The organism is Coleofasciculus sp. F4-SAH-05, assembly GCF_040222985.1.
Taxonomy (GTDB): domain Bacteria; phylum Cyanobacteriota; class Cyanobacteriia; order Cyanobacteriales; family Coleofasciculaceae; genus Coleofasciculus; species Coleofasciculus chthonoplastes.
In genome coordinates, this window is sequence record NZ_JAVKBY010000004.1 from 1 (window position 1) to 43081 (window position 43081).

Consider the following 43081-nt stretch of genomic DNA (forward strand, 5'->3'; position numbering starts at 1 on the left):
TTCTCGTCACAGATAGGGTCAAAGATAGGAGTTTGTCTCTGGGGGACCAGCCCCCCAGACCCCCCGATGGGGGACGAGCGCCTCCCCCATACCCCCTGCGCAACGCTTCGCTAATCCCATACCTCATCCGGTGGTCTTCATCTGTCAATAAGGATGTCAATAAGACTTTATCTTTGGAGATATTGATGTCGCTCAAAGCCTTACTTTCAAGAGTTTAAGACTGCTTGTCACCCCTTCAGGGTTGCAACCGAAAAGATAGTAGTGAAACCCGCCCCGACAAAATTTACACTCAGGTTGCGCCAAATACCGTGAAAAGATTCAACCGAACATGAGCTCCCAGGAATGGATTGGCTGTTTTTATGAGAAAATGATACTTAATTTATCATTTTTTTCCTTGGATTTCATAGCAATCAATATGAAAATTGATCTGGAACAATCTAAAGACAATTTTCAATCTGGATGACTATGATACTTGCAACAGAACAACATCTTGCCGCCAAAGTTCGGGCTGACTTCCCGATTTTGCAAGATCAGGTTAACGGTAACCCTTTAGTTTACCTAGATAATGCCTCAACCTCCCAAAAACCTTTACAAGTTCTTAAGACTTGGCAGAACTACTATGAGCATACTAACGCCAACGCTCACCGAGGTATTCATACCCTAAGTTCCAAAGCCACCGAAGCCTACGAAAACGCACGGCAGAAAATTGCCACATTTGTTAATGCCACATCTGCCCAAGAAATCATCTATACCCGCAACGCCACAGAAGGCATTAATTTAGTCGCCTCCACTTGGGGAGGGAAAAACTTACAGCCTGGGGATGAAATCATTCTCTCGGTGATGGAACACCACAGCAATCTGATCCCGTGGCAACAGATTGCCCAACGCACAGGTGCTGTGTTAAAGTTTGTCGAATTGACTGATACCCAAGAATTTAACTTGGAGCAGTTTAAAACCCTGCTTTCCAAGCGAACGAAACTGGTATCCATTGTTCACGTTTCTAACACGTTAGGCTGTATTAATCCAATCCAAGACATTACCGCACTAGCGCATCACTATGGTGCAAAAGTATTAATTGATGCTTGTCAAAGTACACCGCACCTAAAACTTGACGTACAAGCGATTGATTGCGATTGGTTAGCAGCATCTGGACACAAAATGTGCGCTCCCACAGGGATTGGTTTCCTGTATGGGAAATTAGATATCCTCAGAGAAATGCCGCCATTTTTAGGGGGAGGGAAGATGATAGCCGAGGTTTTCCTCGATCATGCCACGTATGCCGATATCCCCTACCGTTTTGAAGCCGGAACTCCCGCCACAGGCGAAGCGATCGCGCTGGGTACAGCCGTGGATTACCTCACCGCTATTGGTATGGACAAAATCCAGGCGTATGAACATGAATTGACTGCCTATTTGTTTGAGCAATTAAACACGATTCCCAGTCTCACAATCTATGGTCCTAAACCCAAAGAAGACGGGAGTGGTAGAGCCGCTTTAGCCTCATTTACCTGCGGAACGATCAACCCTTATCAGTTAGCTCAAGTGTTGGATCAGGCTGGCATTGCGATTCGGGCGGGTCAATATTGTACCCAACCCTTGCACCGGATTCTCGGTGTTCCTTGCACGGCTCGCGTAAGTCCCTATTTCTACAACACCCGCGAGGAAATTGATACATTTATTAGTGCGTTGAAAGAGGCGATTCCATTTGTAATAGCGCTTCAATGTCAGGCAAGATAAAAGCCGATTCTATTCCACCATTTTAGCTATGCCACGCCACTACAACCTCCACTATTCAGGACAAATGACATAAGACGAATAACCAAATTAGAGACGATACTGGCGAATCTTTTGTTGATTCGTTTCACCAGTCTGTACCCAAAGACTAATCGGAATGGCATTTCCCCAAGCATCAACTTTAACTTCCATAACAATAGGCGGAATTTGTTGGGTTTGTTCAGGATTGGCAAGTCTTGCTGCCCGCAAATCATCATTAATCTGATTCCGTTCGGCTTCAGCCATAGTATAATTTTCGAGTCCATACTCAATTAATCCCCGTTGGGCAATACCTCTCAAAACAACCTGATTATTGTTGAGATTGGCAGGACGTTTGAGACTAATAAAAATGGGTTCCCACGGTTGTGGTAGTCCAGGCAAACTGAGTGAAATCGGTTCTGCTAAAATTACATAAAAGTGAGTTCCTGGCTTGATAAACGTTACCGTGTTGTCATCACTTTGTTGTTTGGGTAAGTTGTTCCAGCCAGGTAAACCGCGTAATTGCTCTTGACTAGAAATGTCATACCTCATAGTTTGAGAGTAGCCTCGCAATAGATTGTAGGGTTCTAAGGGGGCTGTTTGTAAAATGATGATTTTACCTGTGACATGAGTGTAAATCGCTTGGGCAGGCACAGCCAGGATTAAAGCTGTTTGAAATAACAAAGTGAGCCAAAATCGCCGGAAAGGGATAGAAGGGGTAGTGTCATTTGTCATTTGTCATTTGTCATTTGTCATTTGTCATTTGTCATTTGTCATTTGTCATTTGTCATTTGTCATTTGTCATTTGTCATTTGTCATTTGTCATTTGTCATTTGTCATTTGTCATTTGTCATTTGTCAGGGAATAGGGAATTTATTTGGATTGTTGAGTGCGAATATAGTATTCAAAAGTTACCCCAGCCGCTATAATACCGCAACCGCACAACAAAAAAACCAGGGATTTGAATAGTAAATCGGTATTGTACTCAACCATCCGACTTAAGACTTGCAACGTTAACAGCACCAACCCTCCCCAGAAAAAACGTCGTTGGGCTTGGGTGATTCCTTTACGGATTATACCGATAGCCAAGAATAGTAACATTAAATTGAAAATTAACACCGCTGCGATATCTAAGCCACCTGTACTTAGATGCCAATAGGGAATGACGGCGCTAATCACAATCATGAAAGCCACAAAGCTAGTTGTTCGATCGCACTGACGCCAACTATGCAGCCATTCCCAAATTGTTATGCTGACGAAGATAAACAAATTGACCAAAATATACCACGGTACATGAAAAGCATTGTTGGCAGATGGCATAAAGGAAACATTCCACATCCAATAGAACGATAAGAGGGAAAATAAGAGACTGAGGAAAATAATGGCAAGTGTGCGGGCTGTACTCTCGAAAGACTTAGCATTAGAAAGATACCGTCTCCAGAACCTATCCCTGTACCCCCATAACAATGCTGGCGGAAGGGCGCAAGCGATCGCGCTAACCCAGGCGGGGGCGACTAAAAGGTTGAGGCGTACTAAGTTCACCTCCAATGAATAGATCACCGCGATCGCACCGAGGCGAAATATCCACCGAGAACCACACCAGTAGGCTAAGGGAATAAACATCACACCCGCGACTACGGGCATAAATCGTACCATCAGCTGCAGCCAAGCTATTTCTCCAATCGCCAAAAATTCGGGTTGTCCTTGTCCCCGAATATATCCAATTCCGATCAAAAGGGCAGAAAGTATGCCTAGCCCAGTTAACCGTAAGCTATACGCCATCCCCAAGACACCAACTCCCCAAAGCAGAAGCAATTGGTAAGCGGGTCTATTTTGCTGAAAGAGTTGGGATATCAGCGCCATATTTACTCCCAAGATTAGTGCCCCTAGCACCAGCAATACTTGTCCTAAACGGCGTTGTCCTCCTTTAGGACGTTGCCACAAAATAAAGCCTGCTGTATTGAATCCAATAAACAGCAGCAAGAGTAACGCTACTTTCAACTCTCGCGACCAAATTTGCCAGTTAGCGGCGAAAAACGCGATCGCGCCTACGCCTAAAAGGATACTGCCGATCAGCAGCAGAATCGAGACAAATTGGTTACGGGAAGCACTTTCGAGTTCCCCAAATTGGTAGCTTTGGGCTAGTTGTTCATAGACAGAGGCATCAATTAACCCCTCACTTTGCCATTGCTGTGCTTCTTGACGCAACTGACGACGAAACTTCTGGGAAGGCATATTAGCATTTTAGTCTGGTTCCACCTCTTAAAATGTTGTAACATTTCAAACATTCAAGTAGCTTGGGTAGAGTCAATTCTATGGAAAGGGCGGGTTTTGTACTCCAGTTAGGAGCAATTATCAATATTAGTCCCTAAACCCGCCCCTACAGATACTATCTAAATCTAGGCGAAATAAAAATGAAAATGGACTTGTTATTTTGACCCATTAATTATTATTTATGAATTTTTTAAATAAAGTTTTCGGGCATTGTCACAGAGAATCGCAGAAGCAACTGATAAGGAGCGATCGCAGTTAAGCTTTAAATGCGGAACAGCTTAGTTTGACAGAGTACCACAATCGTGCGTTCTGACATTTGCTTGAAAGGCAAGCAAAGACGATAATAAAACTGGATATTCTTTATTTCGTACACAGTCAGGAACCCCACGGCTATAAGCCGGGGGCTTGGAATTTAGCCCAAACCTGACCAGCCTAAGACCTGCGCGGTCTACGTTACGCCTAAGTGTTCAAGTCCTACCTTGGGGTGCGTGCCAGCTCCAAGCTCTAGAACCGGAAAGTTAAACAGCCTTAAGGGGTTAAAGCAGTGCTTTCACCGAAAGTACCGAGGCGTAACATTGGCGAGGCAAACGTTACCCCGTTTCCGGGAGGGGCGCAAGCCCAACCAAAACAGCCCCATGCGTACAGACTAAAAGCACGAGTCTGTAATTGCCCAGACGAAAGGCGAATGCAATACGTCGAATGTCGTTAGTAAGTCCAAGGCGGTGGGGTTTAAATTGCAGCCGTGTACATGGGAAAGATGGTTACTAATATTGCTTCAGTTGAAGCCCTGTAGGGCTGCTGTTTATGCAAGGGGGTTCCTTCCTCCCCATACATAAATGACAGGGGTTTCCATCCGCCCCCTTACCAACCCGATTTTCTGATGAAAACCTATTACCGTGACTTTTTAATTCGTGACTGGGAACCGCGCGATCGCGTCAACGCCGCCGAGGTGATTGGTTCAGTCTTGTCAGAATACGGCTTAACCTGGGAACCAAGGGGAGCCGATCGCGATGTGGTTGACGTCGAAACCTTCTATCAAACGGTTGGGGGAGAGTTTTGGGTAATCGAATACCAAGGTAAAGTTGTGGGAACCTCGGCGTATTATCCAGTCGAACGCGGCAAAAACGCTGTAGAAATTCGTAAAATGTACCTGCTTCCAGAGTTTAGAGGACAAGGGATCGGTAAATTTTTGTTGCAACAGCTTGAACAAACAATCGCCAATCGGGGTTTCCAACAAATTTGGATTGAAACTGCCAGTGCCCTCAAAGAAGCCATCCAGCTTTATGAAAGTAGCGGCTATCAGCCAACCACAGGGATAGAGACAAAGCGGTGCGATCGTGTTTATTTCAAACAACTAGAGTGACTTTTTGTATCTTCCCCCTAGACTAAACGCATCTGACTCATCTATTGTAGATAGGGTAAAAATATTTCTCAGTAAATACATTGTTAAAGGTACAGCAACATTCAAGACTAGGTAAGGAAGTCTTACAAGAGTGTAATCTCGCCCAGCTAACAGACCAACAAATCCAACACTTGAAGCAATCTCTTTGGGAACATGGAGTTATTGTTGTCAGAAACCAAAAACTGACAGCCACTCAGTTAAAGAACTTTGCTATACAGACATTTGGTGACTCAACTCTCGGTCGTCGTCCCAAGCCTCTAGACCCCGAAATTAATCCGGACTTACAAAGTCCCGGAGTTGCGATTTTAGGTAATCCCAAGGGATTTTCTCAGGAAATTGTGGGTAAAATTGGTTGGCAATGGCATCACGACAAAGATCGCCTCCCCAAAACAGAGGGACTGGATATGAACACCCTCTATGTTGTCATGCTCTATGGTGTGGAAATCCCTCCCGAAGGAATAGATGGACAGCCTCATACCACTGAATTTCTCGACATGGTGGAAGCTTACCACAATCTCAATCGCCAACATTGGCAGGAATTAGAGCAACTCTGGATGTATCACCTGTCACCATTTTTCTCATCACAAGGGGAAGAAATTCCCAGGAAATTACATCCCATTGTCTCAACTCACAAAGTCACTGGACATAAAGGATTATATTTGGGTTCAGATACTTCAATTCTCCAGGGATTAGAAGATAAACCGGAAGAAGCCAAACAGTATTGGCAGGAGTTGTTTCAGTCTATTTTGGACTGTACGCCAATTTACGCCCATGTTTGGCAACCTGGAGATATTCTGTTTTGGGATAACTCTCAAGTCATGCATACAGGTATGCCTTACGATGCCCAGAACTATAAACGGATTGCTCTGCGTGTTGGTGTTGTAAATAACAGGTAAGATCAAGTCCGATCAATTGACTATAATAACAAGTGCAATCGCTCTCACTCTCCCTCCAAAATTCCTAGCAGGATTCTGACTAAGTCATCCAAATCATCAGGTACTTTAAACAAATTGATATCTTGATTAATCTGTTGTTGACTACGTTCCAGTTTACCAAACCGCCAAACATCCCCCATTGTTACGGCTCCGTAAAACACATTTTGTTCCTCAATATAGGATAGGGCAATTAACTCAACCGCTAACTGAGTAAATCCTCTCGTGAGGTCATCATTTTTGGCTTCAACAACCAGTAAATTGTTGGTTGACTGCAATAGATGATCAAGATTACCCTTGAGCCAGTTGTTGACCATTAAAGGATATTCAATTCGCATTTTACATTGGCAATAACGAACGACCTCCAACATAACTGGAGAGACAAGTGTTTCTCTTCTGGCTGTCTCATTACTCAAACTGATAAAGGGTAAAACATCTTCTATTCTTTGCTTGAGTTCTGAAAGTCGATCTAGCTGCTTAGTTGTTTTAGGCAGAGATAGGCGGGATTTAATCAGTGAATAATTAAACTCAGCTAGAATGTCATCAGCTTCATAGCGTAACTCGAAGTAAGACCGAAAGGTATAAGACTGACCTTCTTGCAGGATTTTGATTTTCGCCATAGCGCGTTCACCGTTCTGTGATTAGGAGATGAGTCTCCTTAATTTAACGATAAATTGTAGAGACGTTGCATGCAACGTCTCTACAACCCCTGTTTCCCAATCAGCCAATAGCTAATCATTTCCCCTTTTCCCTTAACCGCGATCGCGCCCCGTTCTTCAAATATATACTGATCCTGCAAACGCTTTTTCGTCGCCGCCGTCACTTGAATTTTTCCCGGAAGTCCAGATGATTCCATGCGAGACGCTACATTAACAGCATCTCCCCACAGATCATAACTGAACTTTTTAATCCCAATTACACCAGCCACTACCAAACCCGTATTAATGCCAATGCGAATTTGAAAGGGTTCCCCTTGTGGTGTTTTAAATTGTTGAATAGCTTGTTGCATATCCAACGCCATGTTTGCAATTGCCTCAGCATGATGATCATTGGCTACAGGTAAACCCGCCACAGCCATATAAGCATCGCCAATAGTTTTGATTTTCTCAATCCCATGTTTTTCTGCTAATTTATCAAAAACCGAGAAAATATTATTTAATAGATTAAGCAGTTCTAAGGGAGACATTTGAGCCGAAAGATGGGTAAAACCGACAATATCAGCAAATAAGATCGTGGCTTCCGTAAATTGTTGGGCTAAACTTCCCTCAAACTTTTTTAATTGGTCAGCAATAGGCTTGGGTAAAATGTTGAGCAATAAGCGTTCTGACTTTTCTTGTTCTAAGCGTAGGGCTTGTTCCGCTTTTATCCGATCACTAATATCGGACTGGATACCGACAAAATGAGTCAGGTTGTTTCTATCATCATAAATGGGGGAAATAGTCAATTCATTCCAGAACGGTGTTCCGTCTTTCCGGTAATTGAGTAAGGTAACGGTGCAATTTTCTCCAGCTTTAATCGCCGCACGGAGTTGCTCAACAGCTGGCTGACTAGTATCTTTACCTTGCAAGAAACGACAATTATAACCTAGGACTTCAGCGTCAGAGTAACCTGTTATTTCCTCAAAGGCAGGATTAACATAGATAAGTGGCATATCTGGCAACCGGGCATCAGCAATGACAATGCCGACACTGCTGGCTGCGATCGCTTGATCGCGTAGCTTAACAGTTTCCTGAACTCCCTTGCGATATGCCTGACTCCCTCGCCAATTACTCTCAGTGACATCGTGGGCAATACCATGGCTTACACTATTTTGATAGGCTCCCAAACGCCAAGACAGCCAACGATAGCTTCCGTCTCGACAACGAAAGCGATTTTTAAGGCGGATTGGGGTTTTATTATTCTGGAGAGTGTGACATTGATTCTCCATATCAAAGGTGAATGCCACATCATCAGGATGAACAAACTCTAACCAAGGGCGCGATCGCAGTTCATCTAACGTCCAGCCTAGAGTCTTTTCCCAAACTGAGTTGAGTTCTCTAAAATACCCGTTACTGTCACGGATACACAACAAATCAGCAGAAAGATCGAAAAAGGCTTGGAGAGATGCTTCCCCATGGAATAGGTTTGGCTCATTCTCCTCACAAGAAGGATTCATTGGACATGTTCCAGGGAAGATTTACGGTCGGTTTTTGCACCCTCTATCAAAATTTTTTATGCAATTTCAATTATTACATTGACGTCATAAAGTGTAGAATCATATCATAGGTAGCGCTTTTTCAACATTTTGGCGAAAAAGACGCTAGATATAGTGGATTTTTGGCGTTTAGCGTTTAGATGTTTGATTAACGACTCAATGCGTCTAAAAAGCTCTGTAGTGTAGAGAGAAACCCTGCTTTTTTGGGGGCAGGTGCGTCTTCTGAGTCACCGCTACCTGTTACTTTAGCAATAATCAGTTCTACAGCATCTCCTACAGGTTTTTGCGGTTCTTCAGCAATAAGCTGATAGGCATTTTCCTTTTCCAACCAGATTTGCCATAGTCCCGGATAAACCCGAAGTAGAGCCGCCCCATCCCGAGGTTGGACGTAGTAACAAGAAGTTAGGGTACTGAGAAACCGTTCACGGAGTTGACGGGCGGCGTAGCCAATACCCACCACTTTCAGATCTTCAAGCTGAGGCGTGAGTAAGACACAGGGGCGATCGCCTGCCAAATTGCAGAGTTTTTCCACTTGACTCACTTCCACCGCCGAAGGGGAAACAATCAAAAACGCCTCATCCTCTGGCTGAATCCTACTTTCGACAGGGGAGCGACTTGTACCAATGTCTGTCACTTTAAACGGCGTTTCTCCCCAGTCTCGACGGGCAAGTGCCGCCGCCCCAGCATCAGGGAAGAGAACCTTTAGCCCCGAACCATACTGTTCAAAGATCGGGGTAAATTGCCATGCAATGGATTGGGCTTGCAGGGCAATCTCTGGAAAAACTAACTCGACTTGCAGGCGAGTGTATCCATCCCTGAGGGCGGCTTGTGTCGCTTCGCGAGCTTGAGCGATCGCTTCGTCTAATGTTTGAGGAAGTTCAGCCATCGGTCATTTGTCCTTTGTCCTTTGTCCTTTATCCTTGATTTTTTGTTCGTCGTGTCCTTTCAATTGTAACGAACTATGAATCACAAGCGCGAACAGGGAGTCGTTTTGAGTTTTGAATTTTGAATTTTGACCGCCCCCGCTCCGACCAATGTGTAAGCGAGGTCGTAATATGATTAAGACTTGTAGCGATTAGGTCTGAAGCGTGATTGCACCATTAGACCACGTAGTTACTTTACGCGATCGCTATCATTATTTATATGAACTACCCCGCCCATGCTTCCCATGGACGAGGAATGCGCGGCATTAACGTTCAAGCCCGTAGCCATGTTGGGACGGCGCTGGGTAGTTCAGGCGCTGGCTTGTTCCAACACCTGGGAGGAGTTTCGGACGAACTGGAGATAAAGATCACTGAGTTGATGCGCGACACCATCCCAGCTAAACTTTTCCTCCACCCGCCGTCTTGCCCTTTGACCCAATTGATTGCGCCAGTCGGGGTGAGATAGAATGAGGTCTATTGCCTCAGCAAAAGCCACCTCATCTTTAGGCGACGCCAGTAATCCGGTTTCTTCGGGTACAACAGTAAATTGCAACCCACCGACATCACTGGCAATAACTGGCGTACTACAAGCCATGGCTTCAATTGCCACTAGACCAAAGGGTTCATAGTGACTGGGAACCACACAGACATCAGCCGCCGTATAGTAAACCGATAGAAGTTCATCGCTAATGCGTCCGGTAAATGTGGTAATATCCCTCATCCCCAGTTGATCAACGATCGCCTCAATCCGTTCTCGCTCAATCCCATCACTTTGACCGGGACGAGATCCCCCACCAATAATCAGTTTCACTTGGGGATCATGGCGTATCTGAGAGCAACCCACAGCGCGAACCAGAGTTTCTATGCCTTTACGCGGATCAAAGCGTCCCACATAAAAGATGATTTTTTGATCAGGATTCCATCCTAATTCAAGTCTTGCTTGAGTGCGGTCAATCGCCCCAAAGCGTTGAATGTCTGTGCCACAGGGAATGATCTGAATATGACCCTTACTCGAAACCAGCGATCGTATATGGTCTTTTTCCTGGGGAGATGTAGCCACAGTGCGATCGGCTGTCTCTAACACCGCTTTTTCCACCTCCAATCGAGTACCAGCAATCATCGGAATTGCTTCTACTGATTGATACTTAACCGCACCTAGAGAATGGTAAGTATGAACTTGGGGAATCGATTGCCGTTTTTTCCACTGCATCCCCACCCAAGCGGAAAGCCAATAGTTAGTATGCACCAGGGAATACCGAACACCTTCCCACTCCTGAAACCTCAGCAAATTATCTAAGAACTCGCCGGTATAGCCAAAGATCTTATCCCGTGGGACAAATGCCTCTGGACCGGCTTTCAAACGAATAGTCCGACAACGTGGACTGTGTTCTACGATGACAGGATCATCAGCATTGGCTTTTCGGGTAAACATATCTACATGCCATCCCAGATTGGCAAGGGCTTCACCCAGATGGCGCACGTAAACATTCTGTCCACCCGCTTCTTCTTTACCAATTTCCACAGCGGGATCGCCATGAACTGAGATAAGAGCAATATGTTGTCTACGTTTACTGGTCATAAGTTGGTCTAATCCTCGATTTCAACAAGGGTTAAGCTTAATTAAGCGTTTGATGCTTGTGCGGCTTTTCCCTCAGCTCAGGTTTTTGGTTGAGAAAACCTTAAACGCTGAAGGCTTTGTCCGCATCAGACTACAGGATGGTAAATGCTGTGAACCCTTAACTTGCAAGCAACCAAGGGTGAATTAACCCTTGAGTGGGAAGACTTGTGCCACATTTCCCTCCCTTTTACTTTTCGCAGAAAGAATTAACTAACTGAAACGACGCCGGATTGGGCTGATAATTCCCTACTATAGAGCTTGAGAAATGAGTTCCTCTTTCAGGTCATGGACGACTTTACCAGACTACACCAAATTTCATCGGAAACCTCATCATTGTTGTACATAGCTTAAAGGGTGCAGACTTAGCAATAGCTAATGAAAAGAGCTGAGTTTTACTCGTTTGAAAAGAGTATAGCCTCTAGAAATCAAAGTTGCAATATGTAAAGAAAAATTTAGTTATGTAAAGACGCACACAACCGGATAGGGTGAGTAATTTGCATCCACCCACTAGACAAAAATGGGTTGTAATCTGCTATGATAGTCAAGCACCGCCTTGGAGAGGTGGCTGAGTGGTCGAAAGCGGCAGATTGCTAATCTGTTGAAGTGTTTAGGCGCTTCCGAGGGTTCGAATCCCTCCCTCTCCGTTTTATTAACTCCTCAAGTTGAACTAAGCTATTGGTTTAGCGTTTGCCGTAGCCAGAAATCAGTCATCCTGATATGACAGTGGCTGGGATAGCAGCGAACAGGACAAAGGACGAATGACGAATGACTAAAGCAATGCTTTGAGTAATGCCTGAAGCTTGAGTTGGATTTCTGCCAGTTCTTTGTCGGGGTCAGAACCCGCCACAATTCCCGCCCCGGCGTAGAGTCTAGCGCGGTAGGTGTTGTCATGATTTAGAGAAGACGGGTTGCTGTCGATTAATGCTGAGCGAATACCGACAATGAACTCACAATTGCCTTGATAGTCAATCCAACCTAACGGCGCGGCATAGAGGGAACGGTCAAAGGTTTCGTAACGGCGGATCTGTTCTTGAGCAATCTGGGTAGGAACACCGGCTACAGCAGGGGTAGGATGAAGCTGGGCAACAATGTCTAGGGGATGGACATTGGTAAACAGTTGTGCTTGGATTGGTGTCCACAGATGCTGGATATTAGAGAGTTTAAGCAGTTGGGGCGCAGGTAAGCATTGGGGGATGAGTCCCAACTCAGATAGGCGTTGAGTGATAAAATCTAGGACAAATTGGTGTTCACGCTGCTCTTTTTCAGAACCAAGCAAGCGATCGCCAAACTCAGCATCTTCAGTGGCTGTCCTTCCACGCGGCGCTGATCCAGCTAAGGCATCCGTTACCAAGAGATGGTCACGAATACTAATTAACCGTTCAGGACTCGCACCGAGAAAGTTTTGTCCTTTACCATTACTGGCACAAAAGATGTAGCAATCCGGATAGCGTTGGCGCAGATTATCGAGGGAGTTGACGACATTAAAGGGCTGGTGCGAAACAATATCAATGGCGTTAGCGAGAACAATTTTGCTAAATTGATTGGCATGAATTGATTTTAAAGCTGATACGACGGCTGACTTAAAGGATTCAGCCTTGATTGAGTTGGAATTTATAAATTGAGAATAATTAAGGCGGGTCAGGGAACTGGGTTGATGCCCTGACCATGTAATTTCAGCAATCTGATTGTATAGTTCTTTCAGGAGAACTTTGAGATTAACGCCAGGGTCAACTTGAAGATTCGCAACGAATGTACAGCTATCTTTTCGATAAGCTACTTGCCAACGGGGAAGAAAAATCGTCGCCGATGAAAACGGAGACTCCTGGGTTAAAGCAAAAAAGGTAAAAAAGCAAAAAAAGTGAGGACCGGCAAAGGAAATCCTTTTTTGTTGTTCAGTCCAAATCCAAGTGTCTTTGAGATAACGATGGATGACCGTCTTGGCGTGTTGAAATCGATTGATTCCTTCAACTTCAGCAGAGATCGTCGCATCAATAGCCAGAATCGATTCGTTTTCCTTGCGTTTTTCTAAGTAAAACTGAAAGTGTTGAGGTTTAGCGATAATCTGGAGTACAGCCAGTGGATCGACCCGGGGAATTTCCACAGAAATACTGGCAATTTGAGTACAGCCTTTCTCAACAGATGCCTGCTGACAAGCGACAAGGAACTGGTATAGCTCCTTGTGGTTTGGCAAGCGATCGGTATGAGATGATGATAAATACGCCATGTACAAGAGGATTGCAGATTTTGGGTTATCCAGGCAAGACAGTTCCCCCAGATGTCGGCTACACGACTTCAGGTTCATGGCGATAGGTTAAATTATCTCAAGAAGAAGTGCAAGAAATTGACGTGATCGGGCGTATTGTCACTGAACCCCTGGACGATAATCCCATGATGTGGGATTGGAATTCACAACAGACAAATAACGTTCCAGACATAGTATACTACGTCTGGAACATTCTCTTATCTAGTTGTATACCAGCTTTTCGCTTTTATTTAAAAGGATCTCCTTCAGGGAAGCAGAGGTCTATTCTTTCTTGTTTTATTTGTTCTTCCCGTGCATAAAGTGCTTCAATTTGCTTAACAACATCTTCGGAAATACCCATGGCAGTTGCCGACTTACGTACAACCGCTTTTTCGGCATCGTTGTATTCCCCATCGGAGGCAGCCGCTTTAATGGCAAAATAAATTACCGCTCTTTTGGATTTATTGGTAGCTAAAGTAGCCGCAACAACCTCGTTAATGTCTTCATCGGCTGGATAATTTTCTAGTTCTTTGAGTAAAGATTCTGGTGCGCCACTATAATTTAAATACTGAAGATTTTTCTTCAGCTATTTGACATAGCACTAATTTATCACAGATACCCACATTTCTCACAAGTTTTGCAATCTTAGTCATTGAAACCTTTACATAGAGGATGTTTCGAGCATTTTTAACCGAACCTAAATTTCGACAGAGTGTTGAAAGCCTTATTTTACTGTCAATCCAGGTTGTATAAGCCTTTGGACAATTGTGGTGATAAATCCGGGAATGAGTCCACATACGCAGAATCTTCACTGTGGGCGGGGATGCCTTCACTTCCCCAGGCAAAGAGCAGGTATTCGACATGCCTGCTCTTTGCATTGTCTAATAAGCTATGCTATAACACTCAACATAGATTTGAATTAGCCATGTTAGTATTCGAGGCGAAATTACGAGGAACAGACGAGCAGTACGCCATCTTGGATGAGATGATTCGTACCGCTCGTTTCTTGCGTAATTCCTGCCTTCGTTACTGGATGGACAACAAAGGGGTTAACAAATACGACCTCAACAAATATTGCCGGGTACTCAGAAAAGAGTTTGAATGGTGCAAAAAGCTTTCGGCTCAGGCTTGTCAAGCGAGTGCCGAGAGAGCATGGAGCGCCATTGCTAGGTTCTTTGATAACTGCAAGAAAAAGATTCCAGGCAAGAAGGGTTTTCCCAAGTTTCGCAAACATCAAACACCTTCCTCAGTCGAGTACAAGGTTGATGGTTGGGTGTTATCGGATGACCGATTAACCATTACATTTAGGGATGGCTTCAAGGCTGGAACCTTTAAAATGTGGGGGACTCGTGACTTGCACTTTTACCAAAAAGAGCAAATTAAGCGAGTGCGTGTTGTGCGTCGGGCTGATGGGTATTATGTTCAGTTTTCCATCAAGAAGGTGCGTAATGAATATCACGAACCCACCAATCGGATGGTGGGCATAGATGTTGGTTTAAACCATTTCTACACTGATTCTGATGGCAATAAGATTGAGAATCCCCGATTTTTGAGGAAAGCTGAAAAAGCTTTGAAACGCGCACACAAACGGGTTTCAAGGAGGACAAAAGGGTCTAAGAATCGCCTCAAAGCCATCAAACAGTTGGGTAGGACGCATCTCAAGGTCTCAAGGCGGCGTAAAGACTTTGCAGTTAAGACGGCAAGGGCGCTTGTCCAGTCGGCAGATTTGGTAGCCATTGTAGACCTAAAAGTGCGGAATATGGTCAAAAACCATCATTTAGCCAAGTCAATATCTGACGCTAGCTGGACATTATTTAGGCAGTGGTTGGAGTATTTTGGGAAAGTGTTTGATGTGCCAGTAATTGCTGTTGCGCCTCATTACACGTCCCAGGACTGTTCCAATTGCGGGCAACAAGTGAAGAAAGCTTTGTCTACTCGCACCCATAAATGTCCTCATTGTGGGTATGTTGATTGTCGAGACGTAAATGCTGCCATCAACATTTTGATGAAAGCATTGCAAGGGCTAGCACAACTACCGAGGGGCACTCGGAAAGTTACGCCTGGGGATGAGATGACCCTCTGTTTGGATGGGGAAACCCAAAAAAGTAAGGTTGCTCGTAGAGCCAGGAAATCCCGTCAGCGATGATGGGAATCCCCACCTTCAACGAAGTAAGGTGGGGAGGATGTCAACCCGCTATCAGTTGGTGATTGACCCCAACACGTCTGTGCAACCCTGGCGACGAGGGATTACCATCGTTCCCTCTCAGGCTTGTCCCATGGTGGTGAAGACCCAGCGTCACGTTCACTCATCTAGAGAAAAAGTAATCAGTTATTAGTAATCCGTTGTAAAATAGATTACCTTTTTGATCCGATTTCTAGACCCAAACAGGGAAAACAAGGATTTATTGCTAATTGGATCAGTGCTAGTTTACTGAATGTCTAACTTGCTATCATGACCACAAAGTTCATTGCTCATTCCCCAAATAAGTTATGGTTAGCGGCGCTTAAACCACCGATGTACAGCGTGGCTATCATTCCAATTTGGATTGGTACGGCTGTAGCATACCGGGAAACTCATATTATTCATTGGGGCATTTTTAGCACATTTTTACTGTCAGCTATTTTAATTATTGCTTGGCTTAACCTGAGTAATGATGTATTTGATTCAGAGACAGGGATTGATCAAAATAAACCCCATTCACTGGTGAATTTAACCGGAAATAAAGCGTTAATTTTTGGGTTAAGTAATCTATTTTTAGCCGCAGGTATCCTGGGAATCATCGCGATCGCGTGGTGGCAACGGGATTGGACGGTGATTGGTATTGTCTTGCTTTGCTGCGCTTTGGGGTATAGTTACCAAGGTCCTCCCTTCCGCCTGGGTTACCAAGGGTTAGGTGAGGTTATTTGCTTTTTTACCTTCGGTCCCATGGCGGTGGCGGCGGCTTACTACTCCCAAGCCCAAACCTTCTCGTCAACGGGGTTAGCTGCCTCAATCATTATCGGCATTAGTACCTCGATTATTTTATTTTGTTCTCATTTCCACCAAGTCGAAGACGATATAGCCGCCGGAAAGCGATCGCCGATTGTTCGCTTGGGAACTCAACGTGGTGCTAAACTCCTTCCTTGGTTAAGCGGCAGCATTTTTGCCTTGACGGGTTTGTTTATTGTGTTGGGGATGTTTCCGATTTGGACAGGATTAATCATTCTGAGTTTACCTTTTGCCGTTGAGTTAGTGCAGCATGTTGGCGACTATCATGATCAACCGACGAAAGTCAGCAATTGTAAATTTATTGCCGTTAAGCTGCATTTTTGGAGTGGACTATTATTCGGGTGGGGCTTTGTTCTCCCTAACCTTTGGTATTGATGGTTTCCACCTCATACAGCGTTTTCCATGCTGGTAAGGTACATTGAGAATAAGACTTTTGCGCTCACAGAGGCTAACCTCGTCTTGTTACTGTACCTCACTAGACTGAGAAATGCTGTATATGTAAACTTACGCTGAAAGCTGGGGAAGCCATGTTCCTGGCTGTGTCCGATTTATGAATCCCCAATGGAAGATTTTGGCTATGACATTACCGATATGCGGGATATCGACCCGCTTTTTGGCTCTCTAGAGGATTTTAAACGATTACTGGCAGTGTCTCACTCCATGGGATTGAAAGTTCTGCTGGATCAAGTTTGGAGTCATACCTCTGATAAGCATCCCTGGTTTCTCGAAAGTCGGCAAAATAAAAATAATCCTAAGGCAGACTGGTATATTTGGGCAGACCCCAAGCCTGATGGTTCACCCCCCAACAACTGGTTATCCGCATTTATGGGTCACAGTGCTTGGCAATGGGGACCCGAACGTAAACAATTTTATATGTACAATTTCTTAGAAAGCCAACCTGACCTGAACTGGCACAATCCAGATGTGGTTGACGCAATTTTGGAACGAGCAAAATTCTGGTTGGATTTAGGAATTGATGGGTTCCGCATCGATGCGCCTAACTTTTTCATGCACGACGCTCAATTGCGAGATAACCCCGTTCGCCCGGAAGATGCGTCTTTACCGGATGGTGTCGCTGCTGATAATCCGGTGGTTCGGCAACTGTTTAAATACAACTTCTGTCGTCCCGAAACCTTAGACGCCCTCAAACCTATTCGTGATTTAATGGATCAGTATCCGGGTACGGTTGCCTTAGGCGAAGTGACCTTCTGTGAAGATTCGATTGCCCTTGCCAGTGAATTTGTAGAAGGTGATGAACGCTTACACATGGCGTATCATAGTGGGCTTCTCGTCGATGAACCCATCAGCGCTAGACTCATGCGCCAGATGATGGAAAAAGTGCTAAATAACTTTACCGAAGGCGGTGATTGTTGGATTGTCGGCAATCATGACTATGGTCGCTTGCGATCGCGCTGGACTGGAAAGGATGCTCAGGGAAATCCTTACCCAGAAGAATTTTATCACATGATCGCCGCACTGCTCCTCTCTTTACCGGGTGCAATCTGTCTCTACCAGGGTGATGAACTAGGGTTAACTGAGGCAAGAATCCCTGAAGATATTCCGGTGGACGATATTAAAGACCCCTTTGGTCAAGCCCTTTACCCAGCAATTAAAGGACGAGACGGTTCTCGCACCCCAATGCCGTGGCAAGCGGATGCCCCCCACGCTGGATTTACCACGGCGGAAAAACCCTGGTTACCTGTTCCCGATGGTCATTATCAACGGGCGGTGAATCTGCAAAATCGAGATCCGAACTCCTTGCTAAATACCTGGCGTCGTTTACTCCACTGGCGCAAAAAACAACCAGCCTTAGAAGCCGGTAACTTGGAAATCCTGGAGACAGAGGAACCGATTTTTGCCTTTATCCGGGACTATGCAGAACAGCGAATCCTGTGTATTTTCAATTTGAGTAACGAATCTGCCCGCTATGACTTGTCGGGATATCCAGGGTGTAAGGAAACCGAAGGATTAGGCTTTATCACGAATCGTCAGGGTGAGACGCGGGAAATTCCCGGCTATAGTGTCTTCTTTTGTAATATGCCCCCAACCTGTGATTATCAACTGAAGTCGAATTGAACCTGTAGAGACGCGCCATGGCGCGTCTCTACATTTGTTGGTTATGCTAATCCTTCCACAACCGGATGGAAGTAAAATGCCAACCCCAACACCAAATAAGCGGCAATTAGCAAAATTCCTTCCAACCAGTTTGATTTGCCATCAGAACTAATCGAATTAGCAATTAACACCGCCACAGCCACCGCCACCAATTCAAAGGGGTTAAAATCCAAATCCATCGGCTGACCCAAAAACCAACCTGCAATCACTAAGACAGGGGCGACAAACAGGGCAATTTGTAAACTTGATCCCACCGCCACCGACACCGACAAATCCATCTTATTTTTCATCGCCACTGTCACCGCCGTAGCGTGTTCGGCGGCATTGCCAATAATGGGCAATAGAATCACCCCTGTAAATAGGGCAGTTAATCCTAACTGGGAGGTGGCTTCCTCCAACGTCCCCACTAACAGTTCCGACTCCAACGCCACCAGGAGGGTGACTCCAAGTAACACCCCAATCCACAAGCCTAAATTCACCTTATGTTCCGGTTCCTCGGTGGAGGAAGCGCTTTCCCCCTCTTGGGACTCAACATCCACCATGCCCACATCCAACAAATAGCTGTGGGTTTTCATGGAAAATAGTAAGGTGAGAGCGTAAACCACAATCAACACCCCCGCCACAGCAACCGATAATCTTTGTAACGTCGCTTCATCAATGTCAGGCGTCGTGGCATCCATCGCCGTCGGTAGCAGCATGGCAATGACAGCCAAATTCATAGAGGATGCATTCACCCGCGCCACAATCGGTTGAAAGCTTTGTTCCTTGTACCGCAACCCGCCCAACAGCATAGATAAGCCCATTACCAGCAGCAAGTTGCCAATAATTGATCCCGTAATCGTGGCTTTAACCACATTGACTAAGCCAGCATTGAGGGCAATCAGGGCAATAATCAGTTCTGTCGCATTACCAAACGTGGCATTCAGCAACCCACCAAAGGTCGATCCAGCCACCACCGCAATTTCTTCCGTCGCGGTTCCCATCCACGCCGCCAGAGGAACGATCGCCAAACAGGAGGTAATGAAAACTATAGCTGCTCCCCATTCCAGAAAATGCGCGGCGATGGAAATGGGGACAAAAAGTAACAACAGTGACAGAATCGTGTTTTTGTTCAGCATCTAAAAATAAGCAAATAGGCACAGAGTGAACAGCATCTAAAAATAAGCAAATAGGCACAGAGTGAAGTACTCCGGCAAGATCCCCTGAAGCCGCAGCTTCATTGAAACAACCATCATCGCTTCCTGTCTCGCTTGCCGTTGCCTTTTTGTATTGCTACAAATTGGTCTTACACAGCATCTCTAACTCAAAGGAGTCTTGATCACCTCAAAGAGTGAACCCAGGCAGCAACCCGCCTTCCGCAGGTCGTTATTCTTTGTTTGTACAACATGGCTTGGCTTTTCTTTTACCCCTGAGCGTAGTCGAAGGGAACCAGTGGTCTTATGCTTTCCTTGGCTGCGATGTTTGGAGCGGCCAGCATCAATCTGCTACTTCGGAATTAGCCGGTAGGCATGTCCATACGCCCTCTTCGGGTCAGCCACCAATCTTATAATAGTATTAGTGTGTTGATAGTGGCAACACAAAAGGAAAAACCAAAACCTTCACGCAACTCTTAAGCGCATGAAAAAACTTAAGGCTTATGCTAATAACTAAAGAGCAGACGGTTACTCAACTGATTGAAGACTGAATTGATATAGCGCTACGCGCAAGTCAAAAGTCACGCATTCAAAATTTGACTCCAACAGGGTTTGGTGCTTTTACATAAGTCCTAACCTTAATGCGTAGTGCTATAGAAGACAGGTGACAGATGTATGGGAAACCTCCGTTCCTTCGGTTTCCCGCTAGTCATCCCCACCCTAAAGCCGTTCATTCTCGCCTGAGGGCTACGAAAATCCGTCTGTTGAGGGTGGGGACTTCCGCGATACGTTAAAGTTAACGGTAAGGATTGTCATTTGTCATTTGTCATTTGTCATTTGTCATTGGTTTATGCTCCCCTGCACCTGGAGCACCTGGAGCATCCCTGCACCCCTACCCCCTACACATCCCCAGCCAGATGTGCAATAATCGGTAAGACTTGTTATAGTGCGGTTAAGTTCTGTGAACTTATCGCAACGTTTATGAAGTTTCATCGATTGTAAGTAAATATTGCGGTTGAATAAAGGACTAAAGGAACAGATTGTTACAAGTTCATCCCAAAATGCAAGCTTAGTAACTTGTGCGAGTGATTTTTTATATACGGGGCTGGCGTTCCCTACTGAAATGGCTAGCTTTCAAACGAAAATCAAAATTTGTTTAGTAATCTCTCAACTAATCCCTACTCTCAGCGAAAATTAGTAGAGTAAGGGAATCTGTCTGACACGTTTTCTGTGGAATTTGGTGATCTCAATGACTTCTGCTGCTGAACTTTCAGCTTCACAAGCTGCGGCAATCAATCCCATCGCTACCTTATCAGAGGAGGCTGGGCTAGAACATGATCCCCTGCAGACAGCCAGGGGCGTCTACGTAACGGTTCACGGGCATTTTTATCAACCCCCTCGTGAAAATCCCTATCTGGATACCATTGAACGTCAGCCCTCAGCGGCACCGTTTCACAACTGGAATGAGCGGATTCATCACGAATGCTATCGCCCCAATGCCTTTGCCCGGGTGTTAAATAGTTACGGCGAAGTGGTGGGGATCGTTAATACCTTTGAATATCTCAGCTTTAATATTGGTCCGACGCTGATGTCGTGGCTAGAACGCTACGACATGGAAGTGTATGAGCGGATACTGGAGGCGGATCGCAAGAGTTGTCAACGGCTCAACGGTCACGGTAATGCGATCGCGCAAGTCTATAACCATATCATTCTTCCCCTCGCCAATGAACGGGATAAATACACCCAAATCCGTTGGGGAATAGAAGATTTCCGCTCTCGCTTTGGTCGTGATCCCGAAGGGATGTGGCTGGCGGAAACGGCGGTAGATTGCCCCACCCTGGAAGCTTTAGTGGCAGAAGGGATTAAGTTTATCATTCTCGCACCGTCCCAAGCCGAACGCTGTCGCCCTCTGCCGACAGAAGACAATCCTGATCCTAAATGGCATGAAGTAGGTGGAGGTCAGATTGATCCCAGCCGCCCTTACCGTTGTTTCCTGGAAAGCGGTGAATTTATCGACATCTTTTTCTATGACGGTCCCATCTCACGGGATATGGGGTTTAGCGATGTTCTCAGTAGTTCCGAACATTTTGCCGGTCGTCTGGGAATCGCGATTCATGGGGATCACCGTCCCTCCCAGATTATCAGTGTGGCAACCGATGGGGAAACCTTCGGACATCACAAACGCCACACGGAAATGTGTATCGCCCATGCTTTTACTCAAGTCTTTCCCCGCCGTAACTGGACGGTGACCAACTTTGCTCATTATCTCAGTATCAGTCCGCCGACGTGGGAAGTAATGCTCAAACCCGTCACCGCTTGGAGTTGTTCCCACGGCGTCAACCGTTGGCAAGATGACTGCGGCTGTGGTGGCGGCGGCGGTTGGCATCAGAAATGGCGGCGTCCCCTGCGAGATAGCCTTAACTGGCTGCGGGATCAGTTGATTCCGGTGTATGACGAGAGGGGGCGTCAGTTTTTCCGCGATCCTTGGGCGGCGAGGGATGAGTATATTCAGGTACTCAGAGATCGCTCTTTGGAAAATGTTGAGCAATTCCTCAACCGTCACAGCGTTGCACCTCTTTCTCCCACTGACCAAATCGACGCTCTACGGCTGTTGGAAATGCAACGCCACGCCATGCTGATGTATACCAGTTGCGGTTGGTTCTTTGAGGAAATCTCCCGTCCCGAAGGGGTACAGATTTTACGCTATGCAGCACGGGCGTTGGAGTTAGCTGGGGAAGTGGTGGGTATCCAGCTTGAGCTAGGGTTCTTGGAACGCCTACTTGTAGCACCCAGTAATGTAGACTGCTTTAAAACCGGGGATGTGGTCTATCGGCAACTGGTTGTGTCGTCGCAAATTACCTTCCAACAAGTTGCTGCCCATTACGCGATTAGTTCCTTATTTACCAACTATTCCCAACAAGAACGGATCTACTGCTACGAAGCCCACCAGCTTGACTATCAACTCCAACGCATGGGTTCACTGACATTAGCAGTGGGTCAATTGCGACTGGTGTCGGAGATTACGTGGGAAAATATGGAATTGGTTTTTGCCGTTCTCCATCTCGGGGGCTGGGACTTCCACTGCTGTATTCAACCCTTTACCGGACGTCGGGCATATACCCAGTTGAGGGATAAGATTTTTGATGCCCTCAAGCAAGCCAGTGCTGCCTATACGATTCTGGCAATGAATCAGATGTTTGGTGAGCAGTCGTTTAGTTTACAGAATCTGTTTGCTGAGGAACGGCAACGGATTATGCAGCTAATTAGTCAGGAAACCCTGACACGATTAGATCAGCTTTATAACCAGATGTACCGGGATAATTACGGCGTGTTGATGGCATTCCATCGGGATGAATTGCCCGTACCGAAGGAATTGCAAGTAGCAGCAGAAATTGCGTTATCCAACCGTTGTTTAATTGCGATTAAAGCCCTAGACATGGAGGTGAGCGATCCCCAAGCTATCAATGCTCAGATAGCCGAACTGGAAGCGATCGCCACAGAAGCGGGACACCTACGCTGTCATCTGAATATCCCAGAAGCCAAGCCAACTCTGGAGATATTAATTTGGCGATCGCTGTGGCAACTGTTGCATGAGGGTGATCCCGATACCTTAGGCGAGGATATCCGCCAGATTGATCGGCTGATTGAGATTGGCAATCGGTTAAGCCTCGGTTTAGCGTTAGACCGTTGTCAGGAACTCTATTTCAACTGTTTACACACCTCAATCGTGCCGCAGTGTGAACTGGCTATTCAAGCCCAACGCCTGAGTGACCAAAACAATGGACATGATCAGGCGCAGCTTACGGCGGCAAATCCTTGGACGATGATCCGACTACGCCAGTTGCTTCAGCTTGGTCAACTTTTGTCGGTGGAAGTGAGTCCCTGGTTGAGTCAGTTGATTTGACGTACTCCCCTAGAAGAAAGCGAAGGTATGTGCGTCACATTGAGGGCAAACTTGTGACGTGTAATTCTTGTCTACCTTATCGAAATCAGCTTCTCTGATGTTTTGGTAGAGAGTAGGGGCTTGGTAACCAAGCCCCTACCGTGGATCTCCATTAGGGTAATAGAACCCCACTAATTCCGTGAATCATGCCGTTAGCGGCAGGAATATCTGCCATAACTACAGGTACACCATTGACATAAACTTCGCTAGCATTCCTAACTCGTATGGTTACGGGTTTACCCGCTAGCGTAGTTAACCGCAAGGTAGAACCAGGGGTTAAGCCAAAGGTGCTAATGTTACCGGGGACAACGTGATAGGTGAGAATTTCAGTTAATCGCGATCGGTTTTGGGGTTGAAGTAACGTTGCCACAGTTCCCTCAGGTAAAGCAGCAAAGGCTTCATCGGTAGGGGCAAAAATAGTAATGGGTCTCCTATCCGCCAGTACTGAAGTGAGTCCAGCCGTTTTGATCGCAGCCGTGAGGGTGGAGAAAGCGTCGTTGGCGGTTTCGAGTTCATCGGCTATATTGCTCACCCCCCGTTGAGCAATCAGGTGGAGTCCAGGTTCTGCCTTTAAAAGACGAGGGGAGTCGGTGACGCTGTTGGCGGGTAATGCGATCGCGGTACCGAGACTGGCAAGACCTAAACAGGCGGTTAGTTTCCTCAATGTGGAAGTAAAAGCGTGGGCTGGCATGAATTTTTCTCCTCAGAGCAGGTATTTATAACGATTTGTATACTACTTTAGTCTGTATTCCCCGCCTATGCTTCTTTTTACAGTCTCTGGGGCGGGAAACAGTAGATGTGGTGATTCTCTCTGCGGCTTACGGGCTAATCTCTGAAGACAAAAGCATCGTGCCATACCAAGTAACCTTTAATCGGATGAAAGGTTATGAGGTGGATGAATGGGCTTCTTTTTTAGGGATACGCCAAGCCTTTGAACGTGCGATCGCGGATTACGACTTGGTCTTTTTGTTACTAGGGGAAAACTATTTGCGATCGCTCTCTCTTCCGGTTGAAACCTCGCCCACCCAGACTCTTTTATTTTTAGCATCAAAAACCAGTGCCAAATACATCGGCGAGTTGGCAGCCAAGACGTTTGTGTTTACTCTGTCTAACGTAGAAGCCAAACGGTATCGCTATGGATTGGTCGGTTTAAAAGTATTTCTCTTAATTAAATTTAAATTTATGTTTTTTGAATGGATTTGCTAGAATGTTATCAACCTATCCATTAATCATTCATTTACTAAAGATTAAACGTGACCAGGAAATTTTTACCCGTTTTCTCTCTAGACTGGGCGGGTCTATTGAAAAAGCTAAAAAATGTAGAAGGAGACTTTGGCATACTCGCTCCTGTCTCCTGCTACAATAAACTCCTGATGAGTATTCGCGAGAGGAACTTAAGCCATGATTCAGTCGGCACCCAACCTACTAACATTTGAAGAGTTTCTGGAATGGTATCCCGATGGACGAGGGCGTTATGAACTGTATGAGGGAGTTATAGTTAAAATGAATCCAACTGGAGACCACGAAGAGGTTGCCGCTTTTCTCAACCGTAAGCTGAATGTAGAACTTGATCGCCAAAGTCTCCCCTACTTTATTCCCAGAACCTACCTCGTCAAACCTCCTAGTATTCCATCAGGTTATCAGCCCGATGTCATCGTCTTAGACAAAAACGCCTTGCACGATGAACCACTTTGGAAAAAATCATCAACTATCTCACAGGGAAAGTCAGTCAAATTGGCAGTAGAAGTTGTCAGCACTAACTGGCGAGATGATTACCTGACTAAAGCCAGAGATTATGAAGAAATGGGGATTCCAGAATATTGGATTGTTGATTACTTGGGGTTAGGTGGTAGACGATTTATTGGGAATCAAAAACAACCCACTTTTTCGATCTATCAACTTGTTGAGGAGGAGTACCAGGTTAGTCAGTTCAGGGGAGATGACCGCATCAATTCTCCAACGTTCCCAGAATTGAACTTTACAGCCAAACAAGTCTTTAGCGCTGGAGCATGACAAAACCCAACTATACTGAAACAGTACTTGTTCAAAACCACTATCGCCTGTCAAAAGGTGACGTTTACCAAGCCTTTGGTTGGATAACTTTAACTCATATCTCTGTTGGTTCCAAGGAAATCACCTGATCGGGTGACAAAAGTCCTCCAACTTTTATAGCATATCTAATTTGGATATAAACTCGGCAAACTTTAATAAAGCAAAGGCTAAAGCCATTACTACGAACCCGTCAATAGACAAAAATCAATAAGTAATTATAAATAATAATCACCCTAATTTATAAATAGTATATAAATACCAAAAATATTCACAATTATCAGCTACTTTGAATTTGCCAGATTAGCAAAAAATAGCGATAGTTAAGGTATAGTGAGCCAAAGTAAATATCATGTCATCAACTATCCACGAATCCATGGGCAAAATTACCACAACACTGGTTGTCAAGTTAGAGTTAGAAGAACCACGAATCTGGATGGATGATATTCAGTTAAGGTTGGGACTTTGGCAAGGATTTTATCGGGAGAGCGATCGCGTCTGGTTGTGCTGGTATGATACAGATTGTGACTGGGTTTTGACTCCTGAGGAACGGGAACGGCAATGAGTTGAGCGATTGGCACAACAGTTGCGAGCGCTGGGCATCGAACCGGATTTGGATGAGCAGGTTTAGCCGATAAATTATTCATCATTTATGGCAAGTTTACCCAGTAATTAACCCTGTATTTTGCTGGAAAATAAGCGAGTACCATGAACAAAACATCCAGCTTATTGAATGCCTTTAATCTCCTGAAAAAAATCCTCAATTCCCTCATCACCCATCTCCGTACACAGACATTAAGAACAACCAAGAGAATCGCTTGTGGTTACGCCAGTTTTAAAATTAATCCCTGAAGCCTGCTGACATAAGTGTTTCAGTTGTGCGCCGTCCAAGAGAGCATCAGTGAAGTCAGCCCCCATGATTAATGTATTATCAAATACTGATCCAAGTAAGAGAGTTTCGACTAAAATCACATCACTTAAATCTGCACCCGTCAAATCTGCCTGATCTAACATGCCATAGCTTAAATCCGCACCGTGCAAATTGGCATGAGTCATCACCGAACCACTAAAAATAGCACCTCGCAAGTCAGCATAGGCAAAATTACTTAACTGTAAATTGGCATTAGCAAATTCAGCCGTCTGTAAATTTTGACCGGAAAAGTCTTTGCCTGTGAGTTGGGCGTGACTGTAGGATAAGGGAGGCGGATAGTCAGCCGCTTGAGCAGATAGAGGATGAACGAATAGAGCGATCGCGACTAGGAATGCTATCAGTTGCCGAAAAATCATCTCAAATGCCTGATTGACCTTAATGCTTGTCCCCTATTAAATCTGATTGGTGTTAAGTCGGTCAAATTCAGACGGTGGAGGTAGCAGACGTGCAAGACTTATGTAGTGGCGTGACACAGCTAAAATGGTGGCATAGATTGTAGGTTGGGTTGACGACAGGAAACGCAACAGGATATAGGGCTAAAGCCCTTACTACAAGCCGAATCTAATCTATCAAATAAGGTGTGCCACCCCAGTAGGTTAACGTAGAAGACCTAGGTAGATCAGCGCAGAATACCTAGATAGATTAGCGCAGAAGACTTAGTCATCCCTTGCTCGGATACGCTGATCCCCCCCTGAAAAGTCGGGGGATTTTAGGTTGTTTTTCCGCCTCTTTTCCCAGAACAAGGTTGTGCTCGTTTCCAAAAGCCGCTTGCGTGTTTACATCTTATGTCGGTATAGTTGCTGACATCAGACATAAGACATCAGACCAATGACCAAACTTGGAGCATTAATCTTTGACGTTGATGGGACATTAGCCAATACCGAACAAGAGGGACACCGCGTAGCATTTAACCGCGCCTTTGCCGAAGCTGGATATGATTGGAATTGGTCTGTTTCCCTCTATGGTGAATTACTCGCGGTTGCTGGTGGGAAAGAACGTATCCGCTATTATTTGAACCAATATCGCCCCGATTTCCAACCTCCTGGCAATTTCGACGAGTTCATTGCTAATCTGCACCGGGCAAAAACTCAACATTATCGCCAACTGATCGCCACGGGATCTATCCCCCTACGCCTTGGTGTGCAACGATTGATTAAAGGGGCGCGATCGCAAGGAATTCGGTTAGCGATCGCCACCACTACCGCCCCTACTAATGTAACTGCCCTTTTGCAGCATACCCTAGGGCATGAGAGTCCGGCGTGGTTTGACGCGATCGCGGCGGGTGATATCGTCCCCGCCAAAAAACCCGCCCCCGATATTTACAACTATGTACTGCGGCAAATGGATTTTCCACCCCAAGACTGTTTAGCGATCGAAGATTCTGATCAGGGTTTAATTGCGGCTACACAAGCAGGTATCACCACACTAATTACAGTCAACAATTATACAAAAGACCAAGATTTTACCCAGGCAGTACTCGTGTTAAATCATCTCGGAGAACCCGATCAACCCTTTAGCGTTCTCGCCGGAGATGCTGGAGATAACCAATATGTTGATATAGAACTCCTGAATCATCTCCATCACCGTTAGGGTGTCCCTTGCTGTCACCACAGTTAACGGTGACAAGACTACAATTAATAGTGGGTCAGACGCTACATTTCCTCTTCCCCAATCGCCAATCACCTAACTTTACAAATCTGAGTCCAAAATTCTATTATTATAGCAATAATATCTCAGCCATGATATCATGTCTCTCTAGACAGTGATTCTTGACTTTTACCGTACCAGCTTAGTTCTTACCTTGGAGTCATTTGCCCTCGGTAGTACCAACGTGTAACTATTCAACCGAACCTGATAATGACCGGCTTGTCCCGCAGTGATAGGGTAGCGTTATGACCTATAGCCTTAGAATTGCCGATATTCCTGCTAGCGAACGTCCACGCGAACGATTAATGGCGATCGGTGCCAAAAATTTGGCGACAGCGGAACTGATTGCTATTTTACTTGCCACAGGTCAGGGGAAAGGTAAACTTTCGGCAGTCGGTTTAGGACAATATATTTTGCAGCAATTAAGTCAAGATGAGCGTGATCCTATGGCGGTATTGCGAGATATCTCCCCTCAAGAGTTAATGCGTATCCATGGCGTCGGACCAGCCAAAGCCGCCACGATGCTAGCCGCCATTGAACTGGGAAAACGCACCTTTCAGTCTCGCCCCACAGAAGGCACTATAATTGATAGTCCCATGGCGGCGGCGGCGGCTTTCAGTCATGAGTTAATGTGGCAAACTCAGGAACGTTTTGCTGTGTTGCTGTTGGATGTGAAAAATCACTTATTGGGGATTAAACTCATCTCAGTTGGTACAGCAACGGAAACATTAGCCTGTCCTCGCGAGATTTTACAAGCCGTCTTGCGCCATGGGGCGACACGGTTTATTATCGGGCATAGTCATCCAACGGGTAGTGTTGAACCTTCTGAGAAAGACATTTTCTTGACCAAACAGCTTTTGCAGGGGGCGCTGCTAATCGAAACACCTTTAGTGGACCACCTGATTTTGGGAAATGGCAATCACCAGAGTCTACATCACACCACTTCATTATGGAAGGAATATCCCCAAGATATTTAGGGTCTGCTGAATATTTCTAGCTAAAAGCTTAAATCGACGCCACCCATCACTTAATTATCTCAAAATCGGGATGACAGGATTTGAACCTGCGACCCCCTCGTCCCGAACGAGGTGCGCTACCAAGCTGCGCTACATCCCGTAATATCTCATCCATACTACCACAGACTTGTTAGGATTAACACTGGTACTTTCGTGGGAGCATGTTCAGGAGTGGTCGTTAAACCTGAATGGTTAAGAGTCAAAGCACCGCAATGGCAGCGTGTAGGCAACGTTAAGGATATTTTACGGGATTTGGCACTGAATACTGTCTGTGAGGAAGCCTCTTGTCCCAATATCGGTGAGTGCTTCAATGCTGGCACTGCTACCTTTTTAATTATGGGACCTGCCTGTACCCGTGCTTGTCCTTATTGTGATATTGATTTCGAGAAGAAACCCAAACCCCTTGATCCTACAGAACCTACCCGATTAGCGGAAGCAGTAGGGCGACTGAAACTTCAGCATGTGGTGATTACTTCGGTTAATCGGGATGATTTACCTGATGGGGGTGCTTCTCAATTTGTCCACTGCATTGAAGCGATTCGCGCTATCTCGCCTCAAACCACCATCGAAGTATTAATTCCTGATTTGTGTGGCAATTGGGATGCCCTAGCCACCATTCTCCAAGCTAAACCCGAAGTCCTCAACCATAATACCGAAACCATCCCCCGACTCTATCGACGAGTACGCCCTCAAGGAGATTATCCGCGATCGCTGGAACTTCTCCAACGTACCCATGAACTCGCCCCCTGGATTTACACCAAATCTGGCATCATGGTGGGATTAGGTGAAACAGATGCCGAAGTGCGCCAAGTTATGCAGGATATGCGAGCCGTCAATTGTGATATTCTCACCATTGGGCAATATCTTCAACCGAGTCAAAAGCATTTAGGTGTGACTGAGTTTATCACCCCAGAACAGTTTGATACTTGGCGAGAGTTTGGCGAATCTATCGGCTTTTTACAAGTTGTCTCCTCCCCCCTCACCCGCAGTTCATATCATGCTGGAGAGGTGAGATCATTAATGCAGCGCTATCCCCGACAAGCGTTGTAGGGTGTGGGGTGTGGGGTGTAGGGTGTAGGGTGTAGGGTGTGGGGTGTAGGGTGTGGGGTGTAGGGTGTGGGGTTTGGGGTGTGGGGTGTGGGGTGTAGGGTGTGGGGTGTAGGGTGTAGGGTGTAGGGTTTGGGGTGTGGGGTGTAGGGTGTAGGGTTTGGGGTGTAGGGTGTAGGGTGTAGGGTGTAGGGTGTAGGGTGTAGGGTGTAGGGTGTAGGGTGTAGGGTGTGGGGAACAATTAGGTTAAGACGAGGAACGCTTGTGTTGAATAATCGCTTGGCGAAAACCTAAAACGACCAAAATATTAGATAGGGTTAAAAAAAACTCAGCACTCCCATGCAACCAATCAACATTGGCTAATTGTTCCCCAAAGGCAACCTTGGCATAAATTCCCGCCGGAATCGTCACTCCCACAAACACCAACAGCGCATAAAATCCAATCAGTGCTAACCTTGGGGTTTGTCCGGAACGAGTTAGAAACCACAAAAAACCCAGGTAAGGGAATAAGGAAACCGCAAATAAAGTATCTTTGGAAATCATCACATTATCGATTAACGTAGGGGCGCATAGACGTGCGCCCTTGTTCATTACTCCTCTGAATGAGTATTTTGGCTAAACAACATCAGCGGGCGTTTTAGATTTTTCCGATTCGCGGCTATCACTCTGATCAGCTTTTCGCGAACAGCGCCAAATCCACCAAGCGGCGGCACAAAGGGTAATATTTCCTAATACCGTCATCGAGGCTTGCAGGGTAACTAACCAATCCAAGGATTCAGGATTGTCAAAAAAGTGCCAGGTACAAGCACACATCGCACCGACTAAGGCAGGAAACATGGCACAAGATAATGCCCACCAGTAACGATTGCCTGTAATGTCACCATAACTCCAGATTAACCAGATAGCGGCAATCCATTCGATAACGCTAGAGACGTGAATGAGCCACGTTGGAACTGAAAGGGCATGCATAGAGAAAGTTTACTTGACGCGATCGCACAACCTCAATCATTTTAACCCCCAGTGTCGCTCTTTTGCCCATTCCATTATGGATAGAGAGAATCACGATGCTTAAAGATGTAGCTGGCTATGCCTGGAACAGTATGCAGATAGCCGTGCGATCGCGTCCTCGACTCTGGCACTATACAATGACACAATGACGAAGGGGATTACTACATAATAAACGAATGGCGCGTACCCCAAAATTAACCTTTGACCGGGGAACTCTACTCCTCCATCCACCCCCACGGGGTAAGGCGTGGGTGGATTATGCGACATGGGATGATCGGGTGGAAAAGTTTCGGATTCCAGGGATGCACTATCGTCCCCTGGTGGAAGTGCTGCAAGCCTCTGAGGTTGATTTTATTGATGATGCGAAGGAATTTATTCCTTTGGAGTTGGTTTCTAGCTTTGAGATGGAACCTTATCCTCATCAACAGGAAGCCTTATTAGCCTGGAAATTAGCAGGGCGTCGCGGGGTGGTGGTATTACCTACCGCCGCCGGAAAAACCTATCTGGCTCAACTGGCGATGCAATCGACGCCTCGCAGTACGTTAATTGTTGTACCCACCTTGGATTTAATGCATCAATGGTACGCCCAGTTAGAAGCCGCGTTTCCGGATGTAGAGGTAGGATTATTAGGGGGAGGTTCGCGCGATCGCACACCAATCTTGATCTCCACTTACGATAGCGCCACAATCCACGCCGAATACCTGGGAAATCAATACGGGTTGTTAATTTTTGACGAATGTCACCACCTACCCACCGACTTTTATCGGGCAATTGCTGAATACGCGATCGCACCCTACCGACTCGGACTTACGGCTACCCCGGAACGTACTGATGGGCGTCATAATGACCTAGATGGCTTAATCGGTCAACAGGTCTATCGCAAAAGCCCCGATGACTTGGCTGGGTTAGCCTTGGCAGAACATAAGGTGGTGCAGATTAAAGTTAAACTATCACACCAAGAGCGCGATCGCTACGATGCTTGTCTGAAACTGCGGAATGATTTTTTAAGAGAGTCAAATATTTACTTAAGCAGTTTAGACGGATGGCAACGGTTTGTGCAAGCTAGTGCGGGTTCTCAACAAGGGCGTCGCGCTATGTTAGCGCATCGGGAATCTAAGGAAATTGCTTTAGGAACGGAAGGGAAATTACGAGTATTAGCCGATTTAGTCGCGAAACATTATCCGGAACGGATCTTGGTATTCACAAATGATAATGCCACAGTTTATCGGATTTCCCAAGAATTGCTGATTCCTGCGATTACCCACCACACTCCTGTCAAAGAACGTCACGAGATTCTCCAACGATTTCGCGAGGGAGACTATAAAATTTTGGTCGCCTCCCATGTTTTAAATGAAGGCGTTGATGTTCCTGATGCACGAGTGGCGATTATTTTATCGGGAACAGGTTCAGAACGGGAATATGTGCAGCGATTAGGGCGAGTGTTACGCAAGGGAACGGATCAGAATAAGTTGGCAATATTGTATGAAGTCGTTGCGGAAAATACCAGTGAAGAAGGTACTTCTCAACGGCGACGCGGTTCCAGTGGAAAAGGCAAAGCTAAACCCAAACCTAAACCTAAGGAAGTGGAAAAGCCGAAGCATCGACAGTTGGAAATTTTACCCTCTCAACCTTACGAAGTGAAACCTTCTCAGTCGCCGAAAGCTGCCGAGTCTCCGGGTAAGTATGACGTATGATAGAGGTTTGTCGTTGCGCTTTAGTGCTAAAAATATTCCCATCGCCTACTATAAGTTCCATTCAGATTAAGTCCGTTTTTAACGCAGAGGGACGCAGAGGTTAGCGCAGAGGTTCGCAGAGGGAGTTTTAGGAAAAAATTTAACCTTTTATAGGATTTGAGAAATAACTGGAAACGATATAAGTACCTGGACATAAATTCTGTACCCTATACTAAGAAACCTTAAGAAGGTTCAAACTCTTACTGTTGCCTGTTGCCTAATCTCAACCGTTAACTTTAATGAAAGTCCGACTACTTACTTTACTATGTTCTGTTCCTTTAACTATGAGGAATAATTGTGTTTATTAAACTTTTGATAAAAATCGTAAAACTGGGTTTTGCTGTCAGTTTAGTGTTTCCCGCAGTTTATTTTAGAACGCCATGGCTGGCAAGTTTAAGGGATTGGGCATTTGGTTTGGTGTTTATCCTCAGTTTAGGATTAATCGTTTCGGAAATTTCAGGCTGGACGAGAAATTCAAGCCAAAGACACGTTATTCTCAGCGTTTTGATTTTAGCGATCGCGTCATTCAGTTTTTCTTTGGCGGTGACGACGGAAGTTAAATTCCAGTTGACTAAACAAGCGATTCTCAATCGAGAAGCAAGCCAACTGGAAACTCTGGGTCAGCATTTTATCGTGGGTTATCGTAATCTTGAGGAGGTAAAAACTCTGGTTGAAAAAGGCGCGATCGCGGGTGTCTTTATCACTAGACGAAATATCCAGAATAAAACCCCAGACGACATTAATAGAGAAATCCAATCGTTACAAGCCATTCGCGCCAATCAGGGGTTATCACCCTTGTGGATAGCCACGGATCAAGAAGGCGGTATTGTCTCGCGATTATCTCCGCCTTTAACTCAATTACCCCCCTTATCATCAATTATTAAAGATGAAAAAGATATCGATAGCGCCAAAGAAGACGTTATCCGCTATGCTAGTATTCAGGGCAAAGAGTTGTCGGAGATTGGTATTAATTTAAACTTTGCCCCAGTCGTGGATTTAAATTATGGGATTATCAGTTCTGAAGATAAGTATTCTAAAATTTATCTGAGAGCCATATCCGCCGATAAAGATATTGTCGCTAAAGTAGCATTATGGTATTGCCAAACCTTAGCTGACTATGGCGTAATCTGTACCATTAAACATTTCCCTGGATTGGGACGAGTGGATACGGATACCCATCTTGAGGATGCTCAATTGAAAACGTCGGTAGCGGAATTAACCCAAGCAGACTGGATGCCGTTCCGGGAAGTTATGAGTAAAACAAACGCCTTTACGATGTTGGGACACGCTCAATTACTTGCCGTTGATCCTGACCATCCTGTATCGTTTTCTCAACAAGTTGTTACAGACATTATTAGAGACAAATGGCAGCATAATGGCATTCTGATTACAGATGATTTTAGTATGCATGCGGTTTATGGCAGTCGAGATGGGTTAGAGGCGGCTACGGTAAAAGCCATTAACGCTGGAGTTGATTTAATTTTGATGGCTTACGATACAGATTTGTATTACAACGCGATGAATGCTTTGCTTCAGGCTGAATCGGCTAATCGTTTAAATATTACCGTTCTGAAAAGTAGTAATACAAGACTCAAGCAAGCTATCAAACAACTATTATGAATAGTGAATAAATAGGAAGCCGTGAGGCGTGAATCAATAACAAATGGCAACATTTTCCTGACATGATTCGTCAAACTGAATAAGTTGTGTTAAATTTACCTGTTTAAGCAAGAAAAAACGGCAATGAGTCATCCCGCTCCATCAGAGTCTTCAGTTCCACCAAAACCAGCCCAACCGGAAAAACTTAATCTTGCCACGAAAATGGCTTACGGGGCGGGTGATATGGGGGCGGGGATTACAGCTACCCTGTTGGCGTTCTCCTTTCTAATTTTCCTCACCAATGTAGCTGGATTAAGTCCAGGGTTAGCCAGTACGGTGCTGTTAATCGGCAAAATCTGGGATGCGATTAATGATCCCATTGTTGGAGTATTAAGCGATCGCACTCGGTTCCGTTGGGGGCGACGCCATACCTGGATGATCCTATCCGGTATTCCCTTTGGCGTGTTCTTTTTCCTGCAATGGGTTGTACCCCCTATCAATCAGTCGGCGTTGTTTTGGTATTACGTGATTGTCAGTATTTTATTCAATATGGCGTTTACAGGCGTCAATTTGCCCTATACCGCATTGACGCCAGAACTGACTCAAGATTACAACGAACGTACCAGCTTGAATAGTTTTCGCTTTGCCTTCTCCATTGGCGGGAGTATTCTATCCCTAGCCCTGGGTCAATTTATCTTCCGAGTTATTCCTAATGATCAAGAAAAATATCTAGTCTTGGGACTCATCTGTACAGTTCTATCTGTTCTACCCGCCTATTGGTGCGTGTGGGGAACCACAGATCCAACGGCGGCGGGGGAACGGCGTTCACATGAAACGGTGGAGGAGAGTAATGAAACGGAAATCCCTTTTTTAGAACAGCTAAAAATTGCCTTTAGCAATCGCCCTTTTCTCTATGTAATTGGGATTTATCTGTTTTCTTGGTTAGCCTTTCAGTTAACAGCGGCGATTATTCCCTATTATTTGGTTAACTGGATGGGTCAAGAGTCCTATTTTACCGCCGCCTTAGTGGTTCAATCTGTAGCATTATTGATGCTGTTTGTCTGGAATTGGGTCAGTCAGCGCGTCGGTAAACGGGCAGTTTATTTTATGGGAATGAGTGTCTGGATTGTCGGTCAAGGCGGACTATTCTTTTTACCACGGGATCAGGTTGGTTTAATGTATCTCCTCTTTGTCATGGCAGGGTTTGGTATTGCTATTGCCTATCTCATCCCTTGGTCAATGTTACCCGATGTGATTGAATTGGATGAACTGAATACGGGTCAACGGCGCGAGGGAATTTTCTATTCGTTTATGGTACTCCTGCAAAAGATAGGATTAGCCTTGGGGTTGTTTCTCGTGGGACAAGCGCTGGATTTGGCGGGGTTTTTGACTAGTGAACCGGGTCAACCGATACCCGAACAACCGGCTTCAGCGCTGCTGGCGATTCGGTTAGTTGTTGGTCCATTGCCTACCGTGTTCTTACTTTGTGGATTAATTTTGGCATACTTCTATCCCATCACTCGCGAAATTCATGCAGAAATTCTGTTACAGCTTCAGGAACGCAAGTCGGGTACTGATACTTCTGCTGACGAAGGTTCGGAATTTGAATGACACTGCGACTAAAATTGGTAACCGTTATAAACTGCAAAACGCTTTAACCCAACCCAGAGAAATAGGATTAACCTTTCATATTTTATTTTGGTTCAGTTTAAGCTTAATCATCACCGCAATTTACAGTGGGTTAGCACTGCGAGAAGCATTTAGTCATCCCTATATCGTTCAAGATGATGCCCGTCAGCATATTTTTTGGATGCAACGGTTCATTGATGGCGGATTATTTCCCCATGACTTAATTGCCGATTATTTCCAATCCGTTGCCCCTGTGGGATACAGTACGATTTACCGCATCGCCGCCGCTGTAGGCATCCATCCCTTTCTCTTCAACAAACTCTTACCGCCAATTCTCGGCGCGATCGCGACAGGGTACTGTTTTTGCATATCCCTACAACTCCTACCCGTACCTGCGGCTGGCTTTATCACCACAGTACTACTCAATCAAAGTCTTTGGATGAAAGATGATCTAATCTCAGCCACCCCCAGAGCCTTTGTTTACCCCCTATTCATCGCCTTCTTATACTACTTACTACGCCAATCTCTACTACCTTGCCTAACCACAATCATCCTATTATCTCTATTCTATCCCCAATACCTATTAATTTGTGCCGCCCTATTCACCCTGCAACTCCTCACCAAAAAAAACTCACTTATACGAACCTCTGCGCCCCTCCGCGCTTACCTCTGCGCCCCTCTGCGTTTCCAAAAAACCGTCAATCTACACCCCCATTCCCTATCCACAATCGGTCTAATCATAGCCCTAATCGCCATTTCCGCCTACGCCCTCATTCCCGGAAAATTCGATCCAGTCATCACCGCCACTCAAGCCAAACAATTACCAGAATTTTGGGGAAATGGGCGCAGTTATTTTTTCAGTAATAACCCCTGGTATTTCTTTTTTCTCAGTCCCCGCAGTGGCTTATTAGACGTAGGCTTCGTTAGACCTGCAACTTTAGCCTTAGGCATACTATTACCCATTCTATGCCGATATCCCAACTCATTTCCCCTAGTTAAATCTATTTCCCCTCAGATCCGAGTATTAGCTCAAGTTTTTTGTGCCTCTCTATTAATATTCATCACTGCCCATCTGCTACTATTTAACCTGCATCTTCCCAGTCGTTATACAGAACATAGCTTTCGTATTCTTTTATCCGTATCAGCCGGGATGGTTTTAACAATCACGCTGGATGCTATTTTGAGAACAGATTGCCATCCGGCAAAACTTAAAACTCTCATCCTTTGTCAGGGTAGGTTTAGTGACAGCAGGGCGAAAAGAAACGATAATGGAGAAACCCGCCCCTACTCAAAACTCAAAATTTACCACTACCTAACCATTAGCTTCATCACAGTAGCATTACTTTTCTATCCCTACTTAGTGAAACCCTTTCCGTTAACCAAATACAAAGACGGTAATTTTCCTGCTTTGTATCAATTCTTTCAGCAACAACCGAAAGATAGTTTAATTGCCTCGGTATCAGAAGAGGCAGATAATCTACCCACCTTTGCCCAACGATCTATTTTAGTCGGGCGGGAATATGCGATTCCTTATCATTGGGGGTATTATCGTCAATTTCGCCAACGCACAATTGACTTAATTAAAGCCCAGTACAGTGCTGATTTAGAGGAAGTGAAACAGTTTATCCAACTTTATGGAGTAGATTTTTGGCTATTAGAGAATACTGCCTTCACGCCAGAGTATCTAGCCAATCATGATTGGCTGCGAGACTATCAACCTGTCACGTTAGAGGCGCAAAAGAGGCTAACTCAGGGAATCACTCCAGCATTAGCTGGGGTAATTGAGGATTGTTCAGTATTTCAGATGGAAAAATTTGTCGTGTTAAAAACCACTTGTATAAATCAATTGTAGGGGCGGGTTTTACTACTATCTTTTCGGTTGCACCCAAATGCGACTAAACCCGCCCTTGCTCAGGAAAGGGCGACTCCCAGACGTGCCATGGCACGTCTCTACATTGCTCCCTGCAGCAGACCCTAGACTAAGGCAGGCATAGTTTTATGATCATCAATGCCTTCCCTCAGCGCCCGATTTCCACCTCTTCAAGGATGCCCAGCGCGTCAGGGACGAGAACGGCTGCGGAATAGTAGGCGCTGATTAGATAAGACATAATCGCCTTTTCGTTGATACCCATGAACCGGACAGACAAGCTGGGTTGGTATTCATCGGGGATACCCGTTTGGTGTAACCCAACCACCCCGTCATTCTCCTCACCGATGCGGAGTGCCAGGATAGAGCTAGTACCAGCTTTCGTAATCGGAATCTTGTTGCAGGGAAAGATGGGAACGCTGCGCCAACCGAAGATCATCTGCCCGTTTACCTCAACACTCTGGGGATAAATGCCACGGTGGTTACATTCCCGACCAAAGGCAGCAATGGTGCGGGGGTGAGCCAGGAAGAACTTCGTCTTCTTCCGCAGAGAGAGGAGTTCATCCATGTCATTTGGGGCAGGTGGACCGGTGCGGGTAAAAATGCGCTCCTTGAGATCCGCATTGTGCAATAACCCGAATTCGCGGTTATTAATCACTTCGTATTCCTGCCGTTCCCGCAACGCCTCAATCGTCAGCCGTAACTGTTGCTCAACCTGATTTATGGGTTCATTGTACAGATCAGCCACTCGCGTGTTGACCCGCAAAATGGTTTGAGCCACACTCAACTCATACTCGCGCGGTGTTAAGTCGTAATCCACAAACGTCCCTGGTAGCAGGGTTTCCACCGGATGTCCCGCTGACATAGCGATCGCGGCTTGACCGTGCTTGTCCTGGGGCTGTCTCAACCTGTCTCTAAATTGATCGACCTGAGCTTGGAGCGCCTCGGACTGGTTGAGTAACTCTCGAAATGCCTGAATCGGCAGGGATAATACTGTACAGCTCGTTACTGCCCGTAGGGTGACATGCCAACTGTCCTGGGACTCAACCAGAGCTTGACCCCCAAAATAGTCACCGTCGGCGAGTATATCTCGTAAAGCCTCTTCCTCATATTTTCCCGGTATCATCTTGTTGACTTTACCGTGAGCAATGAGTAACACGCGATCGGCAGGTTGACCCGCCTGAACAATCACGTCACCTGCGGCAAACTCTTGTTGCACAAATCCGTCAGCTAAGGCATTTAACACCTCAACATCGTCAAACCCGCGCAGTAAGGGTAGCTCACATAGGGATTCGGGAATCACCCGCACTTCGGTTCCCGTATTAGTAAAGCTGACTCGTCCATCCCCGACGGTATAGCGCAACCGACGGTTCACCCGATAAGTACCCCCCTTGATCTGCACCCAGGGCAACATCTTTAACAGCCACCGTGGGGTGATGCCTTGCATCTGCGGCACGGTTTTGGTCGTGGTTGCCAAATTCCGGGCGGCGGCTGTATTCAAACTCATCTGCGGCTGTTCACTCTCAACCTGCAAATTGGCGGCATCTGTCATAAAAACTCCTTCGCTGTGGGAAACCCTGTGTCTAAAGACCAGGGAGGAACACGCGGTAGCGGTTTTAACCGCATACTTTTTTAGGGGGTGGAGGGGTATGGTTGCCCCTCCAATTGTCTCCCATTTCTGGGGTAAAGTTAGCCTCGCCAATGTTATCAGTCGGTAACTATCCAAAAAGCACTGTTTCAGTGACCTTAAAACTGTTTAACTTTTTGGTTCTAGAGCAGTAGACTGGCTATCGCATCTACTGGTAGGTCTTTAACACTTGCCGATAACGTAGTGCGCTTAGCACTTAGGCTGGTAAGCACAGCTTTAACTTACTTGGCTAAAGCTCCGTGTCCCTTCGCTTCGCTCGAGGGCAAGCTTTAGACCGGGGTTGCTTACAACTTAATACTCCATACTGCTCGTAACTCACAAAAAGACCTAAGACCAAAGAAGGGCGGGTTGAATGTAGGGGCGGGTTTTACTACTATCATTGGCGGGTTGCACCCAGATATGAATAAACCCGCCCCGACTTGCTCCTTAATTAGTAGTAGGGTGGGCACTGCCCACCAGGGGTGTCAACTTAAGCCACAACCCTTGCCCCTTCTAATTTTCAGCGATGGGGTTCCTGCTCCCTCGGCTGATAGCGATCGCCACCGGAAAAGGGCGGGTTTAGTCAAGTTATCAGTTGTTGCCATAAGTTATCTGTAAAACCCGCCCCTACATTCCCTACATCCCCTGCTCTCCTGAAGGGCGGGTTTTACTACTATCTTTTTGCACCCAGATATGAATAAACCCGCCCCGACTTGCCCCTTAATTAGTCCTCGGTAGACAGCGTTCTCACCTTCTTCCTAACGACCGATTTCAACATCTTCAAGGATGCCTAGTGCGTCGGGGACGAGGACGGCGGTGGAGTAGTAGGCACTGATTAGGTAGGAGATGATCGCCTTTTCGTTGATGCCCATGAACCGGACAGACAGACTGGGTTGGTATTCGTCGGGGATACCGGTTTTGTGGAGACCGATGACACCTTGGTTAGCTTCTCCCACACGCATCAACATGAAGGAGCTAGTCCGGGTATTGGAGATGGGAATCTTGTTGCTGGGAAAGATGGGGATGCCACGCCAAGCGGGTACTGAGCTGTTGCCCATGGGGACAGTGTTGGGATAGAGTCCCATACGGTTGCACTCCCGACCAAAGGCTGCGATCGCGCGGGGGTGGGCGAGGAAGAAGCTCGGCTCTTTCCAGACAATGGAGATTAGTTCATCCAGATCATCTGGGGTGGGTGGACCACTACGGGTAAAGATGCGCTGTTTCAGGTCTGCATTGTGCAGCAACCCAAAGTCGCGGTTATTAATCAGTTCATGTTCCTGCTGTTCCCGCAATGTCTCAATCGTCAGCCGCAATTGCTGCTCAGTCTGATTCATCGGTTCGTTGTACAAGTCAGACACTCGCGAGTTGACCCGCAACACCGTTTGAGCCAAGCTCAACTCATACTCACGGGGAGCGGCTTCATAATCCACGAAGGTTCCGGGCAAGGGGGTTTCACTCTGATGTCCTGCAGATAAATCGATCAAGGCTTCCCCTTCGGCGCTCTGGGGTTTGCTCAGGCTAGCGCGGTATTGATCAACCTGAGCCTGCAAGGTTTCAGATTGGCTAACCAACTGCCGAAACGCCTCTTCCGGTAGTGACAAAACAATACAGCGAGTAACGGCTTGTAGGCTAACGTCCCAAGTATCTTCCGACTGCACAACGGCTTGATCCCCAAAATGGTCGCCGTCAGCCAGCACCCCTAAGACGACTTCATCACCATATTTTCCAGATCCAATCACGTTCACTTTACCATGGGCAATCAGGATGACCTGGTCTGCCGATTGACCCGCCTGAATGATCACATCACCGGCGGCAAATTCTTGCTGCACAAATCGGTCTGCCAAAGCTGTCAACACATCGTCATCGTCGAACCCCCGCAGCAACGGCAGTTCACACAGTTCTTGGGGAATCACGCGGATATCAGCCCCAACGTTGGTGAAGGTAACGCGCCCATCGCCAACGGTATAGGTAAACCGACGGTTCACCCGATAGGCACCACCGACGACTTGTATCCAGGGCAGCATTTTCAACAACCACCGTGACGAAATGCCCTGCATCTGGGGCTTGGTTTTGGTGGTGGTTGCCAAATTCCGGGCAGCGGCTGTGTTTAAGGTTAGCTGCGGTTGATTATTTTGATTGTCTAGGGGCGTATTCGCTGCATCTGTCATGATGACTCTCCTTTGGTTAATGTTAGTTAATGTTTGTTAACAAAGACATCCTTGGAAGTACGAGCTTGGTTACCAAGCCCCTACGGTTCCGGCTTCATCCTGGCGGTGACGACACCTTCCGCTCTACAGAACTTAGACAATCTTGGACATACCTAGATTGAAGTCTGTTTCCTGCTTCATCGACTCCCACTGCCCACAGGCTGTAACGAGCGAGTCTCCACAAGCTACCACCGTCGAGCTGACGGCAGGGGTATAGTGTTCCAGATTGACCAAGGCGTTGAAATCTTGGTCTTTTTTCATACCACAGCACGAACAAGAAAATGTGCGAATGTGCAATGGCATCTGCTGTTGGTGGGAGTATTCAGAACACAACTGACTGAGCTGAAACTGATGTACCAATCCTGAGCCAGTTTACTTATAGTGACATTTTTTACAGTAACACTTGGCGGTATTTCATGACAAGTTATCCAGCCAATTCGAGGTAAGTTTATCCGATTTCCACTAATTTTGATGCCGCCTTCTAAGTAGAAGCTGTCCTTGTTTCCCTTCTTTTTGAATTTGGGTTTCTGGGACACCTTTGACACCAACCATCGCTGTAATGCCGTGGCTAGATGTCGCAGCGCTTGTTGAGGGCTACAGGGGGAAACCTCATCGTACTAAGGGTTTACAGATTTCACCTCTGCGAGTAAACGCTGATGGAGGTCAATCGCCGTTGGGAGTTTTTCTTTATTGTCTAACGCTGTAAGACATAAGGAAAGTCCCCAGTTCCAAGCATGACGTGCCGTGCCTGCGTGTTTAGCTAACAAGGTTGCCTGCTTGTTATTGGGCTTGAGTTTGGTTTTAAAGCTGACTTGCGGCATCTTTCAACGGCTCTACTGTTTGCTTGTTTTTCTGTGACCAAGACTCATAGAATCTGGCAGAAAATACAGTAATTATCTCGAAAACATCTGATTGGTCTGAGCTAGATCCTCGCGCATAACCGATGGTTTTTCTGCTTCCTTGTCTAATTTTGTAGACCATTGTCTAATTACAGCCCTTCATTTTTACCCCCTGTATCTAAACCCGTAATTTCGCCAAATTAGCTTTTGGTTCCTTAGGACTTACGCTTTTTTGACGGCACAGGCGCTACCTGTAGGGGCACCGCAAATCCGTGCCCCAACCAAAAATGGCGGTTGTGCGTAAGTCCTGTTTGTTACATAGAGCTAAAAAGCAAAGCAGACGTGCCAAACCCAGTGGGAAGTCT

35 protein-coding genes, 2 tRNA genes and 2 pseudogenes are annotated in these 43081 nt (G+C 46.0%); 21 read left to right on the plus strand and 18 right to left on the minus strand.

The window, feature by feature from the left end:
- A pseudogene (locus tag RIG27_RS00185) lies at positions 1 to 196 on the minus strand (hypothetical protein); the annotation flags it as partial.
- Positions 197 to 465: 269 nt separating this feature from the next.
- Here RIG27_RS00185 and RIG27_RS00190 point away from each other — a divergent pair.
- Positions 466 to 1737 carry a SufS family cysteine desulfurase gene (locus tag RIG27_RS00190; RefSeq protein WP_446341318.1) on the plus strand — a complete coding sequence of 424 codons (1272 nt, stop codon included), beginning with the start codon at positions 466 to 468 and terminating at the stop codon, positions 1735 to 1737.
- Between the two features lie 87 nt (positions 1738 to 1824).
- Here RIG27_RS00190 and RIG27_RS00195 read toward each other — a convergent pair whose 3' ends face one another.
- On the minus strand, positions 1825 to 2487 hold the full coding sequence (locus tag RIG27_RS00195) for a GDYXXLXY domain-containing protein (RefSeq protein WP_446341320.1): 663 nt from the start codon (positions 2485 to 2487) through the stop codon (positions 1825 to 1827).
- Here RIG27_RS00195 and RIG27_RS00200 point away from each other — a divergent pair.
- Entirely contained in the window at positions 2474 to 2620 is a 147-nt protein-coding gene (locus RIG27_RS00200) for a hypothetical protein (protein ID WP_446341322.1), read from the plus strand. The genes RIG27_RS00195 and RIG27_RS00200 overlap by 14 nt on opposite strands.
- Before the next feature lie 5 nt (positions 2621 to 2625).
- Here the strand turns inward: RIG27_RS00200 and RIG27_RS00205 are convergent, their stop codons facing one another.
- Complete coding sequence (locus tag RIG27_RS00205) at positions 2626 to 3987, minus strand: DUF2157 domain-containing protein (RefSeq protein WP_446341324.1); 1362 nt, start codon at positions 3985 to 3987, stop codon at positions 2626 to 2628.
- A gap of 919 nt (positions 3988 to 4906) precedes the next feature.
- On the opposite strand from RIG27_RS00205, the gene RIG27_RS00210 reads away from it, so the two are divergent.
- Positions 4907 to 5389: a GNAT family N-acetyltransferase gene (locus RIG27_RS00210; protein WP_446341326.1), complete on the plus strand. Its 483-nt coding sequence runs from the start codon at positions 4907 to 4909 to the stop codon at positions 5387 to 5389.
- A gap of 80 nt (positions 5390 to 5469) precedes the next feature.
- Entirely contained in the window at positions 5470 to 6324 is an 855-nt protein-coding gene (locus tag RIG27_RS00215; RefSeq protein ID WP_446341328.1) for a TauD/TfdA dioxygenase family protein, read from the plus strand.
- Positions 6325 to 6368: 44 nt separating this feature from the next.
- Here the strand turns inward: RIG27_RS00215 and RIG27_RS00220 are convergent, their stop codons facing one another.
- The 4 genes from RIG27_RS00220 to RIG27_RS00235 all read right to left on the minus strand — a co-directional run bounded on the left by RIG27_RS00220 (position 6369) and on the right by RIG27_RS00235 (position 11056).
- Positions 6369 to 6980, minus strand: a complete 612-nt coding sequence (locus RIG27_RS00220) for a hypothetical protein (RefSeq protein WP_446341330.1) — start codon at positions 6978 to 6980, stop codon at positions 6369 to 6371.
- An 80-nt stretch (positions 6981 to 7060) separates the two neighbouring features.
- Entirely contained in the window at positions 7061 to 8515 is a 1455-nt protein-coding gene (locus RIG27_RS00225) for an adenylate/guanylate cyclase domain-containing protein (protein ID WP_446341332.1), read from the minus strand.
- A 187-nt stretch (positions 8516 to 8702) separates the two neighbouring features.
- A complete protein-coding gene (locus RIG27_RS00230) occupies positions 8703 to 9440 on the minus strand; it encodes a DUF1995 family protein (RefSeq protein ID WP_446341334.1) in 738 nt (245 codons plus the stop codon).
- Between the two features lie 347 nt (positions 9441 to 9787).
- Positions 9788 to 11056 carry a glycosyltransferase family 4 protein gene (locus RIG27_RS00235; RefSeq protein WP_446341336.1) on the minus strand — a complete coding sequence of 423 codons (1269 nt, stop codon included), beginning with the start codon at positions 11054 to 11056 and terminating at the stop codon, positions 9788 to 9790.
- Positions 11057 to 11650: 594 nt separating this feature from the next.
- Here RIG27_RS00235 and RIG27_RS00240 point away from each other — a divergent pair.
- A tRNA-Ser gene (locus RIG27_RS00240) sits at positions 11651 to 11739 on the plus strand.
- A gap of 125 nt (positions 11740 to 11864) precedes the next feature.
- Here RIG27_RS00240 and RIG27_RS00245 read toward each other — a convergent pair.
- Positions 11865 to 13319, minus strand: coding sequence for an isochorismate synthase (locus RIG27_RS00245; protein ID WP_446341382.1), 1455 nt, complete (start codon positions 13317 to 13319; stop codon positions 11865 to 11867).
- 265 nt (positions 13320 to 13584) lie between these two features.
- The gene (locus tag RIG27_RS00250) at positions 13585 to 13923 is read right to left on the minus strand and encodes a TerB family tellurite resistance protein (protein WP_446341384.1); all 339 of its coding nucleotides are present in this window, start codon (positions 13921 to 13923) and stop codon (positions 13585 to 13587) included.
- 339 nt (positions 13924 to 14262) lie between these two features.
- Here RIG27_RS00250 and RIG27_RS00255 point away from each other — a divergent pair, with 339 nt between their 5' ends.
- From RIG27_RS00255 to RIG27_RS00270, 4 genes and pseudogenes are all read left to right on the plus strand, one after another.
- Positions 14263 to 15483 carry an RNA-guided endonuclease InsQ/TnpB family protein gene (locus tag RIG27_RS00255; protein ID WP_446341338.1) on the plus strand — a complete coding sequence of 407 codons (1221 nt, stop codon included), beginning with the start codon at positions 14263 to 14265 and terminating at the stop codon, positions 15481 to 15483.
- A gap of 37 nt (positions 15484 to 15520) precedes the next feature.
- The gene (locus RIG27_RS00260; RefSeq protein ID WP_446341340.1) at positions 15521 to 15673 is read left to right on the plus strand and encodes a hypothetical protein; all 153 of its coding nucleotides are present in this window, start codon (positions 15521 to 15523) and stop codon (positions 15671 to 15673) included.
- Between the two features lie 116 nt (positions 15674 to 15789).
- Complete coding sequence (gene menA, locus RIG27_RS00265) at positions 15790 to 16701, plus strand: 2-carboxy-1,4-naphthoquinone phytyltransferase (RefSeq protein WP_446341342.1); 912 nt, start codon at positions 15790 to 15792, stop codon at positions 16699 to 16701.
- Between the two features lie 141 nt (positions 16702 to 16842).
- A pseudogene (locus RIG27_RS00270) lies at positions 16843 to 18402 on the plus strand (alpha-glucosidase family protein); the annotation flags it as partial.
- 41 nt (positions 18403 to 18443) lie between these two features.
- On the opposite strand, the gene cax reads toward RIG27_RS00270, so the two are convergent.
- Positions 18444 to 19559 (minus strand): calcium/proton exchanger, encoded by a 1116-nt coding sequence (cax, locus tag RIG27_RS00275; RefSeq protein ID WP_446341344.1) that lies wholly within the window; start codon positions 19557 to 19559, stop codon positions 18444 to 18446.
- An 824-nt stretch (positions 19560 to 20383) separates the two neighbouring features.
- Here cax and RIG27_RS00280 point away from each other — a divergent pair.
- Both RIG27_RS00280 and RIG27_RS00285 read left to right on the plus strand, forming a co-directional pair.
- Complete coding sequence (locus RIG27_RS00280) at positions 20384 to 20509, plus strand: hypothetical protein (protein ID WP_446341346.1); 126 nt, start codon at positions 20384 to 20386, stop codon at positions 20507 to 20509.
- A gap of 314 nt (positions 20510 to 20823) precedes the next feature.
- Positions 20824 to 23478: a DUF3536 domain-containing protein gene (locus RIG27_RS00285; RefSeq protein ID WP_446341348.1), complete on the plus strand. Its 2655-nt coding sequence runs from the start codon at positions 20824 to 20826 to the stop codon at positions 23476 to 23478.
- Positions 23479 to 23629: 151 nt separating this feature from the next.
- On the opposite strand, the gene RIG27_RS00290 is transcribed toward RIG27_RS00285, so the two are convergent.
- Complete coding sequence (locus RIG27_RS00290; RefSeq protein ID WP_446341350.1) at positions 23630 to 24208, minus strand: fasciclin domain-containing protein; 579 nt, start codon at positions 24206 to 24208, stop codon at positions 23630 to 23632.
- 35 nt (positions 24209 to 24243) lie between these two features.
- Between RIG27_RS00290 and RIG27_RS00295 the strand changes: the two genes are divergently transcribed.
- From RIG27_RS00295 to RIG27_RS00305, 3 genes are all read left to right on the plus strand, one after another.
- On the plus strand, positions 24244 to 24723 hold the full coding sequence (locus RIG27_RS00295) for a DUF6884 domain-containing protein (RefSeq protein WP_446341352.1): 480 nt from the start codon (positions 24244 to 24246) through the stop codon (positions 24721 to 24723).
- A gap of 195 nt (positions 24724 to 24918) precedes the next feature.
- A complete protein-coding gene (locus RIG27_RS00300) occupies positions 24919 to 25530 on the plus strand; it encodes a Uma2 family endonuclease (RefSeq protein WP_446341354.1) in 612 nt (203 codons plus the stop codon).
- Positions 25531 to 25918: 388 nt separating this feature from the next.
- Positions 25919 to 26131 carry a hypothetical protein gene (locus RIG27_RS00305; protein WP_446341356.1) on the plus strand — a complete coding sequence of 71 codons (213 nt, stop codon included), beginning with the start codon at positions 25919 to 25921 and terminating at the stop codon, positions 26129 to 26131.
- A gap of 230 nt (positions 26132 to 26361) precedes the next feature.
- On the opposite strand, the gene RIG27_RS00310 is transcribed toward RIG27_RS00305, so the two are convergent.
- Positions 26362 to 26853 carry a pentapeptide repeat-containing protein gene (locus tag RIG27_RS00310; protein WP_446341358.1) on the minus strand — a complete coding sequence of 164 codons (492 nt, stop codon included), beginning with the start codon at positions 26851 to 26853 and terminating at the stop codon, positions 26362 to 26364.
- Positions 26854 to 27325: 472 nt separating this feature from the next.
- On the opposite strand from RIG27_RS00310, the gene RIG27_RS00315 reads away from it, so the two are divergent.
- Together RIG27_RS00315 and radC are read left to right on the plus strand one after the other, a co-directional pair.
- A complete protein-coding gene (locus RIG27_RS00315) occupies positions 27326 to 28087 on the plus strand; it encodes an HAD family hydrolase (RefSeq protein WP_446341360.1) in 762 nt (253 codons plus the stop codon).
- 302 nt (positions 28088 to 28389) lie between these two features.
- Positions 28390 to 29121 (plus strand): RadC family protein, encoded by a 732-nt coding sequence (gene radC / locus RIG27_RS00320; protein WP_446341362.1) that lies wholly within the window; start codon positions 28390 to 28392, stop codon positions 29119 to 29121.
- A gap of 65 nt (positions 29122 to 29186) precedes the next feature.
- Here radC and RIG27_RS00325 read toward each other — a convergent pair.
- Positions 29187 to 29260: transfer RNA gene (locus RIG27_RS00325), tRNA-Pro, on the minus strand.
- Between the two features lie 71 nt (positions 29261 to 29331).
- Between RIG27_RS00325 and lipA the strand changes: the two genes are divergently transcribed.
- Positions 29332 to 30210 carry a lipoyl synthase gene (lipA, locus tag RIG27_RS00330; protein ID WP_446341364.1) on the plus strand — a complete coding sequence of 293 codons (879 nt, stop codon included), beginning with the start codon at positions 29332 to 29334 and terminating at the stop codon, positions 30208 to 30210.
- 243 nt (positions 30211 to 30453) lie between these two features.
- Here the strand turns inward: lipA and RIG27_RS00335 are convergent, their stop codons facing one another.
- Entirely contained in the window at positions 30454 to 30750 is a 297-nt protein-coding gene (locus RIG27_RS00335) for a DUF3593 domain-containing protein (RefSeq protein WP_044204340.1), read from the minus strand.
- A 72-nt stretch (positions 30751 to 30822) separates the two neighbouring features.
- Positions 30823 to 31176: a DUF2499 domain-containing protein gene (locus tag RIG27_RS00340; RefSeq protein ID WP_446341366.1), complete on the minus strand. Its 354-nt coding sequence runs from the start codon at positions 31174 to 31176 to the stop codon at positions 30823 to 30825.
- A gap of 215 nt (positions 31177 to 31391) precedes the next feature.
- On the opposite strand from RIG27_RS00340, the gene RIG27_RS00345 reads away from it, so the two are divergent.
- From RIG27_RS00345 to RIG27_RS00360, 4 genes are all read left to right on the plus strand, one after another.
- On the plus strand, positions 31392 to 32909 hold the full coding sequence (locus RIG27_RS00345; protein ID WP_446341368.1) for a DEAD/DEAH box helicase family protein: 1518 nt from the start codon (positions 31392 to 31394) through the stop codon (positions 32907 to 32909).
- Between the two features lie 336 nt (positions 32910 to 33245).
- On the plus strand, positions 33246 to 34568 hold the full coding sequence (locus tag RIG27_RS00350) for a glycoside hydrolase family 3 N-terminal domain-containing protein (protein ID WP_446341370.1): 1323 nt from the start codon (positions 33246 to 33248) through the stop codon (positions 34566 to 34568).
- Positions 34569 to 34691: 123 nt separating this feature from the next.
- Positions 34692 to 36158 (plus strand): MFS transporter, encoded by a 1467-nt coding sequence (locus RIG27_RS00355; RefSeq protein ID WP_446341372.1) that lies wholly within the window; start codon positions 34692 to 34694, stop codon positions 36156 to 36158.
- The gene (locus tag RIG27_RS00360; protein ID WP_446341374.1) at positions 36151 to 38028 is read left to right on the plus strand and encodes a hypothetical protein; all 1878 of its coding nucleotides are present in this window, start codon (positions 36151 to 36153) and stop codon (positions 38026 to 38028) included. Before RIG27_RS00355 ends, RIG27_RS00360 begins: the two co-directional genes overlap by 8 nt.
- Positions 38029 to 38194: 166 nt before the next feature.
- On the opposite strand, the gene RIG27_RS00365 is transcribed toward RIG27_RS00360, so the two are convergent.
- The 3 genes from RIG27_RS00365 to RIG27_RS00375 all read right to left on the minus strand — a co-directional run bounded on the left by RIG27_RS00365 (position 38195) and on the right by RIG27_RS00375 (position 42698).
- The gene (locus tag RIG27_RS00365; protein WP_446341376.1) at positions 38195 to 39595 is read right to left on the minus strand and encodes a family 2B encapsulin nanocompartment shell protein; all 1401 of its coding nucleotides are present in this window, start codon (positions 39593 to 39595) and stop codon (positions 38195 to 38197) included.
- 833 nt (positions 39596 to 40428) lie between these two features.
- Positions 40429 to 41838: a family 2B encapsulin nanocompartment shell protein gene (locus RIG27_RS00370; protein ID WP_446341378.1), complete on the minus strand. Its 1410-nt coding sequence runs from the start codon at positions 41836 to 41838 to the stop codon at positions 40429 to 40431.
- A gap of 656 nt (positions 41839 to 42494) precedes the next feature.
- The gene (locus RIG27_RS00375; protein WP_446341380.1) at positions 42495 to 42698 is read right to left on the minus strand and encodes a helix-turn-helix domain-containing protein; all 204 of its coding nucleotides are present in this window, start codon (positions 42696 to 42698) and stop codon (positions 42495 to 42497) included.
- Between the last annotated feature and the right edge of the window lie 383 nt (positions 42699 to 43081).

Excerpts from the sequence above, each read along its gene's own strand:
- RIG27_RS00190 (WP_446341318.1), top strand. The coding sequence starts at position 466 with ATGATACTTGCAACAGAACAACATCTTGCCGCCAAAGTTCGGGCTGAC.
- RIG27_RS00195 (WP_446341320.1), bottom strand. The coding sequence starts at position 2,487 with ATGACAAATGACACTACCCCTTCTATCCCTTTCCGGCGATTTTGGCTC.
- RIG27_RS00205 (WP_446341324.1), bottom strand. The coding sequence starts at position 3,987 with ATGCCTTCCCAGAAGTTTCGTCGTCAGTTGCGTCAAGAAGCACAGCAA.
- RIG27_RS00210 (WP_446341326.1), top strand. The coding sequence starts at position 4,907 with ATGAAAACCTATTACCGTGACTTTTTAATTCGTGACTGGGAACCGCGC.
- RIG27_RS00220 (WP_446341330.1), bottom strand. The coding sequence starts at position 6,980 with ATGGCGAAAATCAAAATCCTGCAAGAAGGTCAGTCTTATACCTTTCGG.
- RIG27_RS00225 (WP_446341332.1), bottom strand. The coding sequence starts at position 8,515 with ATGAATCCTTCTTGTGAGGAGAATGAGCCAAACCTATTCCATGGGGAA.
- RIG27_RS00230 (WP_446341334.1), bottom strand. The coding sequence starts at position 9,440 with ATGGCTGAACTTCCTCAAACATTAGACGAAGCGATCGCTCAAGCTCGC.
- RIG27_RS00235 (WP_446341336.1), bottom strand. The coding sequence starts at position 11,056 with ATGACCAGTAAACGTAGACAACATATTGCTCTTATCTCAGTTCATGGC.
- RIG27_RS00245 (WP_446341382.1), bottom strand. The coding sequence starts at position 13,319 with ATGGCGTATTTATCATCATCTCATACCGATCGCTTGCCAAACCACAAG.
- RIG27_RS00255 (WP_446341338.1), top strand. The coding sequence starts at position 14,263 with ATGTTAGTATTCGAGGCGAAATTACGAGGAACAGACGAGCAGTACGCC.
- RIG27_RS00260 (WP_446341340.1), top strand. The coding sequence starts at position 15,521 with ATGTCAACCCGCTATCAGTTGGTGATTGACCCCAACACGTCTGTGCAA.
- menA (WP_446341342.1), top strand. The coding sequence starts at position 15,790 with ATGACCACAAAGTTCATTGCTCATTCCCCAAATAAGTTATGGTTAGCG.
- cax (WP_446341344.1), bottom strand. The coding sequence starts at position 19,559 with ATGCTGAACAAAAACACGATTCTGTCACTGTTGTTACTTTTTGTCCCC.
- RIG27_RS00285 (WP_446341348.1), top strand. The coding sequence starts at position 20,824 with ATGACTTCTGCTGCTGAACTTTCAGCTTCACAAGCTGCGGCAATCAAT.
- RIG27_RS00290 (WP_446341350.1), bottom strand. The coding sequence starts at position 24,208 with ATGCCAGCCCACGCTTTTACTTCCACATTGAGGAAACTAACCGCCTGT.
- RIG27_RS00300 (WP_446341354.1), top strand. The coding sequence starts at position 24,919 with ATGATTCAGTCGGCACCCAACCTACTAACATTTGAAGAGTTTCTGGAA.
- RIG27_RS00305 (WP_446341356.1), top strand. The coding sequence starts at position 25,919 with ATGTCATCAACTATCCACGAATCCATGGGCAAAATTACCACAACACTG.
- RIG27_RS00310 (WP_446341358.1), bottom strand. The coding sequence starts at position 26,853 with ATGATTTTTCGGCAACTGATAGCATTCCTAGTCGCGATCGCTCTATTC.
- RIG27_RS00315 (WP_446341360.1), top strand. The coding sequence starts at position 27,326 with ATGACCAAACTTGGAGCATTAATCTTTGACGTTGATGGGACATTAGCC.
- radC (WP_446341362.1), top strand. The coding sequence starts at position 28,390 with ATGACCTATAGCCTTAGAATTGCCGATATTCCTGCTAGCGAACGTCCA.
- RIG27_RS00335 (WP_044204340.1), bottom strand. The coding sequence starts at position 30,750 with ATGATTTCCAAAGATACTTTATTTGCGGTTTCCTTATTCCCTTACCTG.
- RIG27_RS00340 (WP_446341366.1), bottom strand. The coding sequence starts at position 31,176 with ATGCATGCCCTTTCAGTTCCAACGTGGCTCATTCACGTCTCTAGCGTT.
- RIG27_RS00345 (WP_446341368.1), top strand. The coding sequence starts at position 31,392 with ATGGCGCGTACCCCAAAATTAACCTTTGACCGGGGAACTCTACTCCTC.
- RIG27_RS00355 (WP_446341372.1), top strand. The coding sequence starts at position 34,692 with ATGAGTCATCCCGCTCCATCAGAGTCTTCAGTTCCACCAAAACCAGCC.
- RIG27_RS00365 (WP_446341376.1), bottom strand. The coding sequence starts at position 39,595 with ATGACAGATGCCGCCAATTTGCAGGTTGAGAGTGAACAGCCGCAGATG.
- RIG27_RS00370 (WP_446341378.1), bottom strand. The coding sequence starts at position 41,838 with ATGACAGATGCAGCGAATACGCCCCTAGACAATCAAAATAATCAACCG.
- RIG27_RS00375 (WP_446341380.1), bottom strand. The coding sequence starts at position 42,698 with ATGCCGCAAGTCAGCTTTAAAACCAAACTCAAGCCCAATAACAAGCAG.